Source organism: Lentzea sp. NPDC037011 (genome assembly GCF_055607425.1).
The window spans coordinates 56,826-112,533 of record NZ_JBVJRT010000001.1 but is presented as its reverse complement, the minus strand read 5'-3'; the positions used below and the strand labels follow the sequence as shown (position 1 = coordinate 112,533).

The 55,708-nt window shown below is 71.0% G+C and carries 62 protein-coding genes (2 of these 62 only partly in view); 42 read left to right on the top strand and 20 right to left on the bottom strand.

Going from position 1 to position 55,708, the window contains the following annotated elements:
• Positions 1-28: the 3' portion of a DUF983 domain-containing protein gene (locus tag ACZ7CH_RS00575; RefSeq protein WP_360397029.1), read on the top strand. It extends 410 nt beyond the left edge of the window; 28 of the gene's 438 nt are visible here — the last part of the coding sequence; its start codon lies off the left edge, out of view; its stop codon occupies positions 26-28.
• A 15-nt stretch (positions 29-43) separates the two neighbouring features.
• Positions 44-910 (top strand): Fpg/Nei family DNA glycosylase, encoded by an 867-nt coding sequence (locus tag ACZ7CH_RS00570; protein ID WP_360397028.1) that lies wholly within the window; start codon positions 44-46, stop codon positions 908-910.
• On the opposite strand, the gene ACZ7CH_RS00565 is transcribed toward ACZ7CH_RS00570, so the two are convergent.
• Genes ACZ7CH_RS00565 through ACZ7CH_RS00555 form a run of 3 tightly spaced genes read right to left on the bottom strand, consistent with a single transcriptional unit; the run spans position 903 to position 3,605 of the window.
• On the bottom strand, positions 903-1,505 hold the full coding sequence (locus ACZ7CH_RS00565) for a LutC/YkgG family protein (protein WP_470372885.1): 603 nt from the start codon (positions 1,503-1,505) through the stop codon (positions 903-905). The genes ACZ7CH_RS00570 and ACZ7CH_RS00565 overlap by 8 nt on opposite strands.
• Positions 1,498-2,916 carry a LutB/LldF family L-lactate oxidation iron-sulfur protein gene (locus ACZ7CH_RS00560; protein ID WP_470372884.1) on the bottom strand — a complete coding sequence of 473 codons (1,419 nt, stop codon included), beginning with the start codon at positions 2,914-2,916 and terminating at the stop codon, positions 1,498-1,500. The genes ACZ7CH_RS00565 and ACZ7CH_RS00560 overlap by 8 nt, the downstream gene beginning before the upstream one ends.
• Positions 2,898-3,605: a (Fe-S)-binding protein gene (locus ACZ7CH_RS00555; protein WP_360397107.1), complete on the bottom strand. Its 708-nt coding sequence runs from the start codon at positions 3,603-3,605 to the stop codon at positions 2,898-2,900. Before ACZ7CH_RS00555 ends, ACZ7CH_RS00560 begins: the two co-directional genes overlap by 19 nt.
• A gap of 111 nt (positions 3,606-3,716) precedes the next feature.
• On the opposite strand from ACZ7CH_RS00555, the gene ACZ7CH_RS00550 reads away from it, so the two are divergent.
• On the top strand, positions 3,717-4,979 hold the full coding sequence (locus tag ACZ7CH_RS00550; protein WP_360397025.1) for a sensor histidine kinase: 1,263 nt from the start codon (positions 3,717-3,719) through the stop codon (positions 4,977-4,979).
• Positions 4,980-5,227: 248 nt separating this feature from the next.
• Here ACZ7CH_RS00550 and ACZ7CH_RS00545 read toward each other — a convergent pair whose 3' ends face one another.
• Entirely contained in the window at positions 5,228-5,395 is a 168-nt protein-coding gene (locus ACZ7CH_RS00545; protein ID WP_360397024.1) for a hypothetical protein, read from the bottom strand.
• Between the two features lie 102 nt (positions 5,396-5,497).
• On the opposite strand from ACZ7CH_RS00545, the gene ACZ7CH_RS00540 reads away from it, so the two are divergent.
• From ACZ7CH_RS00540 to ACZ7CH_RS00490, 11 genes are all read left to right on the top strand, one after another.
• The gene (locus tag ACZ7CH_RS00540; protein WP_360397023.1) at positions 5,498-6,361 is read left to right on the top strand and encodes a S49 family peptidase; all 864 of its coding nucleotides are present in this window, start codon (positions 5,498-5,500) and stop codon (positions 6,359-6,361) included.
• A 63-nt stretch (positions 6,362-6,424) separates the two neighbouring features.
• Positions 6,425-7,291 carry a LytR/AlgR family response regulator transcription factor gene (locus tag ACZ7CH_RS00535; RefSeq protein WP_360397022.1) on the top strand — a complete coding sequence of 289 codons (867 nt, stop codon included), beginning with the start codon at positions 6,425-6,427 and terminating at the stop codon, positions 7,289-7,291.
• Positions 7,288-7,716 carry a hypothetical protein gene (locus ACZ7CH_RS00530; protein WP_360397021.1) on the top strand — a complete coding sequence of 143 codons (429 nt, stop codon included), beginning with the start codon at positions 7,288-7,290 and terminating at the stop codon, positions 7,714-7,716. Before ACZ7CH_RS00535 ends, ACZ7CH_RS00530 begins: the two co-directional genes overlap by 4 nt.
• 1 nt (position 7,717) lies before the next feature.
• A complete protein-coding gene (locus ACZ7CH_RS00525) occupies positions 7,718-9,508 on the top strand; it encodes a sodium/solute symporter (protein ID WP_470369726.1) in 1,791 nt (596 codons plus the stop codon).
• A 268-nt stretch (positions 9,509-9,776) separates the two neighbouring features.
• Positions 9,777-10,127, top strand: a complete 351-nt coding sequence (locus ACZ7CH_RS00520) for a DUF485 domain-containing protein (protein WP_360397019.1) — start codon at positions 9,777-9,779, stop codon at positions 10,125-10,127.
• Positions 10,124-11,716 (top strand): solute symporter family protein, encoded by a 1,593-nt coding sequence (locus ACZ7CH_RS00515; protein ID WP_360397018.1) that lies wholly within the window; start codon positions 10,124-10,126, stop codon positions 11,714-11,716. The genes ACZ7CH_RS00520 and ACZ7CH_RS00515 overlap by 4 nt, the downstream gene beginning before the upstream one ends.
• Before the next feature lie 122 nt (positions 11,717-11,838).
• Positions 11,839-12,324 carry a SigE family RNA polymerase sigma factor gene (locus tag ACZ7CH_RS00510; protein WP_360397017.1) on the top strand — a complete coding sequence of 162 codons (486 nt, stop codon included), beginning with the start codon at positions 11,839-11,841 and terminating at the stop codon, positions 12,322-12,324.
• Positions 12,324-13,100: a hypothetical protein gene (locus tag ACZ7CH_RS00505; protein WP_360397016.1), complete on the top strand. Its 777-nt coding sequence runs from the start codon at positions 12,324-12,326 to the stop codon at positions 13,098-13,100. The genes ACZ7CH_RS00510 and ACZ7CH_RS00505 overlap by 1 nt, the downstream gene beginning before the upstream one ends.
• A gap of 51 nt (positions 13,101-13,151) precedes the next feature.
• The gene (locus ACZ7CH_RS00500; protein WP_458434273.1) at positions 13,152-13,499 is read left to right on the top strand and encodes a rhodanese-like domain-containing protein; all 348 of its coding nucleotides are present in this window, start codon (positions 13,152-13,154) and stop codon (positions 13,497-13,499) included.
• 2 nt (positions 13,500-13,501) lie between these two features.
• Entirely contained in the window at positions 13,502-14,407 is a 906-nt protein-coding gene (locus tag ACZ7CH_RS00495) for a DUF4328 domain-containing protein (RefSeq protein WP_458429789.1), read from the top strand.
• A 58-nt stretch (positions 14,408-14,465) separates the two neighbouring features.
• A complete protein-coding gene (locus ACZ7CH_RS00490; RefSeq protein WP_470372883.1) occupies positions 14,466-15,437 on the top strand; it encodes a glycerophosphodiester phosphodiesterase family protein in 972 nt (323 codons plus the stop codon).
• Between the two features lie 40 nt (positions 15,438-15,477).
• Here the strand turns inward: ACZ7CH_RS00490 and ACZ7CH_RS00485 are convergent, their stop codons facing one another.
• Entirely contained in the window at positions 15,478-16,665 is a 1,188-nt protein-coding gene (locus tag ACZ7CH_RS00485) for a cytochrome P450 (protein ID WP_470372882.1), read from the bottom strand.
• A gap of 88 nt (positions 16,666-16,753) precedes the next feature.
• On the opposite strand from ACZ7CH_RS00485, the gene ACZ7CH_RS00480 reads away from it, so the two are divergent.
• The 5 genes from ACZ7CH_RS00480 (at position 16,754) to ACZ7CH_RS00460 (ending at position 20,262) form a co-directional block, all read left to right on the top strand.
• Positions 16,754-17,494: a glycerophosphodiester phosphodiesterase family protein gene (locus ACZ7CH_RS00480; protein ID WP_360397011.1), complete on the top strand. Its 741-nt coding sequence runs from the start codon at positions 16,754-16,756 to the stop codon at positions 17,492-17,494.
• A 26-nt stretch (positions 17,495-17,520) separates the two neighbouring features.
• Positions 17,521-18,456 carry a DUF5926 family protein gene (locus ACZ7CH_RS00475; RefSeq protein WP_470372881.1) on the top strand — a complete coding sequence of 312 codons (936 nt, stop codon included), beginning with the start codon at positions 17,521-17,523 and terminating at the stop codon, positions 18,454-18,456.
• 49 nt (positions 18,457-18,505) lie between these two features.
• Entirely contained in the window at positions 18,506-18,844 is a 339-nt protein-coding gene (locus ACZ7CH_RS00470; RefSeq protein ID WP_360397009.1) for a DUF952 domain-containing protein, read from the top strand.
• Between the two features lie 85 nt (positions 18,845-18,929).
• Entirely contained in the window at positions 18,930-19,451 is a 522-nt protein-coding gene (locus ACZ7CH_RS00465; protein ID WP_470369987.1) for a SigE family RNA polymerase sigma factor, read from the top strand.
• Position 19,452: 1 nt separating this feature from the next.
• Positions 19,453-20,262: a hypothetical protein gene (locus tag ACZ7CH_RS00460; protein WP_470372880.1), complete on the top strand. Its 810-nt coding sequence runs from the start codon at positions 19,453-19,455 to the stop codon at positions 20,260-20,262.
• A gap of 97 nt (positions 20,263-20,359) precedes the next feature.
• Here the strand turns inward: ACZ7CH_RS00460 and ACZ7CH_RS00455 are convergent, their stop codons facing one another.
• The 4 genes from ACZ7CH_RS00455 to ACZ7CH_RS00440 form a co-directional block, all read right to left on the bottom strand.
• Positions 20,360-20,920, bottom strand: coding sequence for a ferritin (locus ACZ7CH_RS00455; RefSeq protein ID WP_470372879.1), 561 nt, complete (start codon positions 20,918-20,920; stop codon positions 20,360-20,362).
• Between the two features lie 103 nt (positions 20,921-21,023).
• Positions 21,024-22,211, bottom strand: a complete 1,188-nt coding sequence (locus tag ACZ7CH_RS00450) for an arginine deiminase (RefSeq protein ID WP_470373178.1) — start codon at positions 22,209-22,211, stop codon at positions 21,024-21,026.
• A gap of 147 nt (positions 22,212-22,358) precedes the next feature.
• On the bottom strand, positions 22,359-23,057 hold the full coding sequence (locus ACZ7CH_RS00445) for a CPBP family intramembrane glutamic endopeptidase (RefSeq protein WP_458434269.1): 699 nt from the start codon (positions 23,055-23,057) through the stop codon (positions 22,359-22,361).
• Between the two features lie 94 nt (positions 23,058-23,151).
• Positions 23,152-23,916, bottom strand: a complete 765-nt coding sequence (locus tag ACZ7CH_RS00440) for a DUF2470 domain-containing protein (protein ID WP_470372878.1) — start codon at positions 23,914-23,916, stop codon at positions 23,152-23,154.
• 78 nt (positions 23,917-23,994) lie between these two features.
• On the opposite strand from ACZ7CH_RS00440, the gene ACZ7CH_RS00435 reads away from it, so the two are divergent.
• Both ACZ7CH_RS00435 and ACZ7CH_RS00430 read left to right on the top strand, forming a co-directional pair.
• The gene (locus ACZ7CH_RS00435; RefSeq protein ID WP_360397002.1) at positions 23,995-24,459 is read left to right on the top strand and encodes a hypothetical protein; all 465 of its coding nucleotides are present in this window, start codon (positions 23,995-23,997) and stop codon (positions 24,457-24,459) included.
• The gene (locus tag ACZ7CH_RS00430; RefSeq protein WP_360397001.1) at positions 24,456-24,908 is read left to right on the top strand and encodes a hypothetical protein; all 453 of its coding nucleotides are present in this window, start codon (positions 24,456-24,458) and stop codon (positions 24,906-24,908) included. Before ACZ7CH_RS00435 ends, ACZ7CH_RS00430 begins: the two co-directional genes overlap by 4 nt.
• 4 nt (positions 24,909-24,912) lie before the next feature.
• On the opposite strand, the gene ACZ7CH_RS00425 is transcribed toward ACZ7CH_RS00430, so the two are convergent.
• Genes ACZ7CH_RS00425 through ACZ7CH_RS00410 form a run of 4 tightly spaced genes read right to left on the bottom strand, consistent with a single transcriptional unit; the run spans position 24,913 to position 28,707 of the window.
• Entirely contained in the window at positions 24,913-26,055 is a 1,143-nt protein-coding gene (locus ACZ7CH_RS00425; RefSeq protein ID WP_458429784.1) for a VWA domain-containing protein, read from the bottom strand.
• Positions 26,052-26,684, bottom strand: a complete 633-nt coding sequence (locus tag ACZ7CH_RS00420; RefSeq protein WP_360396999.1) for an IclR family transcriptional regulator — start codon at positions 26,682-26,684, stop codon at positions 26,052-26,054. Before ACZ7CH_RS00420 ends, ACZ7CH_RS00425 begins: the two co-directional genes overlap by 4 nt.
• Positions 26,684-27,847, bottom strand: coding sequence for a fumarylacetoacetate hydrolase family protein (locus ACZ7CH_RS00415; RefSeq protein ID WP_470372877.1), 1,164 nt, complete (start codon positions 27,845-27,847; stop codon positions 26,684-26,686). The genes ACZ7CH_RS00420 and ACZ7CH_RS00415 overlap by 1 nt, the downstream gene beginning before the upstream one ends.
• Complete coding sequence (locus ACZ7CH_RS00410; protein ID WP_458429782.1) at positions 27,844-28,707, bottom strand: hypothetical protein; 864 nt, start codon at positions 28,705-28,707, stop codon at positions 27,844-27,846. Before ACZ7CH_RS00410 ends, ACZ7CH_RS00415 begins: the two co-directional genes overlap by 4 nt.
• A 70-nt stretch (positions 28,708-28,777) precedes the next feature.
• Between ACZ7CH_RS00410 and ACZ7CH_RS00405 the strand changes: the two genes are divergently transcribed.
• From ACZ7CH_RS00405 to ACZ7CH_RS00375, 7 genes are read left to right on the top strand one after another with little or no spacing between them, the layout of a single operon-like run.
• On the top strand, positions 28,778-29,950 hold the full coding sequence (locus tag ACZ7CH_RS00405; RefSeq protein WP_470372876.1) for a homogentisate 1,2-dioxygenase: 1,173 nt from the start codon (positions 28,778-28,780) through the stop codon (positions 29,948-29,950).
• A 33-nt stretch (positions 29,951-29,983) separates the two neighbouring features.
• Entirely contained in the window at positions 29,984-31,147 is a 1,164-nt protein-coding gene (locus tag ACZ7CH_RS00400; protein ID WP_470372875.1) for an SWIM zinc finger family protein, read from the top strand.
• Entirely contained in the window at positions 31,144-31,794 is a 651-nt protein-coding gene (locus tag ACZ7CH_RS00395) for a hypothetical protein (RefSeq protein WP_470372874.1), read from the top strand. Before ACZ7CH_RS00400 ends, ACZ7CH_RS00395 begins: the two co-directional genes overlap by 4 nt.
• Positions 31,791-33,215 carry a DUF5691 domain-containing protein gene (locus tag ACZ7CH_RS00390; protein WP_470372873.1) on the top strand — a complete coding sequence of 475 codons (1,425 nt, stop codon included), beginning with the start codon at positions 31,791-31,793 and terminating at the stop codon, positions 33,213-33,215. The genes ACZ7CH_RS00395 and ACZ7CH_RS00390 overlap by 4 nt, the downstream gene beginning before the upstream one ends.
• Positions 33,212-34,297 carry an ATP-binding protein gene (locus ACZ7CH_RS00385; RefSeq protein WP_470372872.1) on the top strand — a complete coding sequence of 362 codons (1,086 nt, stop codon included), beginning with the start codon at positions 33,212-33,214 and terminating at the stop codon, positions 34,295-34,297. Before ACZ7CH_RS00390 ends, ACZ7CH_RS00385 begins: the two co-directional genes overlap by 4 nt.
• Positions 34,290-36,422 (top strand): DUF5682 family protein, encoded by a 2,133-nt coding sequence (locus ACZ7CH_RS00380; RefSeq protein ID WP_360396991.1) that lies wholly within the window; start codon positions 34,290-34,292, stop codon positions 36,420-36,422. Before ACZ7CH_RS00385 ends, ACZ7CH_RS00380 begins: the two co-directional genes overlap by 8 nt.
• A 29-nt stretch (positions 36,423-36,451) precedes the next feature.
• A complete protein-coding gene (locus tag ACZ7CH_RS00375; protein ID WP_360396990.1) occupies positions 36,452-36,595 on the top strand; it encodes a hypothetical protein in 144 nt (47 codons plus the stop codon).
• Between the two features lie 11 nt (positions 36,596-36,606).
• Here the strand turns inward: ACZ7CH_RS00375 and ACZ7CH_RS00370 are convergent, their stop codons facing one another.
• Positions 36,607-36,957 (bottom strand): cupin domain-containing protein, encoded by a 351-nt coding sequence (locus ACZ7CH_RS00370; protein WP_360396989.1) that lies wholly within the window; start codon positions 36,955-36,957, stop codon positions 36,607-36,609.
• Between the two features lie 76 nt (positions 36,958-37,033).
• Between ACZ7CH_RS00370 and ACZ7CH_RS00365 the strand changes: the two genes are divergently transcribed.
• On the top strand, positions 37,034-37,483 hold the full coding sequence (locus ACZ7CH_RS00365; RefSeq protein WP_470369712.1) for a MarR family winged helix-turn-helix transcriptional regulator: 450 nt from the start codon (positions 37,034-37,036) through the stop codon (positions 37,481-37,483).
• 1 nt (position 37,484) lies between these two features.
• On the opposite strand, the gene ACZ7CH_RS00360 is transcribed toward ACZ7CH_RS00365, so the two are convergent.
• Entirely contained in the window at positions 37,485-38,063 is a 579-nt protein-coding gene (locus tag ACZ7CH_RS00360; protein ID WP_360397106.1) for a TMEM165/GDT1 family protein, read from the bottom strand.
• A 330-nt stretch (positions 38,064-38,393) separates the two neighbouring features.
• Between ACZ7CH_RS00360 and ACZ7CH_RS00355 the strand changes: the two genes are divergently transcribed.
• From ACZ7CH_RS00355 to ACZ7CH_RS00340, 4 genes are read left to right on the top strand one after another with little or no spacing between them, the layout of a single operon-like run.
• Positions 38,394-39,848, top strand: coding sequence for a cytochrome ubiquinol oxidase subunit I (locus ACZ7CH_RS00355; RefSeq protein ID WP_360396987.1), 1,455 nt, complete (start codon positions 38,394-38,396; stop codon positions 39,846-39,848).
• A gap of 12 nt (positions 39,849-39,860) precedes the next feature.
• Positions 39,861-40,832, top strand: a complete 972-nt coding sequence (cydB, locus tag ACZ7CH_RS00350) for a cytochrome d ubiquinol oxidase subunit II (protein ID WP_470372871.1) — start codon at positions 39,861-39,863, stop codon at positions 40,830-40,832.
• Entirely contained in the window at positions 40,832-43,888 is a 3,057-nt protein-coding gene (gene cydD, locus ACZ7CH_RS00345; protein WP_470372870.1) for a thiol reductant ABC exporter subunit CydD, read from the top strand. The genes cydB and cydD overlap by 1 nt, the downstream gene beginning before the upstream one ends.
• Before the next feature lie 5 nt (positions 43,889-43,893).
• Positions 43,894-45,000: a GAF domain-containing sensor histidine kinase gene (locus ACZ7CH_RS00340; RefSeq protein WP_360396984.1), complete on the top strand. Its 1,107-nt coding sequence runs from the start codon at positions 43,894-43,896 to the stop codon at positions 44,998-45,000.
• On the opposite strand, the gene ACZ7CH_RS00335 is transcribed toward ACZ7CH_RS00340, so the two are convergent.
• Entirely contained in the window at positions 44,978-45,595 is a 618-nt protein-coding gene (locus tag ACZ7CH_RS00335) for a response regulator transcription factor (protein ID WP_360397105.1), read from the bottom strand. The genes ACZ7CH_RS00340 and ACZ7CH_RS00335 overlap by 23 nt on opposite strands.
• 166 nt (positions 45,596-45,761) lie before the next feature.
• Here ACZ7CH_RS00335 and ACZ7CH_RS00330 point away from each other — a divergent pair, with 166 nt between their 5' ends.
• The gene (locus ACZ7CH_RS00330) at positions 45,762-46,151 is read left to right on the top strand and encodes a GNAT family N-acetyltransferase (RefSeq protein WP_360396983.1); all 390 of its coding nucleotides are present in this window, start codon (positions 45,762-45,764) and stop codon (positions 46,149-46,151) included.
• 46 nt (positions 46,152-46,197) lie between these two features.
• Here ACZ7CH_RS00330 and ACZ7CH_RS00325 read toward each other — a convergent pair whose 3' ends face one another.
• On the bottom strand, positions 46,198-46,716 hold the full coding sequence (locus ACZ7CH_RS00325) for a macro domain-containing protein (RefSeq protein WP_360397104.1): 519 nt from the start codon (positions 46,714-46,716) through the stop codon (positions 46,198-46,200).
• Between the two features lie 135 nt (positions 46,717-46,851).
• Here ACZ7CH_RS00325 and pheA point away from each other — a divergent pair, with 135 nt between their 5' ends.
• Both pheA and ACZ7CH_RS00315 read left to right on the top strand, forming a co-directional pair.
• Positions 46,852-47,742, top strand: a complete 891-nt coding sequence (pheA, locus tag ACZ7CH_RS00320; protein ID WP_360396982.1) for a prephenate dehydratase — start codon at positions 46,852-46,854, stop codon at positions 47,740-47,742.
• Positions 47,739-48,335, top strand: a complete 597-nt coding sequence (locus ACZ7CH_RS00315; protein ID WP_360396981.1) for a histidine phosphatase family protein — start codon at positions 47,739-47,741, stop codon at positions 48,333-48,335. Before pheA ends, ACZ7CH_RS00315 begins: the two co-directional genes overlap by 4 nt.
• A 25-nt stretch (positions 48,336-48,360) precedes the next feature.
• Here ACZ7CH_RS00315 and ACZ7CH_RS00310 read toward each other — a convergent pair whose 3' ends face one another.
• Positions 48,361-48,711, bottom strand: coding sequence for a metallopeptidase family protein (locus ACZ7CH_RS00310; protein WP_360396980.1), 351 nt, complete (start codon positions 48,709-48,711; stop codon positions 48,361-48,363).
• Positions 48,708-49,790, bottom strand: coding sequence for a septum formation family protein (locus ACZ7CH_RS00305; protein ID WP_360396979.1), 1,083 nt, complete (start codon positions 49,788-49,790; stop codon positions 48,708-48,710). Before ACZ7CH_RS00305 ends, ACZ7CH_RS00310 begins: the two co-directional genes overlap by 4 nt.
• Positions 49,791-49,931: 141 nt before the next feature.
• Here ACZ7CH_RS00305 and ACZ7CH_RS00300 point away from each other — a divergent pair, with 141 nt between their 5' ends.
• The 4 genes from ACZ7CH_RS00300 to serS all read left to right on the top strand — a co-directional run bounded on the left by ACZ7CH_RS00300 (position 49,932) and on the right by serS (position 53,638).
• Complete coding sequence (locus ACZ7CH_RS00300; RefSeq protein WP_360396978.1) at positions 49,932-50,597, top strand: hypothetical protein; 666 nt, start codon at positions 49,932-49,934, stop codon at positions 50,595-50,597.
• A gap of 3 nt (positions 50,598-50,600) precedes the next feature.
• The gene (locus tag ACZ7CH_RS00295; RefSeq protein ID WP_470372869.1) at positions 50,601-51,764 is read left to right on the top strand and encodes a glutathionylspermidine synthase family protein; all 1,164 of its coding nucleotides are present in this window, start codon (positions 50,601-50,603) and stop codon (positions 51,762-51,764) included.
• 23 nt (positions 51,765-51,787) lie between these two features.
• The gene (locus tag ACZ7CH_RS00290; protein WP_360397103.1) at positions 51,788-52,240 is read left to right on the top strand and encodes a DUF350 domain-containing protein; all 453 of its coding nucleotides are present in this window, start codon (positions 51,788-51,790) and stop codon (positions 52,238-52,240) included.
• 141 nt (positions 52,241-52,381) lie between these two features.
• Positions 52,382-53,638, top strand: a complete 1,257-nt coding sequence (serS, locus tag ACZ7CH_RS00285; RefSeq protein ID WP_470372868.1) for a serine--tRNA ligase — start codon at positions 52,382-52,384, stop codon at positions 53,636-53,638.
• On the opposite strand, the gene ACZ7CH_RS00280 is transcribed toward serS, so the two are convergent.
• The gene (locus tag ACZ7CH_RS00280; protein WP_360396975.1) at positions 53,635-54,507 is read right to left on the bottom strand and encodes an LLM class flavin-dependent oxidoreductase; all 873 of its coding nucleotides are present in this window, start codon (positions 54,505-54,507) and stop codon (positions 53,635-53,637) included. The two genes, serS and ACZ7CH_RS00280, sit on opposite strands and share 4 nt — an antisense overlap.
• Before the next feature lie 60 nt (positions 54,508-54,567).
• On the opposite strand from ACZ7CH_RS00280, the gene ACZ7CH_RS00275 reads away from it, so the two are divergent.
• Together ACZ7CH_RS00275 and ACZ7CH_RS00270 are read left to right on the top strand one after the other, a co-directional pair.
• Positions 54,568-55,371, top strand: coding sequence for an HAD family hydrolase (locus tag ACZ7CH_RS00275; RefSeq protein ID WP_360396974.1), 804 nt, complete (start codon positions 54,568-54,570; stop codon positions 55,369-55,371).
• A gap of 17 nt (positions 55,372-55,388) precedes the next feature.
• Positions 55,389-55,708 carry the start of an NAD-dependent epimerase/dehydratase family protein gene (locus ACZ7CH_RS00270; RefSeq protein ID WP_360396973.1) on the top strand. 613 nt of this gene lie beyond the right edge of the window, so only the first 320 of its 933 coding nucleotides appear in the window; its start codon is at positions 55,389-55,391; the stop codon falls past the right edge of the window.

Here is a 55,708-nt window from a genome sequence, read left to right as displayed (position 1 = left end):
CGAAGGCCCGTTGCAACCCGTCGACTGATGCGACACTGGAGCGGTGCCCGAGCTGCCCGAGGTAGAAGCACTGGTTCACCACCTGCGTGAACACGCTGTCGGCCGCACCGTGCACCGCGTCGACGTGGCGTCGCTCCAGGTGCTGAAGACGTTCGACCCGCCGTGGACCGCGCTGCAGGGCCAGGAGGTCGTGGCCGCGCACCGGCACGGCAAGCACCTGGACCTGGAGGTCGCGGACGGCCTGCACCTGGTCGTGCACCTCGCGCGGGCCGGTTGGCTGCGCTGGGCGGACACCATGGCGGCCCCGCCGCCCAAGCAGGGCCGCGGCCCGCTCGCGTTGCGCGTGCACCTCGGCCCGCCCGGCCAGGGGCCCGGCTTCGACCTCACCGAGGCGGGCACCAAGAAGGGCCTCGCCGCGTGGATCGTGCACGACCCGAAGACGATCTCCTCGGTCGCGCGGCTCGGCCCGGACGCGTTGCAGCTGTCCCGCACCCAGCTCGAGGACCTGCTGCACAAGCGCACCGAGCGGCTCAAGACCGCGCTGACCGACCAGGGCCTGATCGCGGGCATCGGCAACGCCTACTCCGACGAGATCATGCACTTGGCCCGCCTCTCGCCCTACGCCACGGCAGGGCGCCTCGACGACGAGCAGCTCGACCGGCTGCACGAGGCCATGATCAGCACGCTGACGGACGCGGTGGCCCGCTCGGTGGGCCAGGACGCGGCCCGGCTCAAGGGCGAGAAGCGCTCCGGCCTGCGGGTGCACGCGCGGACCGGCCTGCCGTGCCCGGTGTGCGGCGACACCGTGCGCGAGGTGTCGTTCGCGGACAAGGCGTTCCAGTACTGCCCGACCTGCCAGACCGGCGGCAAGCCGCTGGCCGACCGCCGGTTGTCGCGCCTGCTCAAATAACCACCCCTTGACCGGGGAGGACGAGGACGAGCACCTCCAGGACACGGGGGCCGTGCACGCCCTCCACCCGGTTGAGCTCGATGTCGCTCGTCGCCGACGGGCCGCTGATGAACGTCAGCGGCCGCGTCGGTTCCAGCCGTGCCAGCGCCTCCGGCACCGACCCGGCGATCTGGTCGGCCCGCACCACGCACACGTGGTGGTCCGGCAGCAACGTCAGCGCGCGCCGGCCCTGAGCCACACCACCGTCGAGGACGATCGTGCCGGTGTCGGCGATCGCGACCGCGCACCCGGTCAGCACGCCGTCCGCGCCGTCCAGGTCCTCGATCGACAACGGCTCGCGCAGCCACTCCACACCGTCGGCCAGCCACTCGTCCGGCACGTCGGAGGGCACCACGACCCGCTTGCCCCGCAACGAGGTCAGCGCCGCGGGGACGTCGGTGACGACGTGCACGACCGCCCGGTAGTCGGCGACCCGCTCGGCGAACAGCTCGACGCCGCCCGGCCCTTCGCGGTGGTACCCGCGCACGACCGGTGCGGCGGCGGGCACCCGCGCGTCGCGGATGCGCCGCAGGATCTCCTCCTTGGCGCTAGCCACGGTTCTCCTTCCACCACGCGCGGAACGACTGGGCGGGCGGTGCGGGCACGTCCCGCGAGGACGTCCACCTGGACCCCGGCCACGGCAACGAGCTGATCTTTCCGTCCTTCGCCAGGAAACGGGCCAGCGAACCGGCCTTCTGCGCCTTCTCGTACCGCGAGGCCGAGGCGAACACCCACGCCGCGGCCGCCATCGCCACCGACTCCGCGGTGCGGCCCTTGGCTTCCACGACCTCCGCGCGCAGGTGGGTGAGCACCGACGGGATGTCGATCCGCACCGGGCACACCTCGAAGCACGCGCCGCACAGCGAGGAGGCGAAGGGGAGCGAGGCCGCCTGCGGGTCGTGCAGGTCGCCGACCAGCTGCGGCGTCAGGATCGCGCCGATCGGTCCCGGGTAGACCGAGCCGTACGACTGGCCGCCGGTGCGTTCGTAGACGGGGCAGACGTTCAGGCACGCCGAGCACCGGATGCACCGCAGCGCCTGGCGCCCGACGGAGTCCCGCAGCACCGCGGTGCGGCCGTTGTCGACCAGCACGAGGTGGAAGCGCTGCGGGCCGTCGCCGGGCGTCACGCCGGTCCACACGCTCGTGTACGGGTTCATCCGCTCCGCGGTCGACGAGCGCGGCAGCAGCTGGAGGAAGACCTCCAGGTCCTGCCAGGTGGGCACGAGCTTCTCGACGCCCATCACGGTGATCAGGGTGTCCGGCAGGGTCAGGCACATCCGGCCGTTGCCCTCGGACTCCAGCACCACGATCGACCCGGTGTCCGCGACGGCGAAGTTCGCACCGGAGATCGCCACCTTGGTGCTCAGGAACTTCTGCCGCAGGTACAGCCGCGCCGCCTCGGCGAGGTCCGCGGGTTCGTCGCTCACCTCGACGCCCATGCGGCGCTGGAAGATGTCGCGGATCTCCGAGCGGTTGCGGTGGATCGCGGGCACCAGGATGTGCGACGGCCGGTCGTCGCCGAGCTGCACGATCAGCTCGGCCAGGTCGGTCTCGACCGCGTGCACGCCACCGGCTTCGAGCGCCTCGTTCAGGCCGATCTCGGCGGTGGCCATGGACTTGACCTTGACGACCTCGGTCGCGCCCTCCTCCCGGCAGAGGCCGAGCACGATCCGGTTGGCCTCCTCGGCGTCACGGGCCCAGTGGACGACGCCGCCGCGCGCCGTGACCGACTCCTCCAGCTGCACGAGCAGGGTGTCGAGGCGGGCCAGCACGTCGTCCTTGATCTGCTCGCCGGCGACCCGCAGCTGCTCCCAGTCATCCAGCTCGGCGACCGCGGCGGCCCGGCGACCGCGGATGGTGCCGGTGGCCTTGCGCAGGTTCTGCCGCAGCTGGGTGTCGTTCAGCGCCTCCTTGGCCGCCTTCGGGAACGTCGGGCTGCCCAGCCACGTCACGGGGTTGCGCGCCACGGGTCCTCCTCCGTCGAAGCCAGGACCTCCGCCAGGTGCACGGGCCGGACGCCGGCCCGCAACCGGGACAGGCCACCGCCGATGTGCATCAGGCAGGAGTTGTCACCGGCGGACAGCACCTCGGCGCCGGTGTCGAGCACGCACCGCATCTTGTCCGCCAGCATCGCCGTGGACGTCTCGGCGTTCTTCACCGCGAACGTGCCGCCGAAGCCGCAGCAGTGCGTCGCGTCGGGCAGTTCCACCAGATCGAGTCCCCTGACCGCCCTGAGCAGCGCCAGCGGCTTGTCCCCGACTCCCAACAAGCGCAGCGAGTGACAGGTGGGGTGGTAGGTGACGCGGTGGGGGAACCACGCGCCGACGTCCGTCACTCCCAGCACGTCCACCAGGAACTCGGCGAGCTCGAACGTGCGCGGGGGAGACGTGCCCAGCGCGGGGTGGACCTCCCGAACCATGCCCGCGCATGACCCGGATGGCGCAACGACGTGGTCGTACCCTCCGAAGACGTCGGTGTACTTGCGCGCCAGCGGCCGGGCTTCCTCCCGGTAGCCGGTGTTGAAGTGCATCTGGCCGCAGCACGTCTGGTCGAGCGGGAAGTCGACCGTGCAGCCGAGTCGTTCCAGCAAACGGACCACCGCACGTGCCGTCGACGGGAAGAGCGTGTCGGTCAGGCAGGTCGCGAACAGTGCCACTTTCACCGGCACACCCTCTCCCCAAAGTCATCGGATGTCTACCCGGGCCGGTGGACCGTACGGGCGTACGCCGAGGCTGCCTCTTGCTATAGGGGCGTCCCACAGCACAGCATGTGCACCGTGGGCGACCTGTTGACCGAGCGCGCTGTGCTCGGCGTCATCGCGACCCTGGCCGTTCTCGGCCTCTTCGTGATGCTGTGCCGCGCTCGACGCGTCAGCACCTCCGTCGAGGACGCTGTGATGGACATGCTCGACCGCATGTCCAGGGCGTCGAGCGACCTCCGGGCGGGCTTGACGGAGGAAGCCGCCAACAAGGCCACCCCCCACCTGCGCGAGATGCTGCGCTGCGTCGCGGTCGCCATCACCGACGAGGAGGGCACCGTCCTGTCCTGGGACGGCGGCGCCAACGACCACTACGAGTACCTCCACGACACCGTCGCCCGCGCGATCAACACCGGTCACAAGGAGCACGTCGACCACCGCAAGCTCGGCTGCGAGCTGCAGGGGCCGTGCTCCCTGCACAGCGTCGTCGTGGTCCCGCTGGTTGTCGAGGGCGAGGTGGCCGGCACCCTGATCGTCGTCTCCGGCGTCGCCTCGAAGCGCCAGATCCGCATGGCCGAGGAGACCGCCCGCTTCGTCTCGACCCAGCTCGAGCTGGAGGTCGTGCAGAAGCAGCGCCAGGCCCTCGCCCAGGCCGAGGTCAAGGCACTGCGCGCCCAGATCTCCCCGCACTTCGTCTACAACGCGCTGAACACGATCTCCTCGCTGATCCGCACCGACCCGGCCCACGCCCGCGAGCTGCTGCAGGAGTTCGCCGAGTTCACGCGCTACTCGTTCCGCACCGACGGCCTGTTCACGACCCTCGCCGACGAGCTGACGAACATCCACCGCTACCTGACCATCGAGCAGGCCCGCTACGGCTCCCGCCTGAACGTGCGCCTGCGCATCGCCCCCGAGGTCCTCCAGGTCGTCCTGCCGTTCCTCGTGCTCCAGCCGCTGGTCGAGAACGCGGTCCGGCACGGCCTGGCCAGGAAGCCCGGTGGCGGCATGCTCACCATCACCGCCGAGGACAACGGCAACGAGGCGCTGATCAGCGTCGAGGACGACGGCGTCGGCATGGACCCCGACCGCCTCGACGACATCAAGGACGCCCACCAGACCGGTGCGCACGTCGGCATCGGCAACATCAACGACCGCATGCGCACGGTGTTCGGCGCCGAGTACGCGCTGGTCGTCGAGACCGCCCCGAACGCGGGCACCAAGGTCATCCTCAAGGTGCCGAAGTTCGCCCGGAACGTGCTGCCGAACCTCAACATCGGCACGCAGCTGACCGACGAGCCGATGACGGCGGAACAGCCTGTGGTCCGCGCCTGAGCGACCGTGCGGAGAGCCGTTCGGACCAACTCAACTTGTGTTGGCAACCATCCTCAACCCCACCCTCGAACCTGCCGATTGTGGTGGTGACCAATGAACAGCCGGTCGGGTGAACCGACGAAGGCCGGCCGCGAGCTAAGGGCATCATCAATTGCAGGAACAACGAGCACCCGAACGCGTTCGCGTCTGCATCAAGTGCACCGCGAAGGGCTATTCCAGCTGCAAGTGCTGATCGGCAACGCCGCAGCTCAGCGCGCTGCGACGGCCAAGGTCGTGATCAGCGCGACGGCGCAGACGCTCCAGCTCACCCACATCCAGTAGATGTGCATCGGTGTCGGCCCGGCGGCGTTCTGCCTGCCCCGGTCGTCCCACCACTCGACATAGCGCTCCAGCCAGCGGATGGGGTTGAACGTCACCCGTCGACTCTAACCCGGCACCACGTGTTCCACGTCACGCGGGAGCAACCTGCACCCGGCTCGGCTCCCGCGTGACCGCGAAACGCACGTACTGTCGAGCACATGAGCGTCACGGACAAGATCGCGGCCCGTCTTCCGCGGGTCATGGACCGGGGTGAACGCCCGCCGGTGGTCGCCGCTGTGCGGTTGCACGGGGTCATCACCCCGCAGTCGTCACCGGTGGCCCGCAACACGATCAGCCTCCAGAACGTGGAAACGGCCATCAACCGGGCGTTCGACAACGAGCGCCTGATCGCGGTGGCCCTGCTCATCAACTCGCCCGGCGGTGCGCCGACGCAGTCCGCTCTGATCGCCGAGCGCATCCGGGAGCTCGCGACGAAGAAGCACGTGCCGGTGCTCGCGTTCTGCGAGGACGTCGCGGCGTCGGGCGGCTACTGGCTGGCGTGTGCCGGCGACGAGATCTACGCGCACGGGACGAGCCTCGTCGGCTCGATCGGTGTCGTGAGCGCCGGGTTCGGGCTCAACGGCCTGCTCGACAAGGCGGGTGTGGAGCGGCGGGTCTACACCGCCGGTGAGAACAAGGTGCGGCTCGACCCGTTCCAGGCGGAGAAGCCAGAGGACGTCGAGTGGCTCAAGGGGCTGCACGCCGACCTGCACGAGCAGTTCAAGGCGTGGGTGAAGGAGCGCAGGAGCGCGAAGCTCAAGGCGGCCGACGACGAGCTCTTCACCGGTGAGGTGTGGACCGGCGCCAAGGCCGTGGAACTGGGCCTGGCGGACGGCATCGGCACGATCCGGTCCGTGCTCGCCAAGCGCTTCCCGGACGCCGAGCTGACGGTCGTCGAACCGCGCAGGCCCTTGCTGGCCAAGCTGGGCCTGGCCGGGGCGTCCACCCGATCGGGGGATCTCGTCACGCAGGTGCTGACAAGCCTCGAAGAACGTGCTCGCTGGTCCCGATTCGGGCTGTGAGCATCAGTTCGGTTTCACCGGGCGTGTCGGGGCCGGTCCCGGCGTAGACATGACCGCACATTGATGGGCAAGATGCCCGACACAGTGAGTATCCAAGACAACGCCGGTCTCCTCGTCCTCGCAGTCGATGACGAGGCTCCCGGCCTGAGCGAGATCAAGTTCCTCCTCGAGAGCAGCCCCCACATCCGGCGCGTGCTGACGGCGTTCGACGCCGCGGAGGCGCTGCGGATCCTGCGGGGCGACTACGAGCAGGAGGTGATGGCGCGCACCAAGGCCGGCCTTCCGCCGGTCGACGCGGTGTTCGCCGACATCAACATGCCCGGGCTCTCCGGCATGGACCTCGCACGGGTGCTCAGCGCGTTCCGGTACCCGCCTGCGCTGGTCTTCGTGACCGGTGTGGAGGAACGGGACGCGCTCGTCACGGCGTTCGACGTCGGCGCGCTCGACTTCATCAACAAGCCGATCAACGAGGAACGCGTCCTCAAGGCGATCTCCCGGGTCGCCGACCGGGTGGGCCGCACCGCGGCGCCCGCGGCCGCGACGGGCCAGGCAGCGCAGAACCCCGCCGAACCGAGTGACGACGAGGTCATCCCCGTCGAGCTGGGCGGCACCATCAAGCTCGTGCCGCGCGCCTCCGTGCGGTACGTCGAGGCGCAGGGCGACTACGCCCGCCTGCACACGCAGGAGGGCAGCCACCTCGTGCGCATCCCGCTCGCGCAGCTGGAGGAGCGCTGGGCGAACGCGGGTTTCGTGCGCATCCACCGCTCGTACCTGGTGGCGTTGCCGCTGGTGAGCGAGCTGCGGATGACGGCGAACGGCTACGCGGTCGTGATCGGCACCGGTGAGGGCGCCAAGGAGCTCCCGGTCAGCCGCAGGCACACCAAGGAGCTCAAGGAGCGGATCGTGCGACCGCCGAAGAGCGGCTGGTGAGCAGGCACGACGCGGGAAAGCCCGAACAAGCCGCCCGTGAGGCCTGGCTCGGTGAGCAGGCCCGCAAACCGCGCAGGCGCAGGGTGGTGCTCGCGGACTCGACGAAGTCGCGCAGCAAGGCACCGCGCACGATCATCGAGCTGGAGGAGCAGACCAGCGTCGGCGAGAAGCTGATCCGCGACCTCATCAAGCAGCAGCTCAGGTCCGCGTTCGGGCTCGCGTTCGCGGTGCTGGTCGGCATGTGCCTGCTGCCGATCACCTTCTACCTGTTCCCCGCGATCGGGGGCATCGAGGTCCTCGGCATCGGCGTCCCCTGGCTCGTGCTCGGCCTCGCGCCCTTCCCGGCCCTCTACGCGGTCGGGTGGGTGTTCCGCAGGCAGGCCGAACGGCACGAGCGCGACTTCGTGAACATGGTCGACCGCTGACGTGAACGCCACCATCTGGAGCCTCACCGCAATCGTCGCCGTCGCACTGGTGACGTTCCTGCTCGGCTACGTCGGGTCCCGCACCGCGAACACCACCCCGGACTTCCTGGTGGCGCGGCGGTCGATCCCCGCCACCCGCAACGCCGCCGCGATCTCCGGCGAGTACCTGTCCGCCGCGTCGTTCCTGGGCGTGGCCGGGCTCGTGCTCAAGGACGGCATCGACGCGCTCTGGTACCCGATCGGCTTCACCGCGGGCTACCTGGCGCTGCTGCTGTTCGTCGCGGCACCGCTGCGGCGCTCCGGCGCGTACACGCTGCCGGACTTCGCCGAGGCCCGGCTGGGGTCGGTGAACGTGCGGCACTTCAGCACGTTCTTCGTCGTCTGCATCGGCGTGCTGTACCTGGTGCCGCAGCTGCAGTCGGCCGGCCTGACGCTCACGACGATCACCGGCCTGCCCGCGTGGCTCGGCGGGCTGGTCGTCACGGCCATCGTGGTCGTCAACGTGCTGGGCGGCGGCATGCGGGCCATCACGCTCGTGCAGGCGTTCCAGTACTGGGGCAAGCTCTTCGCCATCGCCGCGCCCACGTTCGTGCTCTTCGTGGTGTTCCTCGTCGCGCCGGACCGGGGCACGCAGCCGATCAGCGACGGTGGCGTGGTCAGGTTCCCGGCCGCCGAGACGATCACCGTGGCCGAGCAGGACATCAAGGTCCGCGTCGACGAGCCGCTGCAGCTGGTGGTGCGCGGCCGGATCGACGGCAGGGACGCGAACGGCGCGGTGTACTGGAGCCGCGGCGTCTACGAGCTCAGCCCCGGCACGGTCATGGAGTTCACGGCCGGCGCCCCGGTGCCCGTCGTCGAGGGGTCGCCCACGACCAACCGCGACTGGATGCGCCCGCAGACCGGTGGCCTGTCCGACCTGTTCCGGACGTACTCGCTGATCTTCGCGACGTTCCTCGGCACGATGGGCCTGCCGCACGTCCTGGTCCGCTTCTACACCAACCCGGACGGCAAGGCGGCCCGCCGGACCGCGCTGCACGTGCTGTACCTGCTGGGCCTGTTCTACATCTTCCCGACGGTGCTGGGCGTGCTGTCGCGGTTGTACCTGCCGCAGCTGCTGGTGAACGGCAAGACCGACGCGGCGGTGCTGATGCTGCCCGAGACGATGGTGCCGAACCTGGGCGGCCAGATCCTCGGCGCGATCGTCGCGGCCGGCGCGTTCGCGGCGTTCCTGTCGACCTCCTCCGGGCTCGTCGTGTCCGTCGCCGGGGTGGTCTCGACGGACATCATGCCGGGCAAGGTTCGTGACTTCCGGTGGGCGACGGTGTTCACCGGACTCGTCGCGATCGGCCTCGCGCTGCTGCTGCCGCGGGCCGACGCGTCACTGACCGTGGCCATGTCGTTCGCGCTCGCCGCGTCCACCTTCTGCCCGCTCCTGGTCCTCGGGATCTGGTGGCGCGGGCTCACGTGGGTCGGTGCCGTGTGCGGTCTCGTCGTCGGTGGCGGCATGGTCATCACGGCGCAGGTGGTCAGCGTGATCAGCTCCTACACCGGTCGCTGGGCGCCCGCCGTGTTCACCCAGCCGGCGCTGATCACCGTGCCGATCGCGTTCCTGACCATGATCGTCGTCAGCAAGGCGACCCGCAGGCGCGCGCCCGCCGACGTGAACCAGATCCTGCTGCGGCTGCACGCCCCCGACCCGCTCGGCTTCATCCGCGACCGCGACGTCGCCCGCTTCGGGACCGCGGAGGAGAAGGCCAGGATGGCCGGTCACGAGCGCAGGGGATCTGCGTAAACACGCTGAGTAGTCAGCGGTTCGAACGGGTGAAAATTGGTCACTCGAATCGGTGAACGGTGATTCCGGTCACGCTCGGTGCCCTTCGTCTTCGAATACTGACCGTTCGCCGCTTCACCCGACTGCTGGGCGCATGGGCACGAACAGAGTCTTACCTGAGTGACTCAAGTCTCCATACGGTTCTCGACCAAGAACGGACCGCACCTGGAGGCAATGACGTGCCCGCCACGTTGCTGAGCCCTACGCCGAGTACCGCGAGGAGGGGACTGTGAGCACCACCGAGCACACCCCGAGCGAGTCGTCCCCCGATGCGCAGAAGTGGGTCGACGTGCAAGCGAGCGCCGACTTCACCGAGCTGAAGCAGCGCCTGCGCAAGTTCGTGTTCCCCGTCTCCGCCCTCTTCCTCGCCTGGTACCTGCTGTACGTGCTGCTCGCGGACTACGCGCACGGCTTCATGTCCACCAAGGTGATCGGCAACATCAACGTCGGGCTCCTCTTCGGCCTGCTGCAGTTCGTGTCGACCTTCGTCATCACGACGCTGTACGTGCGGCACGCCAACAAGAACCTCGACCCGTTGGCGGAGAAGCTCCGCGGTGAGATCGAGGGAGACGGCAAGTGAACGAGTCGAGCCCGATCCTCAACATCAGCATCTTCGGCGTCTTCGTCCTGATCACGCTGTTCGTGGTCATCCGGGCGAGCCGCAACACGAAGACCGCTGCCGACTACCTCGCCGCCGGCCGTGCCTTCACCGGCCCGCAGAACGGCATCGCCATCGCGGGTGACTACCTCTCCGCGGCCTCGTTCCTCGGCATCGCGGGCGCCATCGCCCTCAACGGCTACGACGGCTTCCTGTACTCGATCGGCTTCCTGGTGGCGTGGCTCGTCGCGCTGCTGCTGGTCGCCGAGCTGCTGCGCAACACCGGCAAGTACACGATGGGCGACGTCCTGAGCTTCCGGATGCGCCAGCGCCCGGTCCGCGCCGCCGCCGCCACGTCGACCATGGCGGTCTCGTTCTTCTACCTGCTGGCCCAGATGGCCGGTGCCGGTGGTCTCGTGGCCCTGCTGCTCGGCATCACGGGCACCGGTGGCCAGGCCCTCGTCATCGCCGTGGTCGGCGCCCTGATGATCGCCTACGTCCTCATCGGCGGCATGAAGGGCACCACCTGGGTGCAGATCATCAAGGCGGTCCTGCTGATCGCCGGTGCCGGCGTCATGACCCTCTGGGTGCTCGGCAAGTACGGCTTCAACCTGTCCTCGCTGCTCGGTGCCGCCGTCGACGCCGCTCCGAAGGCGGGCGAGAAGCTCCTCGGCCCCGGCCTGCAGTACGGCAAGACCGACACCAGCAAGCTGGACTTCCTCTCGCTGGCGCTGGCCCTCGTGCTCGGCACCGCGGGTCTGCCGCACATCCTGATGCGCTTCTACACCGTGCCCACGGCGAAGGAAGCCCGCCGCTCGGTCGTGTGGGCGATCTGGCTGATCGGCATCTTCTACCTGTTCACCCTGGTCCTCGGCTACGGCGCCGGTGCGCTCGTCGGCCCTGACAAGATCAACGCGGCACCCGGCAAGGCCAACTCGGCCGCCCCGCTGCTCGCGCTGGAGCTGGGTGGCCCGATCCTGCTCGGCCTGATCGCGGCCGTCGCCTTCGCGACGATCCTCGCGGTCGTGGCCGGCTTGACGATCACGGCGTCGGCGTCGTTCGCCCACGACATCTACGCCAACATCATCAAGAAGGGCCAGGAGGAGGACAAGAACTCCGAGGTCAAGGTCGCCCGCATCACCGCGATCGTCATCGGCCTCGTGTCCATCGGCGGCGGCATCATCGCCAACGGCCAGAACATCGCGTTCCTCGTGGCGCTGGCCTTCGCGGTCGCCGCCTCGGCGAACCTGCCGACGATCCTCTACTCGCTGTTCTGGAAGCGGTTCAACACCTCCGGCGCGCTGTGGAGCATCTACGGCGGCCTGATCGTGACGATCACGCTGATCATCCTGTCGCCCGCCGTCTCCGGCACGCCGACCTCGATGTTCAAGAACGCCGACTTCGACCTGTTCCCGCTGTCGAACCCCGGCATCGTCTCGATCCCGATCGCGTTCCTGCTCGGCTACGTCGGCACGATCCTGTCGAAGGACAAGGCCGACCCCGTCAAGCAGGCCGAGATGGAGGTCCGCTCCCTCACCGGTGCGGGCGCCGAGAAGGCCACCGCGCACTAGTCCGCGCATTGTCGAACGGGCCGTTCCGGATTTCCGGGGCGGCCCGTTCGGCGTTCCGTGCAACCCCGCTGGTGCCGGCTGTGTAGTGAACATGACCGCAGCACGAGCATGGGGGACCGGGAGTGCGACGAGACGAGGAGTTCTCGGAGTTCTTCACCAGCCGGTTCGACTGGGTGCGGCGCACCGCGTACGCGTTGTGCGGCGACTGGTCGGAGGCCGAAGAGCTCGCGCAGAACGCATTCGTGCGTGCCTACGCGAAGTGGCCCAGCGTCCGGCGCGAGACCGCCGAGGCGTACGTCCGCACGACCGTGACGCGGTTGTTCATCAACAGCCGCAGCCGCGTCCGCGAACGCCCGGTCGCCGACCTGCCGGACCACGGCGTCGTCGGCGGCTTCGGCGACCCCGATGCCCGGCTGCACGCGGCGTTGCGGAAGGTGCCGCCGAAACAGCGGGCCGCGCTGGTGCTGCGGTACGTGCACGACCTGTCCATCGAGCAGACGGCGGCCGAGCTGGGCTGCTCCGAGGGCAACGTGAAGAGCCAGACGGCCAGGGGCTTGGCGACGCTCCGCGAGGCGTACGGCGAGCCGGTCAACGCGGAGGGTGCCTGATGACGATCGAAGACGAGCTGCGCGGAGCTCTCGACGTGCCCGCGCCACCACCGACGACGACGCTGGACGACGTGCTGCGGCGGGGCAGGCGCCGGGTGGCCGTGCGCAGGGCCGGGTTCGCGGGCGGCGTGCTGACCGTGGTGGCGGCGGTCGGGATCGGCGGTGCGGTCTGGCGGGGAGCGGTCGAACCCGAGCTGTCGCTCGCCACCAATCCCGCCAACTGGCCGCGGGTGAGCTGCGGCGAGGCCGGTCCGCAGCCGGACGTGGTGCGGAACATGGGTGCCTTCCTGCCCTCGACCGGCCAGATGCGGGCCTGGCGGGACTCGGCCCAGGCGGTGCTGCCCGACCGGGTCGTCGACTCGGAGCTCCCCGAGGACGCCAACGGCCCCGCGAGCGTCCACCACGGCGACCGCCGGGGCTTCCGGGTCGACGTCCTCGACGGACAGGGCGCCGGGAGCCTGCGGTTCGCGCTGGCCCGCTTCGAGGGTGATCCGGCCGCGGCGGCGGACAGCGCGCGGTGGGCCACCGGCACGTGTGCCGCGAGCCGGCGCCTCACCGGCGCCGACGGCACCGTGTTCCAGCTGTACGCGCCCGGCGTCGAAGCACCGTCGGAGCTGCAGGTGCAGACCCTGTACGTCTTCCGCGCCGACCGGCTGGCGTTCCGCGTCGAGCAGGTCAACGCGGGCCGCATGAGCTCCCAGCCCACGCGGGAGGCGGTGCCGCTGTCCGAAGTGGAGCTCGTGAGGCTCGGGGCCGCCGTCGCGGAGGTGTCCTGAGGGTGGGGCCGTGCCGGAGGTTCACGGAGGTGCAACTTCCGGCATGGCACCATTCACGGTGTGACTGTTCCCAGCGTCGAGATCGCCGACGTCCCCGAGAAGCTGCCCGAGGGCGCCGTCCTGCTGGACGTGCGCGAGCAGGACGAGTGGGACGCGGGCCACGCCCCCGGCGCGCTGCACATCCCGATGAGCGAGATCGGTGCGCGCCTGGACGAGGTGCCGAACGACGTGCAGCTCTACGTCGTGTGCCGGGCCGGTGGCCGTTCCGCCCGCGTGACCCAGTACCTCAACGAGAACGGCTGGGAGGCCGTGAACGTCGAGGGCGGCATGCAGCACTGGGACGCCCACGGTCGTCCGCTCGAGGGCGGCGTCGACGGCATGGAACCCGAGGTCATCTGACCGTGCAGCCGCTGCAGCCGATGCGCGTGGACTGGGTCGCGACACCGCCACCCGGTGCGTACCCGCAGCCCTCGCGCCGGTCGCAGCGGCTGCGCTACGGCGGTCCGCCGCACTACCCGGTGCCGCCGCGGTGGGGGTTCCCGCTGCTGGCGTGGCGCTGGCCGACGGCCGTGCTCGACACGGCCGAGAGCGGCGACTCCGTCGACGGGGTGCGCCGGATCGGCAGGACCGCGCAGAACACGCTGTGGCTCGTCGCGTTCGTCGCGGTGTGGGCGGCGCTGTCCGAGGTCTGGCGGTACGTGCTGCTCGCGATGAGCCGCTACGGCGCGCTCTCGGCGGGCGTGGTCTCCACGTCGGACGCGATGGTCGTGTCCTCGTCGGCGATCCTGCTGGTCGGCTGGCCGCTGGCGTTGATCTTGACGGTGCTGTGGGTGCGCCGCGCCAGGAACGTGGCCGCGACGATCGTCGGCTACGGCCCGTCCCGCTCCAACCGCTCCGCGCTGCTCAGCCTGTTCGTCCCCGGCGTGAACCTGGTCGTGCCCGGCTCGGTGCTCGCCGAGCTGGAACACGCGGTCGCCCGCCGTCCCGCCGGCGAACGCCCCCGCCCGTCCCGGCTGCTGCTGTGGTGGTGGGGCCTGTGGGCGTCCTCCGGCGTCCTGTTCGTGATCACCATGCTCTGGCTGCTGCGCGACGGCACCCAGGCCCAGGCCGACGGCGTCCTGCTGCACGCGCTCGGCGACCTGGTGCTCGCCGGCGTCGAGGTCACGACCGCACTGGTGATCCGCCGCACCACGACCCTGCTGCTGCCGGTGGACGCCGCGTCCGTCCGGCTGATGCGCGTCGTCGAGGTGAAGGACGCCCCGGCACCACCGCTGCGCTCCTTCCGCCCCTCCGGTTCGCCCCGCTGACCTCCGCCGTTCCCGCGGCGGCCTTCCCGGCGTCGCGCGGGACTGCCAGGTTGGGGGGATGCGGACACTCATCGGGGCCCTGGTGATCGCGCTGGCCACACCGGGCCTGGCGGCTGCGCACCCGCACCGCGACTTCGACCTGCAGGCCCACCGCGGCGGCATCGGCCTGACCGTCGAGAGCACCCTCAAGGCGTTCGGCAAGGCCCTCGCGCTCGGCGTCACCACCCTCGAACTGGACCTCCAGATCACCAGCGACGGCCGCGAGGTCATCACCCACGACCGCAGGACGAACCCGGCCAAGTGCCTCGACACCGCACCGGCGTTCCCCGGCGACCCCGCCTGGCCCTACGCGGGCAAGTACGTGAAGGACCTGACCTTCGCCCAGGTCAGAACCCTCGACTGCGGCAGCACCCGCTGGTCGCAGTACCCGGACCAGGAACTCTCGCCCGGCGCCCGCATGCCCACCCTGGCCGAGCTCTTCGCACTGGCCCGCGCCCACCGCGCATGGGGCGTCCGCTTCAACATCGAGACCAAGGTCGAAGCCGCCGCACCGCACGAGACCGCCCCGCGCGAGCAGTTCGTCCGCCGCACCGTCGCGGAGGTCCGCCGCTCCGGCTTCCTGCCGAACGTGACGGTCCAGTCGTTCGACTGGGGCACCCTGATGCGCCTGCGCGAGGTCGAGCCCCGCATCCCGCTGGTGGCGCTGACCCAGCCCGACTTCCTGCGGCCGGGGTCACCGTGGACCGGCGGCCTCGACCTCGCCGACTTCGGCGGCAGCGTGCCGAAGGCGGTCAGGAGCTTCGGCGCGAAGGCGCTGTCGCCCGTGCACACGATGACCACGCGCGAGCTGGTCACCGAAGCCCGCGGACAGGGCCTCGCCGTCATCCCGTGGACCGTGGACGAGGTGCCGCGGATGCACGAGGTGATCGACACCGGGGTCGACGGCCTGATCACCGACCACCCCGACCGGCTGCGGACGGTGCTCGCGGAGCGCGGGTTCACGCTCCCCCGGCGCTACCCGCGCCGCTAGTCGGTCCCGACGGACCGGCCGAAGTGCCCAGGTCGTCCGATCAGGCCCCGTCGGCGAGCATCAGCGAGTGCAGGCCGCGGATCACGAACTCCGCGCGCCGGTCGGGCTGCTGCGCGAGCACCGCGCCGGGCAGCTTGCGGTGCAACGCCGACAGCGCCGCCTCCACCTCGATCCGCGCCAGCGGCGCGCCCAGGCAGTAGTGGATGCCCATGCCGAACCCGAGGTGCTGGTTCTTCTCCCGGCCGATGTCGAGGTCGTCGGGGCGGTCGAACACCAGCGGGTCGCGTGCGGCCGCGCCGAGCAGTGCCGCGATCTTCTCGCCGGGCTCCAGCACGTGGCCCGCGATCTCGACGCGGTCGGTGGCCGTGCGCTCGAACAGCTGCAGCGGCGAGTCGTAGCGGATCAGCTCCTCGACGGCGGTGGGCAGCAGCTCCGGCGTCAGGCGCTCCCACTCCGAACGGTGCTCCATCAGCGCGTACACGCCGTTGCCGATCACGTTGACCGTGGCCTCGTGGCCCGCCATCAGCAGCAGCACGGCGGTGGCGACGAGCTCGTCCTCGGTGAGCCGGGCACCGTCGGTGTCGGTGACCGCGACCAGGTCCGACACCAGGTCGGCGCCGGGGGAGACGCGGCGCAGCGCGATCAGCTCGCGCAGGTAGGCGACGAACTCGGTGGCGGCCCGCTCGGCGGCGTCCTGCTGCTCGGGCGGCAGGCCGTACTCGTACATCTTCACGATCGCGTTCGACCACGGCTGCAACAGGTAGCGGTCGGAGGCGGGCACGCCCAGCAGCTCGGCGATCACCTCGACCGGCAGCGGCGCGGCGACGTGCGCGAGCAGGTCGGCCTGACCGACGTCGGAAACCTTGGCGGTCAGCTCGTCCACCAGCCGGTCGGCCAGCTCGGCCACCCACGGGCGCAGCCGCTCGACGTGCCCGCGGCCGAACGCGGCGGCGACCAGGCGGCGCAGCCGTGTGTGCACCGGCGGTTCATTCTCCAGCAGCGAGTTGCGGTGCAGGAGGTTGAACGACAGGAACCGCTCCACCGGCTTCACGTCCGACCAGAGGCGGCCCAGCGAGCGGTGGCGCAGGACGGCGGAGCAGGCGGCGTGCGAGACGGCGACGGCGATGCCCATGCCCTCGTGGTGGTGCACCTCACCCGTGGCCCGCAGCGAGGCGAAGGCCGGGTACGGGTCGGCGATGAACGCGGGATCGCGCTGGTCGAACGTCACAACGCGGACGGTAAGTCGAGGTGGCGCCGAAGTCCACGGTGAGTTGATTGACGTCTCAAATTGTTGTTCGAGAACTAAGGTGCGACGTGTGCAGCAGCCATCAGTCGTCGCGCACCGCGGTGCCTCCACCGACCGCCCCGAGCACACGATCGGGGCCTACGAGCTCGCGCTGGAGGAAGGCGCGGACGGGCTGGAGTGCGACATCAGGTTGACCAGGGACGGCGAGCTCGTGTGCGTGCACGACCGCACGCTCACCCGCACGTCCGACGGCCGCGGCACGGTCAGCGCGCTGACGCTGGCCGAACTGCAGCGGCACGACTACGGCAGCTGGCACCGGCACGGTCAGCCGGCCGGGCTGTTGCGGCTCCACGAGCTGCTGGAGCTGGTCAAGGACACGAACGTGCAGCTGTTCATCGAGACCAAGCACCCGGTGCGCTACCGCAACGAGGTCGAGCGCAAGCTCGCCGCCGCGCTGGAGGAGCACGGGCTGCGGGAGCAGATCGTCATGATGTCGTTCTCCGCGAGCGCCGTGCGGCTGTTCCGCGAGCTCGCGCCGGACGTCCGCACGGTCCTGCTGCTCGACCGCCTCGGCCGGTACCGCGGCGGTGCGTTGCCGCCGTTCGCCGACTGCACCGGACCGGGCATCCACCTGCTGCGCCGTGATCCCGGGTACGTCGACCGCGCCCGCAGAGCGGGCCACGAGACGTACGTGTGGACGGTGGACGACGCGGACGACATCGCGTTGTGCCGTGACCTGGGCGTCCGCTACCTCGCGACGAACGCCCCGGCGAACACGCGCCGCCTGCTGACGGCTAACTTGGCGACCTGACAAGCCTGAGCACGAGGAGGGCCGAGGTGGCCAAGCGGACCGCTGTCAAGGACGCACCGAAGGACGGGATCAACCCGAAGCAGCCCTGCCCGTGCGGCTCCGGCAAGCGGTACAAGGCCTGCCACGGTGCCCCCGGCGGTGCGACGGACGTGATCGTGTCCCGCCCGTTCGAGGGGCTCGCCGCCGAGTGCGAGCTGATCGCGCTGCGCGAGTTCGTGCCGTCCGCCGTCGCGAAGCTGCCGGTCAAGGACGGTCGCGAGGTCACGCTGGCCACGGTGCTGCCGACGGCGGCGGCCGGTCTGATCCGCGGCGACGACGTGCCGTTCGTGGGTCTGCAGGTGCAGACGCGCTCCGGTGACATCAGCCGCGACCTCGCGCGGGCGCTGCTGTGGGCGCAGCAGGCGAAGACCGGTGAGGTGCTGTCGGTCGTCGGCCCCGACAACGGCGAGCACCCCGGCCGGTTGCAGGACCTGCTCGACCCCGAGGCCGAGATCGTGCCGCAGCTGCACACCGACTTCATCTGGTGGATGCCGGAGGGCACCGAGCCGACCGGTGACGTGGCGCTCTCCCTCGAACGCGCGAACGCGGCGATCCTGCCGACCGACCGCGTGGACGCGCCCGGCGTGAAGGCCGCCTACTGGGTGGACGCGGGCGACAAGGCGCACCTGCGCTGGGTCCGCCCGGAGCCGGAGGAGAAGCTGATCCCCGCGATGGCGCGGCTGGCCGCCCGCGGCGAGCTGGACCTGGGCGAGGGCTCGCGGTACGCGGGGTCGTTCCGCGCGCACGGCCTGCTGGTGCCGGTGTGGGACCTCGACCGCGAGATGCACGCGCGCGAGTGGGCCGACCCGGCGGAGGCGCTGGGCAAGCGCCTGCTGGAGGCACTGGCCTCGGACGAGCCGCTGACCGACGCCGAGCGCCGGGCCCGTGACGGCCTCCGGGGCCGCCAGATCACCCTGCGCTGACGCTCGGACCGAGTTGTACACAGGGTTGTCCACAAGGAGCTGTGGATAAGTGCTGCTGCACATCATCTCGACCGCCGACTGGGCCGCGGCCCGGTCGGCGGGTTCGATCACGCCCGCCGCGGGCGAGGAGTTCGTGCACTGCTCCGACCGGGGCGTCGTGCACGTGACGGCGGGCAAGTTCTTCCACGGGCGCGATGGGCTGCTGCTGCTCGTCGTGGACCCGGAACGGCTCGGCGTGCCGGTGCGGTGGGAGGCCGTGCCCGACTCGCCGCTGTGGTTCCCGCACGTGTACGGCCCGATCCCGGTCGAGGCGGTCGTGCAGGTCCACGACTTCCCGTGCTCACCGGACGGGTCTTTCGTGCTGCCGGAGGCCGTTGCCGTTCCGTGACGCGGCGGTGGCAACCGGTTGCCGCGGACGTGCGTGATCTCCTCGATGCCAGGTTGCCCGGGGGAGAGGACGTGCCGTGACCGCGGTGCTGCAACTTGAGTGGGCCGCGGCCGGCGGCGGAGGAAGAGCGGAAACCGTGGGGGATTTCGCTGAGTTCGTGCGCATGTCGATGCCGGGGCTGCTGCGGTACGGGCACGCCCTGACGGGCAACCCGCACGACGCGGCAGACCTGGTCCAGTCGGTCCTGGAGAAGGTGGGCTCGCGCTGGCCCGCCGTGTTGCGCAAGGGGGACGACCCGCTCGCGTACGTGCGCAGGGCCATGGCGAACACGCACATCAGCACCTGGCGCCGGCGTCGCCGCGAGAACCTCGTGGCGGACTTCCCGGACACGCCGGTGACGTCGGACCTGAGCCGGCTCGAGCACGAGCCGCTGTGGCAGGCGCTGCGCGACCTGCCGCCGAGGCAGCGCGCCGTGGTCGTGCTGCGCTACTACGAGAACCTCAGCGAGGCCGAGATCGCGCACGCGCTGGGGATCTCCTGCGGCACCGTGAAGAGCCAGGCCAGCAAGGCGATGGCGAGTCTGCGGACACGCCTGGGGAGGGACTGACGTGAACGTCGAGGACGAGCTGCGCCGGCTCTTCAAGGACGACGAACGCCTCGATCTGCACGTCTCGTCCCGTGCGGAGGAGACGGTCGTCCGCGGTGCCCGGCGCCGCCGGCACCGCCGCAGCACCGCCGCAGGGGCGTTCGCGGTGGTGGTGCTGATCGGCGCCGGCGTGGGCCTGGTGCAGCTCAGGCACGGCCCGGTGGACACGGACGTGGCCGGGTCGGCGCTCTCGACCTCCGCCTCGTCCACGACGACCCCGCCGCCGTCGACCACCGTGATCACCGAGACGATCACCGTGCCGGCGGACGTGCCTCCCCCGAGCGGCACCCACCCCGGCAACGGCAACGGCAACACCGGCAGCGGCAGCACCACGAGGTCGACGACGGGCACCACGACGCCGTCCCGCGCCCCGGAGGCGGCGGCACCGGTCTACAACAAGCTGCGGCTGACGATGACCGAGGCCGACGCGCTGAAGACCGAGATGCTGGTCCCACCGAAGCCCCAGCCGGACGAGGCGTGCAAGAACTACGCCATGACGTCGGTGAACGACCCGAAGGCCGTCATCATCTCCGCGGCCAGGGGAATCGTCCGGATCACGTTGCCCGAGTACGCCAAGACGTCGAGGAACATCGGCGCCGGGGCGACGGTCACCGATCTCAGGAACGCCTATCCGGCCGCCACCCAGAACGGTCCGGAGCTCGTCGTGCAGATGAACACGTCGCCGAAGTGGTTCTACGTCTTCGAGAACGACGGCACCACGGTCAAGGCCGTGCGCATGCGCCTCGCCGACAGCGACTGTTCCGGAGCTTGACCCGACGTGGCCGAAGCGGCGGAGAACTGAAAAGGCCCGTCTCACCGAATTCGGTGGGACGGGCCTCAGATCAGGCACTCAGACGTGCGGAGGAAAACTACAGCGCGCCACCGGCGGCCGTGGGAGCACTCGGGTCGGCGCCTTCGTCGCCCACGTTCTCGCGGGTGAGGAAGTTCTCCACGTAGAACATGTTGCCGTCCGCGCGGTCCATGATGGTGAGCAGCGTCTTCATCGAGGAGACCTCCTCGACCTGCTCCTTCAGGAACCACTGCAGGAACTGCTCGCCGATGTAGTCGCTCTCCTCGCGAGCGGCCTGGGCCAGCGCCACGATCTGGTCGGTGACCTGCTGCTCCTGGCGCAGGGCGAGGTCGACGAGGTCGCGCGGAGCCTTGAACTCGTTGATCGGCGTCTCGGTGCCGGGAATGACGACCGGGATGTCGTTGTCCATCAGGAAACGCACGATCATCATGGCGTGGTTGCGCTCTTCGAGGGCCTGCTTGTAGAAGTGCGCCGCGAGGCGCGGCAGGTCCTCGTTGTCGAACCACACCGCGAGCGCGGTGTACTGCTGCGAGGCGGAGAACTCGTGACCGACCTGGGCCTGCAGCAGCTCGTGGAACTTCGACTTCTTGGACAGGATCTTCTTCACGTTCGAGGCCATGCGGAGTACGGTAGCCGAAAACAACGGCTCCTGCATTCCAGGAAAAGCTAACCTTTGTTTGGAAAGGTGATCCAAACAAAGGTTAGGCGTTCCTAAGGAAAAATCAGACCAGCGGAGCGCGGTCGATCGGGCACGACATGCAGCGGGGGCCGCCGCGGCCGGAACCCAGCTCGGAACCGGCGATGCGGAGCACCTCGACGCCGGCGTCCTCCAGTCGCGCGTTGGTCTCCACGTTGCGCTCGTACGCCACGACCAGACCGGGGCCGACCGCCAGCGTGTTGTTGCCGTCGTCCCACTGCTCGCGCTCGGCGGTGACGACGTCCAGGCCGGTGTCGATCACGCGCAGGCGCTCGATGCCCATCGCCTCGGCCGCCGCCTCCAGGAACGGCACCGGGCCGTCCACGCGCACGCCGCCGTCGCCGTCGGACCGCAGCGGGTAGGCGGTGAGGGAGTCGCTGATCGCCGGGTACATCACCACGGCGTCGCGGTCCACCATCGTGCACACGGTGTCGAGGTGCATGGTGGCGCGTTCCTGCTTGATCGGCACCGCCAGCACCGTGTGCGCGAGACCGTCCGCGAGCGCGGAGCGGGCGAACGACTCGGCGCCGGCAGGGGTGGTGCGCTCGCCGACGCCGATCGCGATCACTCCGGGCGCGAGCAGCAGGACGTCGCCGCCCTCCAGCGGGGCCGAGTGCGCGCCGTACGCGCGGCCGGTGCGGCGGAACCGCGGGTGGTAGGCGTAGATCAGGTCCGTCAGCGTCGTCTCGCGGTCGCGGGCGGGCAGTGCGAGCGACGTGATGGCCACGCGGTCGCCGACCCACACCGACGAGTCGCGGGTGAAGAGCAGGTTCGGCAGCGGGTCGACGGCGAAGTCGATCGGCAGGTGCATCTTGCGCACCAGCGACGCGCCCTCGGCGGCGGGCAGCTCCTCGAACGTCATGCCGGTCGTCAGCACCTGCGCCAGCTGCGGGGCCGGCAGCGAGGTGAGGTGGCTGCGCAGCGCGTCGGCCAGGTCGATGCCGAGGCGGCGCTCGTTGACGGCGCTGTGGATGCCCGCGATGCGCGCGCGGCTGTCCTCCAGGGCCTGCACCAGGACGTCCGACAGCAGCAGGACCTCGACGCCACGCGAGGTCAGCGTCGCGGCGAACGCGTCGTGCTCCTCCTGGGCCCTGCCGACCCACGGCACGCCGTCGAACAGCAGCTGGTCGTTGTTGCGCGGGGTGAGCCTCTTGAGCTCGTTGCCCGGCCGGTGCAGCAACACCGTGCGCAGGGGGCCGACCTCGCTGTCCACGCGCGGCGCGGCGTCCGGGAGTGCTTCGGTCTCAGCGATCGTGTGCGCAGTCACCGGACGAGCGTAACCCTGAACAGCACAAATCGCCGCTCCAGAGCCTGAAATGGCAACGAATGCGGTGCAATCCCGCCAACTGCCGTCGAATCATTAAGGCAACCAGCTGACTTTGCCGCGCAACATTGTGTAGCCCACGAACGCCACCACGTCGAGGATGGTGTGAGCGATCACCAGCGGCCACAACCGCCTGGTCCGCTGCCAGTAGAAGCCGAACACCAGCCCCATCACCAGGTTGCCGACGAACCCGCCGAAGCCCTGGTAGAGGTGGTACGAGCCGCGCAGCACGGCCGCCGCGAACAGCGCTGTGTACCGCCGCCACCCCAGCTGTTCGAGCCGGGTGATCAGGTACCCGACGACGAGCACCTCCTCCGCCCAGGCGTTGCCGGCGGCGGCGAGGACCAGCGCCACGCTCATCCACCACTGGTCGTCCAGGGTGGACGGTTGCACCGCGAGGTTCAGCCCGAGCCCCCACGCGGCGAAGTAGAACGCGAGCCCCGGGATGCCGATGACCGCGGCGAGACCCAGCGCGCCGAGCGAGTCGGCGAGCTTGCGGGTGCCGTCCAGGCCGACGACCCGCAGTTTGATCCCGGTGCGCCACAGCAGGTAGAGCCCGATCCCGCCCCACGCGGCGAGCTGCAGCACGCTCAGCAGCTGGGCGACGAGGTCGAGCAGGTCGGCACGCGCCTGCGGGACGTTGATCGCGACCGACTGCTGGTTGAGCGGGGTCGGCTGGAGCAGGCTGTCGACCAGTCGCACGAGGCTGCGCAGGCCGGACAGGCCCAGCGTCATGCTGAAGACGATCAGCAGCTCGATCCGGTAGCCGCGCTTCTCGGCGTCGGGGATGAGCGCAGGTTCGGTCACCCGGCTGACGCTACCTCGGTGATCAGCGCTGGGAGAGGAACGGGCAACCCATCAGGCGGCGCAGCTCGGCGGCGAGCTCGGCCGGCGTGCTGACCGGCCTGGAGAACGCGATCCGCACGTCGTGGTCGTCGCACTCCGCCTCGACCCGCAGCCGCAGCCCGAACCGGTCGAGCCCGAGCGGCCGCACGTGCCCGTTCCGCAGCTCCTCCGGCAGGTGGCGGGCCAGCTGGCCGACGACGTCGCGGTGGGCGGCCTCCAGGTGGCGCAGCCAGTGGTCCTCGTTGCCGCAGAACGGGTCCGGTGTCGCGCTCGCGAACTGCTCCGGCCGCACCGACGACGTGCCCTCGGCGTCCGCGATCACCAGCGAGGCGGGCGTCAGCCGCAGCACCGCGGCACCGTGACCCGCGTCGAGCAGCCGGTGGTCGGCCCGCACGTCGGCGACCGCGAGTACCTCGTCGCGCGCCTCCTGGCCGTCGAGCGCGGTGACCCAGCCGGTGAGCCACAGCAGGCCGCGCACGGGCTCGCGCAACGCCACCGGCGCCTGGTCGGCGATCTCCAGCATCGCCGTCACCTCGGCGCGCGGGGCCTGCCACAGCTGACCGACCAGCGGGTGCTCGTCGGCCAGCAGCAGGATCGCGGTGCCGCACGGGTGGACGTGGTGGAACAGCGGACTGGTCCGCGTTCCCGCCTGGGGGAGCAGCGCGGCGCTGCCACCGCGAGCGGCGATCGTGCGCGCGCGCTCGGCGGCATGCGGGGCCGGCGGGCGCCTTGTCTGGGTGTCGGTCACCGCTGCACCTCCTCGAAGGTTAGGCAAGCCTAACTTAGCCGTGCTCGTCCTGGGAAGCGTCACCTGTACGGTGGACAGGTGGTCGTGCCCAACAAGCCGTCCACCGAGGTGACGGCGCTCGATGACCAGTGGACCCGGCACTGCGTCGACCGGGCGAGCCGCCGTGCCCTGGTGTGGACCGTCCTGGCCGGTGCGGCCTTCGTCCTCCAGTTCGTCCTGGTGCTCACGTGGTCGTGGTCGTCGCCCGTGGCGCTGCTGCTGCTCTTCTTCGCGGCAGTCGTGCTCTGGCGGGTGACACGCCGTCGACCGGTGCGTTTACCGGAAGGCGAACCGTGGCATTTCGCTCGTGCGGAGTGGGAAGGAGGGCGTCTGGTCGTGATGGGGTCACCGCCTCTCTTGCTGACCGTGCACGTCGGTCCGTTCCTGCGCGGGCGGATCGCGCGGCACAAGCGCGTCTGGTTCGTCCCGCCGGACGCGGCCGGCAACACCGTCGTCACCTTCCGGGGAGTTCCCCAGCTCATCCCTGCGCGCGTGCACACATGATGCTCGGGACGTGGAGCGACACCTGCCTCGCGCGAGCCGACCGCCGCGCGGTCGGGCACATCCTGTTCGGGGTCGCGGTCTTCTGCGGCGTGCTGTGGGTCGACTGGATCTGGCTCACCGTGCTGTCCGTACCGGTCGTGCTGGAGCTCGCCGCACCCGGCCTGCGGCACTTCTTCCAGCGCCGCGGCACGCGCCAGCTCATCGAGCGCTTCCCGTGGCGGCAGGTCGGGGTGCGGTTCGTGCCCGGCAAGCGCATCGGGCGACAGGCCTACCTGCGCGTCGACGGCTCGGAGAACGACCTGCGGCTGCCCGAGATCCCTGAACGCGCCCGCGTCCTGGTCCGGCACACCGGCCGGATCTGGGTCGCCGGACCGGACGAGCGCGGCCGGGTCGTGGCGATGACCCGCGGTCTCGCGTTCCTGGTGCGCGGCCGGGTCGTGGACCGCTAGCGGGCTAACGGCCCGTCGCGATGCCCTCGGACTCCGCCCACTGCGTGAGGTCGTCCTTGCGCAGCGCCGCCGCCAGCAGCTCCGGGAACTTGTCCGGCGTGCAGGCGAAGGCGGGCGCTCCCAGCGCCGACAGCTTCGCCGCCAGGTCGTGGTCGTAGGCCGGGGTGCCGCTGTCGCTCAACGCCAGCAGGTTCACCACCGTGACACCGCTCGCGACCAGCTCGCGCACCCGGCGCTGCAGCTCGGTCTCCGACCCGCCCTCGTACAGGTCGCTGATGATCACCACTACCGTGTCCGTCGGTCTGCGGACCTGCGTCTGCGCGTACGCGACCGCGCGGTTGATGTCCGTGCCGCCGCCCAGCTGCGCGGAGAACAGCAGGTCCACCGGGTCGTGCAGCAGGTCGGTGAGGTCCGCGACCTCGGTGTCGAACACGACGAGCCGCGTGGAGACCGAGCGGATCGAGGCGAGCGCCGAACCGAGGACGGCGGCGTGCACCAGCGAGTCCGCCATCGAACCCGACTGGTCGACCAGCAGGACCACGTCCCGCATCGCCGCGGCCCGGCTGCGCCTGCGGTGGCCGATCAGGTCCTCGACGACCACCGTCCGGTGCTGCGGCTGGTAGTTCTTCAGGTTCGCCTTGATCGTGGTCGCCCAGTCGACGTCCGGCAGCTGCGGCCGGTGCGTGCGCTTCGACCGGTCCACGGCACCCCGCACGGCCTCGACGAGCCGGTCGGCGATCCGGCGCTCGATGTCCTCGACCACCTTGCGGACCACGGCCTTCGCGGTGTCGCGGGTGCGGGCCGGGATCGCGCGGGAGAGCTGCAGCAGCGTGCTCACCAGGTGCACGTCCGGTTCGACGGACTCCAGCAGCTCCGGTTCGAGCAGCAGCTGGCGCAGGCCGAGCTTCTCGACCGCGTCCCGCTGCATGACCTGGACGACCGAGGTGGGGAAGTACCTGCGGACGTCGCCGAGCCACCGGTGCAGCTGCGGCGAGCTGGCGCCCAGACCCGCACCGCGGTCACCGCCGCCGCCGTAGAGACCGGTCAGCGCGCCGTCGCGGCGTTCGTCGTCACCGTCGAGCTGGGCCACGTCCTCGGCGCTCGGTCCCAGCAGCAGACGCCACCGCCGCAGGCGCTCCTCGGTCATTTGAGAGCGGCCGCCACTTCTTCGGCCGCACGCACGACATGAGGGCCCACGACGTCCGCGTCGAGCTTCTCCAGCGCCACCACACCCACGGACGCCCGCAGGCCCGGTACGCCCCGCACGGGCGCCGCGACGCCGTACGCGTTCGGTTGCAGCTCACCCGCAGAGACGACCCACAGCTCGCCCGGCTGCGAGATGGCCTTGCCGGCCGCCCCGCGGTGCACCGGGTGGCGGGAACCCACCCGGTACGCCACGTGGAAAGCGGTCCACGACGGTTCGACGACGGCGACGGCCTGCGCCTCACCGCCGTCGGCGACGGTCAGGTGCGCGGTGGCGCCGACCTTCTCCGCGAGCTCGCGCAGCGCCGGGTTCGCCGCCATCCGCAGCTGCGGCAGCACGTTCGCCGCGAGCCGCAGCACGCCCAGGCCCAGCCGGACCTTGGACCCCTCGCGGCGCACGAGCCCGCGCGCCTGCAGGGGCACCAGGAGCCGGTAGACGGCCGCCCTGGAGGCGCCGATGGCCGTGGCGAGCTCGGAGATCGAAGGAGCCTCCGACTCCGCCTCCGCGACAGCCTGGAGGAGCGCCAGACCCCGTTCCAGGGTCAGCGAGCTCTCCTTCGTCGCTCCGACCATCACGCACTCCGAACTGTGCCCACCACCTCGGCGAGACCGACCACCGAACCTCCCTCGCCGGGCGCCGTCGCGGTCAGCCTGACCGTGTCGCCGTCCTCCAGGAACGTCCGCGTGGAGCCGTCGTCGAGCTTGAACGGTTCCTTGCCGCCCCAGCTCAGTTCCAGGAACGAGCCGCGTTCGTCCTTCTCCGGCCCGGAGACCGTGCCGGAGGCGAACAGATCACCTGGGCGCACGGTAGCCCCGTTCACCGTCATGTGGGCGAGTTGTTGCACAAACGACCAAGACATCTCGCGGAACGGCGGCCGCGCGACGATCGTGTCGTTCAGCTCGACCGTGATGGTGATGTCCAGACCCCACGGCTGGTCGCAGGTCAGGTAGTCGTGCAGCTTGTTCGGCAGCGGCGGGGTCGGCACCCGTGCCACCGAGAACGCCTCCAGCGGCGTGATCCAAGCACCGATCGACGTGGCGAACGACTTGGCCAGGAACGGGCCGAGCGGCTGGTACTCCCATGCCTGGATGTCGCGCGCCGACCAGTCGTTGACCAGCGCGACGCCGAAGACGTGCTCGGCCGCGCGGCTGGTCGACACGTTCGCCGCCTGCGGGCCACCGCAGACGAACCCGACCTCGGCCTCGATGTCGAGCCGTTCGGACGGGCCGAACTTCGGGCCGTCGCTGCCGCGCTTCTGGCCGTTCGGGCGCTTGATGTCCGTGCCGGAGACGTACACCGTGCCCGCGCGGCCGTGGTAGCCGATCGGCAGGTGCGTCCAGTTCGGCGTGAGCGGGTCGCCGTCGGGGCGGAACATCCGGCCGACGTTCTCCGCGTGGTGCATGGAGCTGTAGAAGTCCACGTAGTCGCCGACCGTGAACGGCAGCTTCGCGGTGTCGATGGGCACGAGCTCCGCACCCTTCGGGGCGGACGTCCCCCTGACGATCTCGCGCAGCTTCGCGCGCAGCGCGCTCCAGACCGGACGGCCGGCCTTGAGCAGGTCGTCGAGCGAGTCGCCCTGGACGTACTCGCTGCACTTGCCGAGCCCGAGCGTCTTCAGCAGCAACGCCTGGTCGCCCACGCGCACGGCGACACCGTCGGCCACCACGCCGTAGGGCAGGGTCTGCGGGCCGAACGGCTGGTCCTCGGTGAAGTTCGGGTCGCTGATCCAGCTCACAGCAGTCCCAGCTCCTCGAGGTCGGAGACCGGCTCGGAGAGCGAGCACGAGCCGTAGCTCGCGAAGACGCCGCGGACCGCGTGGGCGGCCTGGTCGCTCAGCGCCTTGGCCTCGGCGGTGAGCGCCGCGGCGTCGGTGCTCGCCAGCGCCTCGCGCACGTCCCGGCCGCTCAGCGATCGGGCCGTGGCGACGAGGAGGTTCAGGAAGCCGTGGTGGGTGAAGCCCTGCTCGTCGGTGTAGCGGACGGCCCGGTGCAGGCCGGCGGTCGCCTTGAACGCGACCCCGCCACCGCTGACGACGGACAGGAAGTCACCGACCTCCTCGACGCTCGGGAAGTTCTCCTGGCTCAGCCCGCCGCAGCGGAGCTTGGGCCAGCTGCCGTGCTCGATGACCCTGCGCACGCCGTCGAGCCACTCTGGCCCGCCGCGCCGGGGTTCCACGACGCGGATGACGTCCTCGGGGACGAACTCCGACACGCGTTCGAGCCACACCTCGTCCACATCGGACGGTGCGGGCATCTCGACCATGCGCAGGGCGAGCAGCTCACTGCGCGACTCGACGATCGACACGGCCTTCGGCACGCCGCCGAGGCCGGTGTCGATCACGAGGCTCAGTGCGATCGGTTTGGGGGGCTTGACCTTGATCAGCTCGGTGATCAGCTCGGCGAGCCGGGAGGCCGGGCACAGGAAGAGACCCATGACGCCAGACCACTCGCCGACTCGTCCGTCGAGGTGACCGCGCACCGCGTCGGGCATCGACGCGTTCCCCGGAGGGAACAGCGCGGCATCGTCCACAAGCCTCGCGAGCAGGGGCGGAGTACCGCGCGGACCGGGCGCACGGAGTTCGACAGCGCTTGACACGGCTGACACGCTAGCCGGGTATCGGTAAGTGAACAAAGATGTCCGATAGTCGAACGCCCGGAGAGACGTCATGGCCTACTACCGCCAGGTCGGGGAGATCCCCCGAAAGCGCCACACCCAGTTCCGCAAACCGGACGGTGGGCTCTACGCGGAAGAGCTGATGGGGGTCGAGGGTTTCTCCGCCGACTCGGCGCTGCTCTACCACCGGTACCTGCCCACGGCGATCGTCAACGCGGAGACCGTGAAGGACGAGCGCGGGACCGTGGCGCCGAACCTGCCGTTGAAGCCGCGGCACTTCAAGACGCAGGACCTGACCTGGGCCTCCGACGAGGTCGACGCGGTGACCGGGCGGCGCCGGCTGTTCCACAACCCCGACGTGACCATCGGCTTCGTCCGCGCCTCCGCGCCGTCGCCGTTGTACCGCAACGCCTCCGGTGACGAGCTGCTGTACGTGCAGTCCGGGTCCGGCGTCGTCGAGACGATCTACGGCGCGCTGGAGGTGGGCGACGGCGACTACGTCGTCATCCCGACCTCGTGCACCTACCGGGTCGTGCCGTCGGAGCCGATGTCGTTGCTGGTGCTGGAGGCGACCGGGCACATCGGGCCGCCCAAGCGCTACCTGTCGAAGGCCGGGCAGTTCCTGGAGCACTCGCCCTACTGCGAGCGCGACATCCGCGGGCCCGTCGAGCCGCTGCTGGTCGAGGGCACCGACGTGGACGTGCTCGTGCGGCACCGCGCCGGACTGACCAGGTTCACCTACGCCAACCACCCGTTCGACGTCGTCGGCTGGGACGGGCACCTGTACCCGTGGGCGTTCAACATCCGCGACTTCGAACCGATCACCGGCCGCGTGCACCAGCCGCCGCCCGTGCACCAGACGTTCGAGGGACCGAACTTCGTCGTGTGCTCGTTCTGCCCGCGCAAGGTCGACTACCACCCGCTGGCCGTTCCGGTGCCCTACAACCACGCGAACGTCGACTCGGACGAGCTGATGTTCTACGTGGGCGGCAACTACGAGGCCCGCAAGGGCTCGGGGATCGGCATCGGCTCGATGTCGCTGCACCCGTCCGGCTGCACGCACGGGCCGCAGCCGGGAGCGGTCGAGGCGTCCCTGGGCGTCGACTACTTCGACGAGACCGCGGTCATGATCGACACGTTCCGCCCGCTGGAGCTCGGCGAGGCCGCGGAGTCGTGCGAGGACCCGGCCTACGCGTGGACGTGGGCACGTCGGGGTCCGGCCTGATTTTTTGTCGGGGGTGCTCGCTAGTTTGGTCGGGTGAGGACACGTGCCGTTCCGACGCGCTGGCAGGGCCTGGGCAAGGCCCTGCCGGTGCTGTGGGGGCTGTACACCGGCTCCGGCTCCGTGCCGTACCGCGTGTGCGTCGACCTCGCGGCGGGGTCGGCGAAGTGCACGTGCCCGTCGCGGAAGTTCCCGTGCAAGCACGCGGTGGGGTTGCAGGAGCTGGACCTGCCCGACGCGCTGCCGCCCGAGTGGGTCGAGGAGTGGACCGCCCGCCGCGCCACCCGTGAGCTGGACGCCTCACCGGAGGCCGTCGCACGGCGGGTCCGCGCGCGGGAGAAGACGGCGGCGAACCGGGCCGCCGCGATGTCGTCCGGGATCGACGGCCTGCGCGACTGGCTGCTGGACGTCACCTCCGCGGGGATCGCGTCGCTGCCGGGCCGCCCCGCGTCGTGGTGGCAGGCGTTCACCGCGCGCATGATCGACGCGCAGGTCCCCGGCGTGGCCGCGGCGGTGGGCGAGATCCACGAGATCGTGGCCCGCTCGGGCCCGTCGTGGACCTCGGACGTCGCCGACCGGCTGGGCGGCCTGCACCTGCTGTGCGCCGTGCAGCCGCGGTCGCGCCTCGGCGTGACGGTGCCGGAGGAGACCGTGCGGTCCGGACCCGGTTGGTCCGACCGCTGGGTGGCGCTGCTGCGCCTCGACACCGACGACGGCCGGGTCCGGACCGTCCGGCAGTGGTGCTGGGGCCGTCAGACGGGCCGCTGGGTGGTCGCAATCCGCCATTCCGCGGTGGGTGCGCCGGTTCCGCTGCTGCCGCACGGCCTGGAGTCGTCTGCCGAGGTGCACCCGTACCCCGGCTCGGACCGCGTGGCGCTGGGGGAGCTGGCCGGTTCCCGCGCGCCGGACCCGGTGCCGGCGCCGCCGTCGTGGCGGACGTCCCTGGCCTCCCTGGAACCGATGCTGCTGGCCGACCCGTGGCAGCGCCTGTTCCCGCTGGGCTGCGCCTCGGTGCGCCTCTGCGGCAGCTCCCTCGCCGACCCCTCCGGCCACGCGCTGCCGGTCCGCGACGACACCGGCCTGGACATGGCGCTGGCGTTGACCGGCGGCGAGCCGTTCGACGCGTGGGGCCTGTGGGACGGCCACGTGCTGCGGCTGGGCGCGATCGCGGTGGACGGCCGCCTGGAGGTGGTGGCATGACCTCGCCGCCGCCCCGGGTTCCACGGCCGCTGGTGGCCGCGACTGCGCTGGCGCGCGCCCGTTCCGGTGGGCTCGCCGCCGTGCCGCCGACCCGGCCCCTGAGGCGCGCCCCACGGCCGCCGGTAGCCGCCGCTGCGCTGGCCTCCGCCCGTTCCGGCGGGCTCGCCGCTGTGCTGCCGTACGCCCGCCTCGGCATGCCCGCCGCCGTGCTGTCGTACGCCCGCCTCGGCATGCCCGCCGCCGCGCCCGTCCCGCACCACCCCGGCCAGATCGTCATGGCTGCCTCGCCGCACCTCGTCGACGGCCTCGCCGCCCCTCCGACGCTCCGCGCCCGCCACCTCGGCTCCGCGCCGCGTCGCGACCCGCGCGTCGACCACCTCGGTTCCGCGCTGCGCCGCCACCACCCGAGCCCCGCGCCTGGTGCCCACCACCTCGGTTCCGCGCCGCGCGCCCACCCCGGCCCCGCCGCGCGCCACCACCACCCGAGCCCCGCGCCCGGCGTCCGCCACTCCGGCCCCGCGCCACGCCCCCACCCCGGCCCCGCCGCGCGCCACCACCACCCAAGCCCCGCGCCGCGCCCCCACCGCGCCACCCGCCGCCCCCACACCCCCGCACACCCCCACCCCACCCCGGAGGTGGCCGCGTGAAGGCCGACTGGTCCGCCGCGGTCCAGAACCTCCTCCTCGGCACGGCCAGGGGCGGCGGCGACCCCGCCGAGCTGCTCTCCGACTGCGCCGCCCTCGGCGTGGCCGCGTTCGGTGCCACCCTGCCGCCCGAGACGTCCGCCGACCCGCTCCCGCCCGCCCCGCGGGAGACCGCCGCCTTCCCCAGGCCGGCTGCCAAGGCCGTCCTCGAAGCGATCATGAGCCTTGACGACGAGGTGCTGCTGACCGAGTGGTGCGCGCTGGCCAAGGCCGGCGGCGTCGTGGCGGAGCACCGGATGCTCCCGGCGCTGCTCGCCCTCGGCACCGCGCGCCCCGGCCTGCGGGCCGCCGTGGTCGAGGTGCTGGGCACGCGCGGCCGCTGGCTCGCGAACACCCGTCCCGGCTGGGCCTGGGCCAGCGGAGCGGCACCGCTCGTCGACGAGGTGCCGCTCGACGAGGTCCTCGACCTGCCCAGCGCCCAACGGGTCCGTGCGCTGCGCCGCAAGCGCAAGGCGGATCCGGCCGGGGTCGGCGCGTTCATCGCGGCGGAGTTCGCGGCCTCTCCCCGCGCGGCCGACCGGCAGGTGCTGGTCAGCGCGCTGGAGACCGGTCTGAACGAGCAGGACGAGCGGCTGCTCGAAGCGGCGCTCGACGACAAGGCCGCCGCCGTGCACGACGAGGCCCTCCGGCTCCTGCGGAAGCTGGGGCGGACGCGTCTCGCCGCCCGCGCCGCCCACCGGCTGCGCCACGGCCTGCGCCTCACCGCGGACGGACTCGACGTCCGGCCCGACGGGCTGTGGACCGGGCCGGCCGGTCCAGCGGAGCTGCGCGACCTCATGCGCGACGGGTCCGAGAAGGGCGTGGGCGGGCGCATCCGGGCCGCGGCCGCGAGCGTGCCGCCGTCGTACTGGACCTCGACGCTCAAGGCCGACGACGCCAGGGCCGCCGGCATCCTGCGGAGGGGGCCCTGGGCCGCCGCGTTGCTCAGGGGAGTGGCCGACCAGCTCGCCGCCGCGCAGGACCCGCGACCGTGGGCCGTTGCCGCCGCCGAGACGCTGACCGGCATGGAGCAGCTCGAGATGCTGGCGGCGTTGCCGGCCGAGGTGGCCGAGCAGGCGGTCGTGGCCGTGTCGAAGAACTGGCACTACGACCTGCTCGACCACGCCTGCTCCCAGCTGCCGGCGCCCTGGTCGCCGGAGACCACCAGGGCGCTGCTGCACCGCTACGCCGCGCTGCCCGACCCGCGCTGGCGGTCCGGCAGACCGCCCAACGTGCTGCTGGCCAGGGGTGACGCGGACCTGCTCGGCGCCAGCTGGGAGGCTCTGACCCGTCGCTGGCCGGAGAGCTCGCTGGAGCTGGAGGTCCTCGGGCTCCGGATCCGCTTGCGCGAATCGTTCGCACCACCGATCCAGGAGGCACCGTGACCGCCGTGCTCAGGCCGACGGCCGAACAGCAGTACGCCGCCGAGCTGGCTGCCGTCGCGGCCCACGACGACCGCGAGAAGCCGCCGAACTGGCGGTTGTCGCCCCAGGCGGTGGTCACCTACGTCCTCGGCGGCACGCTTCCCGACGGCACGGTCATCAGCCCGAAGTACGTCGGCGCGCGGAGGCTGGTCGAGGTCGCGGTCGGCACCCTGGTCACCGACCGCGCGCTGCTCCTGGTGGGGGTGCCGGGCACGGCCAAGTCGTGGCTGAGCGAGCACCTCGCCGCCGCCGTCAGCGGTGACAGCACCCTCGTGGTGCAGGGGACCGCGGGCACGAGTGAGGACCAGGTCCGCTACGGCTGGAACTACGCGCGGCTCATCGCAGAAGGCCCCAGCCACAACGCCCTGGTGCCCAGCCCGGTCCTCAGGGGCATGCAGCAGGGGGCGGTGGTCCGGGTCGAGGAGCTGACCCGCATGCCGTCGGAGGTCCAGGACTCGTTCATCACAGTGCTGTCGGAGAAGTCGCTGCCGGTGCCGGAGCTCAACACGCAGGTGCAGGCGGTGCCGGGCTTCACGGTCATCGCCACGGCCAACGACCGCGACCGCGGCGTCAACCAGATGTCGTCGGCCCTCGCGCGCCGGTTCAACACCGTCGTCCTCCCGCCGCCCGCGACCGAGGACGCCGAGGTCGAGATCGTCATCACCAGGGCCCAGCAGCTCGGCAGGGCGTTGCAGCTGCCCGCCGAGCCGCCGGCGCTCGACGAGGTGCGCAGGGTGGTGCGGATCTTCCGCGAGCTGCGCAACGGGTCCACCGTGGACGGCCGGACCCAGCTGAAGAAGCCCAGCGGCAGCCTGTCCACGGCGGAGGCCATCTCGGTCGTCGCCAACGGCATGGCGCTGGCCGGGCACTTCGGCGACGGCACGCTCGGGGCTGACGAGCTCGCCAACGGCCTGATCGGCGCCGTCATCAAGGACCGCGTGTCGGACGCGACCGTGTGGCAGGAGTACGTGGAGACCGTGCTCAAGGAGCGGGCCGAGTGGCGTGACCTCTACCGGGCCTGCCTGGACGCCGGCGGTGAGTGAGCCGGTCCTCCTCGGCATCCGGCACCACGGGCCCGGCTCTGCCCGCATGGTCCGGCGGGCGCTGGAGCAGACGCGGCCCGCGCTGATCCTGGTCGAGGGGCCGCCGGAGGCGGACGCGCTGCTGGAGCACGTCCACGCGCTCACGCCGCCGGTCGCGGTCCTGCTGCACGACGAGGCGGAGCCGGAGAACGCCGCGTTCTGGCCGTTCGCGGAGTTCTCGCCGGAGTGGCAGGCGTTGCGGTACGCCGACGCGAACGGGGTCGGGGTGCGGTTCTTCGACCTGCCGGCGGCCGCGTCGATCGGGGACGACGGGCCCAGCGGCACCGTCGACCCCATTGGGCTGCTGGCGGAGGCCGCCGGGTTCGACGACCCCGAGCGGTGGTGGGAGGACGTCGTCGAGCACAGCGCCACGGACCCGCTCGACCTCGCCGCGGCCATCAGCGAGGCGATGGTGGCGGTGCGCGGCGAGTTCGAGGGCGAGGTCGGCGAACGCACGTTGCGCAGGGAAGCGTTCATGCGGCAGACGATCCGCAAGGCGCGCAAGCAAACCGACGGGCCGATCGTCGTCGTCTGCGGTGCATGGCACGTGCCGGCGTTGTTGCAGAAACCGACGGTCGCGCACGACACGGCGTTGTTGAAGGGCTTGCGGCGCAGGAAGATCAGCGGCACGTGGGTGCCGTGGAGCCACGGTCAGCTGGCCGCGGAGTCCGGCTACGGCGCGGGGGTCGACTCGCCCGGCTGGTACGCGCACCTGTGGCAGCACCAGGAGGACGTGGTGCCGCGGTGGTTCGCCAAGGCGGCCGCGGTGCTCAGGGAAGAGGACCTGCCGGCGTCCACGGCGAGCGCGGTGGAGGCGGTCCGGCTCGCGGAAACCCTTGCGGCGCTGCGGGAACGGCCGTCCGCCGGGTTGAGCGAGGTCACCGAGGCCGCGCTGGCCGTGCTGTGCGGCGGCGACGAGGTCCCGCTCAAGCTCGTCCACCGCAAGCTCGTCGTCGGCGAACGCCTCGGCGAGGTCGGGGAAGCCGTCCCGCGGTCGCCGCTGGCGACGGATCTCCAGCGCCTGCAACGGAAACTTCGCCTGCCCGCCGACGTGCAGCCCAAGCAGCTCAAGCTCGACCTGCGCAAGGACACCGACCGCGAACGGTCGAAGCTCCTGCAGCGGCTGGAGGTCCTCGGCGTGCCGTGGGGGAAGCCGGACCGGTCGAACTCGCTCGGCACGTTCGCCGAGGTGTGGCAGCTGCGCTGGGACCCGGTGTTCGCGGTGTCCGTCGCGGTCGCCGCACGGCACGGCACGACCGTCCACACGGCAGCGGAGAACGTGCTGACCCAGGCCGCCGAGCAGGCGAGCCGGGTCGCCGAAGCCGCGGGAACGCTCGGCAAGGCCGTCGGATGCGAGCTGCCGGGTGCCGTCGCCGCCGCCCGGGACGCGCTCGACCGGTGCGCCGCGCTCGCCACCGACGCCCTCGAACTGCTCGCCGCCCTTCCCGACCTGGCGCGGACCGTCCGCTACGGCTCCGTCCGCGGCACCGACCCCGAACTGCTGCGCGTCGCCCTGCACGGCCTGCTGACCCGCGGCGCCGTCGGGTTGCCGCTGGCCTGCCGCAACGTCGACGACGAGACGGCGGAGCACGCGCTCGCCACTGTCGACGGCGCCCACGAGGCCACCCGGCTGGCCGCCGACGAGGAGCACCAGGCCACCTGGTGGCGGGCCCTGCACGCCCTGGTCAAGGCGGAGGCGCACGGCCTGCCCACCGGCCGCGCCACCCGCCTGTTGTGGGAGGCGGGGGAGCTGACCAGCGACGACGTCGCGGCGAAGCTGCACCGCTCGGTCGCGACGGCGTTCGTCGCCGGCTTCCTGCGCGGGTCGGCGACGCTGCTGGCGGCCGACCCGCGGCTGTTCGGGCTGATCGACGAGTGGCTGACCGGTCTGCGCGGTGACGCGTTCGACGACGCGCTGCCGCTGCTGCGCCGCGCCATCACCGACTTCACCCCGGCCGAGCGGCGGCTGCTCGGGGAACGGGTCGTCGCCGGTGCCGCGCCGCAGCCGGTGGCCGACGGCGAGTGGGACCTCGGCATCGCCGAACGTCTCGCCGCCCACGTCCGCGGCCTGCTGGCCCGAGTTTGACGATCTTCGAAACCGCGCACCCCAGCACCGTGACCGCACCTGACGAAGCCCGCCTCGACGAGTCCCAGCAGCTCATCGACGAGGCCAAGAAGATCGCCCACGACCTGCGCGAGACGACGCCCGACCCGGCTCCCGCCGAGCCGAAGACCGAGGAGGGCTCACCCGCGAACTGAGCGGCGCGGGGTCAGACCGACCACGGCGGCGTGATCGTCCGCCCGTCGGCCAGCGTCCCGGTGATGCCCACCGAGGTCGCCACGAGCACGCGCGCCGGTCCGCCGGTCAGCGCGAGCTCGGTGTCCGGCGGCACGACGACCGCGTCGCCGGGTCCCGCGGTCTGCCCCTGGATCGTCACGGACCCGGACAGCACGTAGAACACCTCCTCCTTGGACGCCCGGTGCGGCGTCCCGTCGCCCCCTTCCGGCACGTCGACCGTCCACAGCGCGATCTCCGCGCTGCCCGTCGACGGCGTCGCGAGCGACCTGAACACGAACCCGCCGAACTCGTGCCGAGCAGCGGAGTCCCCCGTAACCAGCAAGACAACCTCCAAAGTGGTCAACCAAGTTGTCTGACCTTAGAATATGGTCAACCAGGTTGTCTACTAGGAGTGCGCAATGGAACCCGTGCCCGTGCTGCTGGCGATGACGTACCGGGCCATGGGGGACCAGTTCCACGACCGCCTGCGCCAGATCGGCCTGGAGCCGCTGCGCCCCGCCCACGGCTACGTCTTCCGCTTCCTCGCCCAGCGCCGCGCCACGACCGTCGACATCGGCGCGCACCTCGGCGTCACGAAACAGGCGGCCGCGAAGATCGTCGCCGAGCTCGACGAGTGGGGTTACGTGCTGCGCGAACCGCACCCGACGGACAAACGCGCCCAGTACGTCACGCTGACCACGAAGGGCCGCGACTACCTGAAGTTCGCCGACGTCCTGTGGACCGACCTGGAGAACGAGATGGCGGAGGCGGTCGGCGCGGACACCGTCGCGACCGTCAAGGCGGGCCTCACCGCGTACCTGCAGCACGTGCACGGTGAGGACCAGCCCGGGTTGCGACCGGTGTGGTGACTCAGAAGACCTGCGTCAGGGCGATCACGCCGAACACCGCGAAGACCACGCCGGCCACCCGCTGGATCCAGTGCGTGGGCAGCCGGCCGGCGAGCTTGCGCCCGACCAGCACCGCGAGCCCCGCCACAGCGACCAGCGCGAGCCACGCCCCGAGGCCCACGGCGAGCGGGGCGCCGTAGCGTGCGGTGATGCCAGCGGTCGCGAGCTGCGACGCGTCACCCCACTCGGCCGCGAACAGCACGCCGAACGACGTCAGCGCGGCGCGCCAGAACGGCACGTCGGTGCGCGTCCCGGCCTCGTCGGCGGAGTCCTCCTCCTTCGAGAACCCCTCCTTGAGCAGCAGGAACGCACCCACGAGGAACAACGTGGCGACGATGCCCGCGACCAGCCGGTCGGGGAGCAGGGTGATCGCCGTCCCGAACGCCGCACCGACGACGGTCTGCACGGCGAAGGCCGCGATGACGCCCACGAACACCGGCCAGGCGCGGTAGCGCGTGGTCAGCACCAGGGTCGCGACCATGGTCTTGTCCGGGAGCTCGACGAGGAACACCACCGCGAAGGCGGTGAGGAACGCGAGCAGTGAGGTGGTCAAGAGGGTCCTCCACGTCCGAGTACGAACCCGGACGGAGGCGCAACAGACCCCGACCGGGCATGCTGCAAAGCCCGGCCGGAGGTCTCGTTCGCCCGTACAAGACGGGTGTGGCACCGGATCCGCTCGAAGGCGGATCAGTATGTCGATCACCACGCCACCGGCTGAACGCTCCGGTGGGAACTACTCCCCTCTGGCGCATCCATCCTAACCGACGCAGGTCACGCACGAGCGTGACCTCGCGCACGGGACCAAGGTCCCGAGCCGGGACGGGACCGTCGTACCTGATGAGAGCCGTGTCCGGTCCATACGCTCGATGACGTGGAAGTACTCGAACTCGCGCGGTGGCAGTTCGGCATCACCACCGTCTACCACTTTCTGATGGTGCCGTTGACGATCGGCCTGTCCCTGCTGGTCGCGGGGATGCAGACCGCGTGGGTGCGCACGGGCGACGAGCGCTACTACAAGATGACGAAGTTCTGGGGGAAGCTCCTCCTGATCAACTTCGCCATGGGCGTCGTCACGGGCATCGTGCAGGAGTTCCAGTTCGGCATGGCCTGGAGCGCCTACTCGCGGTTCGTGGGAGACGTGTTCGGCGCGCCGCTCGCGATGGAGGCGCTCGTCGCCTTCTTCGTCGAGTCGACCTTCCTCGGCCTGTGGATCTTCGGCTGGGACAAGCTGCCCAGGAAGGTCCACCTGGCCTGCGTGTGGGCGTTCAGCCTCGCGACCATGGCCAGCGCGTACTTCATCCTCGCGGCCAACTCGTGGATGCAGCACCCGGTCGGCGTCGAGATGCACGAGGGCAGGCCGCGGCTCACCTCGATCTGGGCGGTGCTGACCAACAACACCACCCTCGCCGCGTTCCCGCACACCATCGCGGGCGCGTTCGCCGTGGCCGGCGCGTTCCTCGTCGGCATCGCCGCCTGGCACCTGCACCGCAGGTCGGAGGAGGAGAAGGTCTGGCGCGGCTCGCTCAAGCTCGGCACCTGGGTCGGCGTGGTGGCGTTCACCGTGCTCGCGATCACCGGTGACCTCCAGGGCAAGCTGATGTTCGAGCAGCAGCCGATGAAGATGGCAGCGGCCGAGGCCCTGTGCCACACCGAGGAGCCGGCGGCGTTCAGCGTCTTCGCGATCGGCGACGTGACCAGGCCCGACTGCGAGAACGTCAAGAGCATCACCGTGCCCGCGCTGCTGAGCTTCTTGGCGCACAACGACTTCAACACCGAAGTCAAGGGCATCGAGGAGCTCGTCCCGATGTACCAGGAGCGCTACGGGGAGTTCTACCCCGTCGACGACCGGCTCGGTGAGCTCAGCGGCAAGCCGATCGACTACGTGCCCGCGCTTCCCGTGACGTACTGGGGCTTCCGCCTGATGATCGGCTTCGGCGCGATCTCGGCCGGTCTGGGCGTCTTCATGCTCTGGCTGACCCGCAAGAACCGGACGCCCACCGGCTGGTGGTTCCCGGCTCTCGGCCTCGCCGGCATCGTGACCCCGTTCCTGGCCAACAGCTTCGGCTGGATCTTCACCGAGATGGGCAGGCAGCCGTTCGTGGTGGTGCCGAACCCGTCCGGGGTGGACGGTGTCTGGATGTTCACCGCGCAGGCGGTCAGCAACAGCCGGCCCGGCGAGATCCTGACCTCGCTCATCGCGCTCACCGCGGTCTACAGCGTGCTGGCGGTCGTGGAGGTCTACCTGATCCGCAAGTACGTCAGAGGCGGTGTTCCCGGCGTACTGCCCCAGAAGTCCGACGACGGCGCCCTGGCGTTCGCGTACTAGGGGAGGGACGACGTGGAAACGCTCTGGTTCGTGCTCATCGCCGTGCTGTGGCTCGGCTACCTGTTCCTCGAAGGCTTCGACTTCGGCGTCGGCATGCTGCTGCCCGTCCTCGGGCGCACCAACGCCGAACGCCGAGTCATGATCAACACCATCGGGCCGGTCTGGGACGGCAACGAGGTGTGGCTCATCACCGCGATCGGTGCCACGTTCGCGGCCTTCCCGGGCTGGTATGCGGCGCTGCTCAGCGCCGCATACCTGCCCCTCACGCTGTTCCTCGTCGCGCTGATCGGGCGCGGTGTCGCGTTCGACTACCGCGGCAAGGTCGACAACCCGCGCTGGCGCAAGGCGTGGGACGTCACGATCGTCGCCGGCTCGTGGATCGCGACCCTGTGCGTCGGCCTGCTGATCTCGACGACGGTGCTGGGCCTGCCGCTCGACGAGAACGGCGACCGGGTCGGCTCGGCGTTCGCGGCGATCCGGTTCGACACCGTGCTCGGCGCGCTCGCGTTCGCCGGTTACGCGCTGGTCCACGGCGCCGTGTTCACCGCGCTCAAGACCGAGGGCGAGATCCGCGAACGGGCCCGCCGCGTCGCCCTGACGCTCTCGCCGGTCGCCCTGCTGCCGCTGGTCGCGCTGCTCGCGGTCGTGGCGGGGGTGTGGGCGGGCCTGGTCGTGCTGGTGCTGGCCGCGGCGATGTGGCGGCTGCTGCACAACCGCGACGGCCAGTCGTTCGCGCTGATGGGGCTCGCCATCGCGGCCAGCGTCGTGATCCTGTTCGGCTCGCTGTACCCGGCCGTGCTGCCGTCGACGCTGAACGACGCGTGGTCGCTGACCATCGCCAACACCGCGTCGAGCCCGTACACGTTGAAGGTCATGACGTGGGTGGCGGCGTTCGGCACGCCCGCCGTGCTCGTCTACCAGGGCTGGACCTACTGGGTGTTCCGCAAGCGCATCGGCGTGCGGCACATCCCGGCGGCGCACTGATGAAGCGCGGCCCGCTGGGAGCGCTGCCCCAGCTCTCGAAGAACGCCCGGCGCGCCCTCGTCGGGGTGGGCGCGCTGGCGTTCTTCAACTCCCTCGCGCTCGTCGCCCAGGCCGTCGCGCTCGCGTCGGTGATCACGACCCGCGAGGGCCTCCCGCTGCTGGCCGGCGCGATCATCGCCCGCGCGGCGCTGTCGTGGGCGACCGAGAGCGCCGCCGCCCGCGCGGCCGCCGGTGCCAAGGAGGAGCTGCGCACCCGGCTGCTGGCCAGTGCGTTCGACCGCGGTCCCGGCTGGATCGCCGACCGCGGCACCGCCGAGCTGTCGGTGCTCGCGACGAAGGGCCTCGACGCGCTCGACGCGTACTTCACCCGCTACCTGCCCGCGCTGGTCACCGCCGCGGTCGTGCCGCCGCTGGCCGGTGCCTGGATCCTCTTCACCGACTGGCCGTCGGCCGTCCTGATCGCCATCACGGTCCCGCTGATCCCGGTCTTCGCCGCCCTGATCGGCTGGTACACCGAGAAGCGGGTCCAGAAGGCGGCCGACGTCACCGAGCTGCTCTCCGCCCAGCTGCTCGAACTGCTGCGCGCGCTGCCGGTGCTCACCGTGTTCGGGCGCGCGAAGCAGCAGGCCGCCGCGGTCCGCCAGATCGGTGACCAGCACCGCAGGGCCACGATGGGCACGCTGCGGATCGCGTTCCTCAGCGCCCTCGTCCTGGAGATCGCCGCCTCGCTGTCGGTCGCGCTGATCGCCGTCGGCGTCGGCGTCCGCCTCGTCCACGGCGACATGACCCTGATGACCGCGCTGGTCGTGCTGATCCTCGCCCCGGAGTGCTACCTCCCCCTCCGCGCCGCCGGCGCCGCCCACCACGCCAGCGAGGACGGCCTTGAGTCCGTCCGCCGCGTAGCCGCCATCGTCGACAACGACAGTCACGCGGGGGCCCCGCGTTCCCCTTGGGGGCACGCGGGGCCCCCGCGTGCGCTAGGAGAGTACGAAAGCTCCCCGCGTGCACTTGGCGGGCGGGTACATGTCGACAATTTGCGGGTGTTGCGGCGTGGGGGGTTCGCGCCGGACGGGGTGAGTTTTGAGGTGAAGGCCGGGGAGATTCACAGGCTGGCGGGGGCGAGTGGGGCGGGGAAGTCGACGACGTTCCAGGTGTTGCTCGGGTTCGTGGAACCGACGGACGGGGCGGTGCGGGTCGAGGGCGAGATCGCGTACGTGCCGCAGCGGCCCGCGTTCGCCGCCGCCACGCCCCGCGCCGAGCTGGAGCTGACGGTGCCGAGCGCGGAGGACGTTGAGGAGGTCGCCGATGAGGTGGTGGCCACGCACCTGCTCGACCGCCGCATCACCGACCTCTCGACCGGTGAACGCCAACGCGTCGCAGTCGCGCGCGCCCTGCTGAGGGTCCGCCACGGCGCCACGGTGCTGCTGCTCGACGAACCGACCGCTCACCTCGACCCGGTGACAAGTCGCAAAGTCGACAAAGCGATCAAGAAGGCCAGTGGGACCGCGGCCGTCGTCCTCGCCTCGCACCGGGACAAGGAGGCGACGGAGGAGGAGACGTTCGCCAAGGTCGTCACGGAGGAGACGCAGCGGGAACGCCCGAAGCGCCTGCCGATCCCGTGGAAGGGCGCCCTGCTGGGCGTCGCCGCGGCCGCCGCCGGCATCGCGCTGACCGCCCTGGCCGCGCACCTGATCGCCCGCGCCGCCGAGATGCCGCCGATCCTGACGCTGACGGTGCTGACCGTGGGCGTGCGGACGTTCGCGTTGAGCAAAGGCCTGCTCCGCTACCTCGAACGCCTGGTCACCCACCACGAGGCGTTCCAGCTCGCCACCAACCTCCGCGCCGAGCTGTGGCTTCGGCTCGTGCGCACGCAGCGGCGTGATGGCCTGCAACGGCTCGTGGACGACACGGACACCGTTCGCGACCTCGTGCCGCGGGTGCTCGTGCCGCCGGTCGTCGCCATCGGTGCCGGCATCGCGACCACGGTCCTGTTCGCGTTCATCGACCCGGCGGCCGCCCTCACGCTCGGCGGCCTGCTGCTCGCGGCCGGGCTCGCCGCACCGGCCGTCGCCGTGTGGACCGAGCGCAGGGCCAGCACCAAGCTCGCCCGCGGCCGCCGCAAGGTCGCGACCGACACGATCAACGCCCTCACCGCCGCACCGGACCTCATCGCCCACGACGCCCACCACCGGCTGCTCGCGCAACTGCACGCCGAGGACGCCGAGCTCGCGCGGCAGACCCGCAGGCAAGCGTTTGGCACCGGCGCCGCCACGGCGATCGTGCTGCTCGCGACCGGTGCGGCCGCCCTGCTCTGCGCCACGACCGGCAACCCGGTCCTCGGCCTGGTCCCGCTCGCGCTCGCCGAGCCGCTGGCCGCCCTGCCGCTCGCCGCCCAGCAGCGCAGGGCCCTGCGGGAAGCCAGCGCGCGACTCCAGTTCGACGCGCCGGAGCGGCCGGAGCCCAGGCGCGGCAAGCGGATCCGGCTGGAGAACGTCGACGTCCGCTGGCCCGGCGCGACCGAGCCGACGCTGCGCGACCTGCACCTCAACGTCGAGCCCGGCACGCATGTCGCGATCGTCGGACCGTCGGGTGCCGGCAAGTCGACGCTGTTCGCGCTGCTCCTGGGCTTCCTGCCACCGGAGCGCGGCATCGTGGAGCTGCCCCGCGCGACCTGGTGCCCGCAGGAGCCGATGCTGGTCAGCACCACGGTCCGGGAGAACCTGCGGATGTCGGGCCCGCACGACGACGAGCAGCTCAGGGACGCGCTGCGGAGGGCGTGCCTGCCCGAGTGGACCGACCGGCTCGACACCGTCATCCGGCCCGACCAGGTCAGCGGCGGCGAGGCGCAGCGGCTGGCGCTCGCCAGGGCGTTGCTGCACGACGCCGACGTGGTCCTGCTCGACGAGCCCACCGCCCACCTCGACGAACCGACCGCCCGCAAGGTGCTGGAGGAGCTGCGGCGCGACGGCAGGACGGTCCTGCACATCACCCACCGCCCCGACGAGGCTGCGCGGGCGGACCTCGTGCTGGACCTCGGCACCCCCGCCTACCGTTGAGGACCATGGACCCCTCCCTGGCGCGGCGCGTGCTCGTCGCGTCCACCGAGATCACGTCGGCGGCGCTGGAAGACCCCGAGAACGTGCTGCGGCTCGTGGTCGAGGCCGCTGCGGAGATCGCGGACGCCGACCTCGGCCTCGCCATGCTCGCCACGCCCGACGACGACGGCACGCTCACCGTCGAGGCGTCCAGCGGTGAACCGGTCGTCGCGACCCTGAGCCCGCGCAGCGCCGCAGCAAAGGCCGCCCGCACCGGCGTCCCGGTGATGGCCGGCGACGTGACGAACGACCCGCGCACTGCCCCGTACGTGCCGCACGCGCTGCGCAGCTACGGCCCGTTCGCGGTGGCCCCGTTCGGCACGTCCGACCGCAAGATCGGCGCCCTCGCGGTCTACCGCAGGCGCGACAAGCCGGCGTTCACGCAGGAGACGGTGGACGTGCTGAGCGCGTTCGCCGCCCAGGCAGGGCTCGCGGTCGTGCTCGCGGAGGGCTTCACCGCACGCCAGCGGGTCGCCGTCTACGAGGAGCGCGAACGCATCGCCCGCGACCTGCACGACGTGATCATCCAGCGCCTCTACGGCGCCGGCGTGCAGCTCAGCCTGCTGGAACGCCGGCTGGGCAAGAAGCTCGACAACACCGACCGGACCCGCATCAACGAGGCCGTCGACCTGGTCGACGAGACGATCGCCGAGGTCCGCGCGACCGTCCGCAAGCTGCGCAACACCGACCCCGCCGACTCCACCGACCTGCTCGACTCGGTCAACGCCGAGGTCCGCACGGCCGGTGAGCTGCTCGGGTTCGGCCCGCGCCTGCACGTGGCCGGCGACCTGGCGAACGTGCCGCGCAGGCTCGCCGACGACACCCGAGCGGCCCTGCGGGAGGCGTTGTCGAACGTCGTGCGGCACTCAGGTGCCACGAACGTCCAGATCGACGTACGGCGCGATGAGAAGCATCTGCTGCTGCGGGTCGCGGACAACGGATGCGGCATCCCGTCCGGCGTGACTCAACGCGGACTGCGGCACCTCGCGGAACGGGCCAAGTCCGCGAGCGGCGATTTCCGCGTCGTGAGTTCACCGAACGGGACGACGCTCACCTGGTCCGTCCCCGTTTAGCCACCCATGCGGCGGCTTGCGTACGCCGTTCCATCCCGAGTTTGGCGAGCACGGACGTCACGTAGTTCTTCACGGTCTTCTCCGCGAGGAACAACCTTTCACCGATTTGGCGGTTTGTCAGACCCTCACCGATCAGTTCCAGCACCCGTTGTTCCTGGTCGGTGAGTCCGACCGGAGCCGGATTCCGCATCCGGTCGAGGACGCGCGCCGTCGTGGCCGGGTCCAGAAGGGACCGTCCAGCCGCGACCTCGCGCACCGCGGTGACGACGTCCTGGCCCCGCACCTGCTTGAGCAGATATCCCGACGCACCCGCCATGATCGCGCCGACCAGCGCCTCCTCGTCGTCGAAGGCGGTCAGCACGAGGCAGCGGACGCCCAGGTCCCGCAGCGTCCGGCACAGGTCCACACCACTGCCGTCGGGCAGCTGAACGTCCACGACGGCCACGTCGGGCGAAGTCCTCTGGGCCCGCGTCACCGCCTCGTCCACGGAACCGGCCTCGGCGATGACGGAGATGTCCTCCTCGTCGTCGAGCATCTCGCGCAGTCCTCTGCGCACTACTTCGTGATCGTCAACCAACAAAACGCGCACTGGCACGAATCCACCGTACGTCGAATGGGTGTTCCTGAGCGTCACTCGGATTGAGACAGTTCTTGGCATGGCAGAAGGCTCAGTACGACCGATCGAGGAAGCAGATCGCATAGTCGTCGCTCGGTTGGTGCTTGAGCTATGGGGAGCGCACACCTCCGTCGCGCACGGAGAGGTGTTCTTCCCGGCGAGTCTGCCGGGCTTCCTCGTGGAGAAGCAGGGCCACGTGCTCGGCCTGCTGACCTACGCGGTGGCGAACCACCAGCTGGAGATCGTCACGATCGACGCGCTGCGCAGGGGCCGCGGCGTCGGCACCGCGCTCGTCGACGCCGCGGTCCGCCAGGCGCGCACGCTCGGGTGCAACCGCGTGCGCCTGACGACCACCAACGACAACCTGGACGCGTTGCGCTTCTACCAGCGCCGCGGGTTCAAGATGACGGCGTTGCGGCCCGACGCGGTCCGCGAGGCGCGCAAGCTCAAACCGGAGATCCCCACCGTCGGCGACTTCGGCATCCCCATGACGGACGAGCTCGACCTGGAACGATGGGTCGCACCCCGCCAGTAGTCCACAGGTGTCCACAACTCTGTCCACAGGGTTGTGCACAAGTGGACTACACGCGCAGCGGGTTGAACGCCTCGTCCCACGCGGCGGCGACCTGACGCGCGCACGTGGTCGGCGCGACGCCTCCCACCCCGGTGCCCAGACCCGGCATCGCGATGGTGTGGACGGCGTCGCGCACCGGCGTGCCGTCCTCCAGCCTGCCCTCGAGCCAGAGCCGCAGGACGGCGCGGGCGGCCAGGTAGGGGTGGACGGTGTCGTTCGGCAGCAGCTCGCCCGGCATGCGCATGGTCGGCGCGCTGATCAGCCACGCCGGCTCGGTCTCGCCGGTCGCCACGATCTGCGCGTCACCGACCGGGAGCTCACCGCCGTGCAACGCGAGCACGGCGCTGCGGACGTTGTTCTCGACCATCGGGAACGCCTGCGCGTAGACCGCGTCGATGCCGCCGCGCATCCAGCCCTGCGAGTTCGCCGGGCTGACCACGGCCTGCGCGTGGATGTCCAGCACGGACCCGCGGTGCACCCGCACACCGCTCCGCCCGGCAGCCACGGCGAGCCAGGCGTTCGCCATCGGTTCGTCGACCGCGCACAACACGAGTTCTGGCGCTAGAGCGGGCACGCCCCAAGCATTCCAGTTCGCACGGCCCCGGCGGAACCCAGGTTCGGCCGCTGACACAGGCGTGATCCTCACCTCTACTGTGAGCGGGTGCCTCGCATTGCGTACTTCGGACCACAGGGGACCTTCACCGAGCAGGCAGCGCTCCGGTTCGGCTCCGACCTCGTCCCGGTCGACACGATCCCGCTCGCCGTCGCGGCGGTCCGGTCCGGCGACACCGAGTTCGCGTGCGTCCCGATCGAGAACTCCGTCGAGGGCGCCGTCCCCGCGACGCTGGACGTCCTGATCCGCGACACGCCCGTGGTCGCCGTCGCCGAGACCGTGCTCGACGTCCGGTTCAGCGTCCTGGTCCGGCCCGGCACCACGTCGATCTCGACCGTTGCCTCGCACCCGCACGCGCTGGCCCAGACCCGTGAGTGGATCGCCGCCAACCTGCCCGGCGCCACCTCGATCGCCACCTCCTCGACCGCCGCCGCGGCCGCCGCCGTGGAACGCGGCGAGTTCGACGCCGCCGTCACCGCCCCCGTGGCGATCAACCACTACGGGCTCGAAGAGCACGCGGTCGACGTGCTCGACGTGGCCGACGCGCGCACCCGGTTCCTGCTGCTGCGCCAGCCGGGTGAGCTGCCGCAGCCGACCGGTGCCGACCGCACCAGCGTCGTCGTGACCACGCCGAACCGCGTCGGCGTGCTGTCCGAGCTGCTCACCGAGATCGCGTTGCGTGGGATCAATCTCACCGGCCTCGAATCGCGTCCCACGAAGGGCAAACTGGGGACGTACCGCTTCTACATCGACGTCGAGGGGCACATCGCAGAACCGAGGATCGGTGACGCGCTGGCCGCGCTGCACCGGCACTCGCACGAGATCCGGTTCCTGGGGTCCTTCCCGAAGGCCGACCGGGAACCCGTGACCGCTCACAACGACGAGTTCGCCGCGGCAGCCTCCTGGGTCGATGCTGTCAGAAAGGGCGAGCGCGGGTGAGGTTGCTGCTGGTCAGGCACGGCGAGACGGCGTCGAACATCGAGCGGAGGCTGGACACGGCCATGCCCGGCCCCCCGCTCACCGAACTGGGCCACAAACAGGCCCGCGAACTGGCCGACTCGCTCGCCGGCGAGGACATCACCGCCGTCTACGCGAGCATCGGCCTGCGTGCCCAGCAGACCGCCGCCCCCACCGCCGAACGCTTCGGTCTGCCCGTCCAGGTCCTGGAGGGCATCGAGGAGATCCAGGTCGGGTCCCTGGAGGGCCGCAACGACACCGAGGCCTACCGGACCTACCTGGAGACCGTCGTGAAGTGGGCGGAGGGCGCCCTCGACGTGGCCTTCCCCGGTGGAGGTGAGACCGGGCAGCAGGTGCTGGACCGGTTCCTCGGCGCCATCAGGTCGATCCACCGCGACACCGGCACCGTCATGGTCGTGACCCACGGCGGCGCCGGCCGCATGGGCGCACTGGCACTCGCCGACAACGTGCCGGTGGAACTGGCGGAGAACCTGCTGCCGAACACCGGCGTGGTGGTGCTGGAGCGCGACGGCGACGGCTGGCTGTGCCGCTCGTGGGCAGGCGTGGACGTCTAGCCCCCTTGCTCCACGAGCAGGGGGGTCAGCCCCAGCCCAGCTCGTGGAGCTTTGCGTCGTCCACGCCGAAGTGGTGCGCGATCTCGTGGACCACGGTGACGATCACTTCCTCGACCACGTCGTCCTCGGTGGTGCAGATGTCGAGGATCGCCTCGCGGTAGATGAAGATGTGGTCGGGCAGGGTGCCGCCGTAGTCGGTGTTCCGCTCGGTCAGCGCGATGCCCTGGTAGAGGCCGAGCAGCGACGGCTCGTCCGGGTTGCGGTCCTCGACCAGCACGACCACGTTGTTCATGGCGTGCAGGAAGTCGGGTGGGACCAGGTCCAGCGCCTCCTCGACGAGCTCGTCGAACCGGGCGCGCGTCATCTCCACAGTCATCGGTTCTCGGTTGTCGTCGTCGTGGTGGGCTGGCTGCTGGACGGCTTGTCGGGCTTGCCGGACTCGGACGGTTCCGCGCTGCCGGACGGCTGGCCCGACTGGGAGTGCAGCGGGGCACCGGTGGGCTCGTCCTGCGGCTTGACCGAGGTGGTCTGCGGCGGGTTCGAGGTGGTCAGCGGGGCGCCGTTGGGGTTGCGGACGCTGCCCTTCCAGGCGACGAGCTTCTCGCCCTCGGGGACGGCACCGATCTTGCAGTTGGCCTTGCGGGAGCCGACGGCCCAGCTCTCCTGGGCGCGGACGTCCCACGTGACGAGCAGGCCCTTGGCCTTCAGGTCGGCGCCACCGGTGTACTCGACGGCGATCGCGGCACACTGCTCGGACATCACGGCGTCCTGCTTCTCGGGCGCCAGGTACTCGCCCTCGGGGTGCGCGAAGACACCGATGATCTCGAACGCGTGCGGCTGGGCGCACTCGATCGGGTCGCCGACCGTGTTGTTCTCACCGAGCGCGACGCACACGCCGGGGTCGTACACGTTCGACTGGTCCTGGGTCTTCGCGCTGCCGAACGAGGGCAGCGGCGCGCCGGAGGGTGCGGTGACCTGAAGGCCGCAGCGCAGCTGGCGGTCGCCGTTCTTCCAGCGGTTCTCGTCCGGGTTGAGCGAGCTCACGCCGTACTTGCCCTTGGGGTCGAGCTTGCCGGACATGTAAGTCGTCGCCGCCTGCGCGCAGTTGTCCTGGGCGATCTTCTCCCACGCCTCGGGCGTCGGGAACGGCGCTTCCTTCGGGTAGCCGGCCGCGATGTCGGCCGTGCCGGTCACCTCGAACCTGTGCGCGGCGGTGCAGTCGACCTTCTGCGCGTCGGACAGGTCGGTCTTCGCCCAGTTCAGGCAGTCGCCCGCCACGGCCTGGTAGGCCGCGTTCACCAGCTCGCGCTTGGTGGTCAGCGGGCCTCCTGCCAGCACGGACGTGAACGCGGACACCATCAGCAGGCCGAACGCGCCCACGAACGCGCCCAGCATCACCAGCCGCGTGTCGCGGATGTGACCTGATCGACTCAACCAACCGGCGCTCGGAGACATCTCATCCATGATGCCTGTGCTGTGTGAGACGGCTGTCGGCCGGGTTGGACCAAAGGGGGCGAGTGTTGCTATTAGGACACTCGTCACCTGATTGGCCGTCAAATGGTCGTATCGCTAGGTACCTTGCCCGCGGGAGTGGTGATGACTGACAACAACCAGCAGGGGATGCCGCCTCAGGGGCCTCCCGGCCAGCCGCAAGAGCCGCAACAGCCGGCGCCGTACCAGCAGCTGCCGCCGCAGGTGCCGGTGCCGCAGCCGGGACCGGCCCAGCCCCCCGCCCAGCAGAAGGGCAAGGGCCAGGTGCGCCAGCAGCAGGCCGGTGTGACCAAGGCGCGTCAGCCGTCGGTCGCGGAGCAGCGCGCCCGTGCCGCCGCGCAGAAGGCGCAGCAGGAGCGGTTCGCCGCCGAGTCCGCCGCGTTCGAGAAGCGCCGCAAGACCCGCAAACGCCTGCTCATCGGTGGTGGCGTCACGGTGGGTGTCGTCGCGCTGATCGCGATCTGGTACGCAGCCGCCAGCCCCAAGAACGTCACGGCGCAGTGCACCGACAAGAACAACGTCATCGTCGACGACGACTACTGCGACGAGAGCTACTACCGCAGCCACGGCGGGTACAGCAGCGGCGGGTTCATCTACATCGGCGGCAGCCAGTACCGCTACAACTACGGTGGTTCGGGCGCGGTCGGCCAGAAGGTGACCGGCGGCAGCTACACCATCCCCAAGGGTGCGAACGTGTCCACGAAGTCGGGCACGACCGTGCAGCGCGGCGGGTTCGGCGTCAGCAGCGGCAAGTCCAGCAGCGGGAGCTGACAGTTGCGTCGTGAAACCTCCTCACCGCGGCCGAACTGGCAGCGGACGGTCTCTGACCAGGGCCTCGTGTTCGGGCTGCCCGCGAAGTACGCCAACGGCTCCGACCGCCCGTACTGGGACGAGTCGGTGCACTACGTGTTCGAGATGAGCGAGATCCTCTCGCTCGAAGCCGACGTCGAGCTGCTCCACTCCATGTGCCTCGACGCGGTGGACAACGTGGTCACCACCGAGCGCTACCGCGACTTCGGCATCCCCGAATGGGTGTGGCCGCACATCGCCGAGTCGTGGCGGCGGCACGACCCGCACCTCTACGGCCGCTTCGACCTGCGCTACGACGGCTCCGGCCCGGCCAAGCTGCTGGAGTACAACGCCGACACGCCCACCTCGCTGCTCGAGGCCGCGATCATCCAGTGGAACTGGAAGACCGACGTGTTCGCCGACGACGACCAGTGGAACTCGCTGCACGAGCAGCTGGTCGAGCGCTGGTCCCAGATCGGCGCGAAGCTGCCCTCCAGTGAGGTCCACTTCACCTGGTCGGGCGCGGAACCGTCCGGCGAGGACCACCTCACCACCGCCTACCTCCAGGAGACGGCCGCGGAGGCCGGGCTGAACACCGTCGGGCTCGCGATCGAGGACCTGGGCTGGGACACGCTGCTCAACCGGTTCGTCGACCTCGAAGAGGCCCCGATGAACACCGTGGTCAAGCTCTACCCGTGGGAGTGGGTGGTCGAGGAGCAGTTCGGCCGCCACGCCGTCGAGTCGCTGCCCGCCACCCTGTGGATCGAGCCGCTGTGGAAGATGCTGCTCTCCAACAAGGCGCTGCTCGCGGTCCTGTGGGAGATGTACCCGGGCCACCCGAACCTGCTGCCCGCGTACCTGAACAACCCCGGCATGCTGACCGAGTACGTGCGCAAGCCGCTGCTCGGCCGTGAGGGGTCGAACATCCAGATCGTCGCGCCCGGCTACGAGACGCAGACCGGCGGCGTGTACGGCAAAGAAGGCTTCGTGTACCAGCTGTTCGACCCGCTTCCGGACTTCGACGGCTACCGCCCCGCGTTGGGAGCCTGGGTCGTCGGCGACACGTCGGCGGGACTGGGCATCCGGGAAACAGTCGGTCTGGTGACCGACGATGGCGCGGCGTTCGTGCCGCACCGCATTGTTGAGTGAACTCCGAAAGGGAACAGCACATGATCACGACGCAGCTCGCGTTGGACCCCGGCTTCGGCTCGGCCATCGGCCGGGGCATCGGCGCGATCGCGCTGTACGCCGTCGTCGGTCTGGTCCTCATGGTGTTCGGCTTCTACGCGATCGACTGGACGACCCCGGGCAAGCTGTCCACCCTCGTCCGCAACGGTGCACCGAACGCCGTCATCGTGACCGCCTCCGGTCTGCTGTCGATGGCCTTCATCGTGGTCGTCGCCATCACCAGCTCGGTCGGCAAGCTCGACGAGGGCCTCCTCTCGGCCCTGATCTACGGCTTCTTCGGCATCATCGTGCAGGTGGCCGCGGTCCGGCTGCTGGAGTGGATCACCCGCCTGGACATCGGCTCGATCATCGAGTCGGACCGGTTCGCCCCGGCCTCGGTCGTCGTCGCCTCCGCGCACCTGGCGCTCGGCCTCGTGGTGGCGGTCGCGATCAGCTGACCCACCTTTCCGCATCACGGAAGTCACGCAGGGGCCCCGCGTTCCCCCAGGGGGAACGCGGGGCCCCCGCGTGCCCGGTCGGTGGGCGGGTGGGCGGAACTCGGTGAGGGGCGTGGTACGGGCTGGTCTACCCTTCTCAGGGTGATTGACCTCAAGGTGTTGCGCGAGAACCCGGAGATCGTGCGCGCTTCGCAGCGTGCCCGCGGCGAGGACGAAGGTGTCGTCGACGCCCTGCTGTCCGCTGACGAGCGCCGGCGTTCCGCGATCTCCCGCGCGGACACCCTGCGCGCCGAGCAGAAGGTGCTCGGCAAGGAGGTCGGCAAGGCCAAGGGCGACGACAAGACCGCGTTGCTGGTGAAGGCCAAGGACCTCTCGAACGAGGTGAAGGCCGCCGAGGCCGAGCAGCACGCCACCGCGGCCGAGGTCGACGAGCTGCTGACCAAGATCCCGAACCTGGTGCACCCGGACGCCCCGGTCGGCGGCGAGGACGACTTCGTGGTCCTCAAGACCGTCGGCGAGCCCCGCGAGTTCGACTTCGAGCCGGTCGACCACCTCGACCTGGGCACGAAGCTGGGCGCGATCGACATGGAGCGCGGCGCCAAGGTCGGCGGGTCGCGGTTTTACTTCCTCACCGGGGTGGGGGCGCAGCTGGAGCTCGCGCTGCTGAACATGGCGGCGGCGCAGGCGACGGCGAACGGCTTCACGTTGATGATCACGCCCACGCTGGTGCGGCCGGAGATCATGGCGGGCACCGGGTTCCTGGGCGCGCACTCCAGCGAGATCTACCACCTGCCGAACGACGACCTGTACCTGGTCGGCACGTCCGAGGTGCCGCTCGCGGGCTACCACGCCGACGAGATCCTCGACGGCGAGCGGCGCTACGCGGGCTGGTCGTCGTGCTACCGGCGCGAGGCCGGCTCGTACGGCAAGGACACCCGCGGCATCATCCGCGTGCACCAGTTCAACAAGGTCGAGATGTTCTCCTACGTCAAGCCGGAGGACGCCGAGGCGGAGCACGCCCGGCTGCTGGCGTGGGAGGAGGAGATGCTCGCCAAGATCGAGGTCCCCTACCGCGTCATCGACACGGCGACCGGCGACCTGGGCACCTCCGCGCACCGCAAGTTCGACTGCGAGGCGTGGGTGCCGACCCAGGGCAAGTACCGCGAGCTGACCTCGACGTCGAACTGCACCACGTTCCAGGCGCGCAGGCTGAACGTCCGCTACCGCGACGAGAACGGCAAGTCGCAGATCGCGGCCACGCTCAACGGCACGCTGGCGACCACGCGCTGGATCGTCGCGATCCTGGAGAACCACCAGAACGCCGACGGCTCGGTCACCGTGCCCGCGGCGCTGCGGCCGTTCATGGGCGGCGTCGAGAAGCTGGTCCCGAAGGGCTAACCGAGCGCGGGCAGCACGTCGGCGGCGACCTGTTCGACCACCGACTCGCTGCCCGCGTACACGCCGTCGTGCCGCGGCCAGTGCGACACCACGTCGGTGAAGCCCAGCTCGGCCGCGCGGCCGACGGCGTCGGTGAAGCACTGCACCGACGACAGCGAGTAGACCGGTGCCGAGTCGAGGTTGAGGTACCGGTCGACGCGCGTGCGGCGGCCGGTGCGCAGGATCGTCTCGTCGAACTGCGCGGCCATCCGCGCGACGCCGCGCCACCACTCCTCGTGGTCCTCGGCCGGCGGGCCCATCGTGACCCAGCCGGTGCCGAACCGCGCCGCCACCTCCATCGCCTTCGGCCCGTTCGCCGCCACCACGAACGGCAGCCGCGGCCGCTGCACGCAGCCGGGGAAGCCGCGGGCCTCCACGGCCTGGTAGTAGCGGCCGTCGTAGCTCACCTCGTCCTGCGACAGCAGCTGAGCGAGCAGCTCGACGAACTCGGTGAACCGCTCGGTGCGCTCCTTCGGCAACGGCGGCTTGCCGCCCAGCACCGTCGTGTCGTAGCCGGGGCCACCGGCGCCGACGCCGAGCGTGAACCGGCCGTCGGACACGTCGTCCACGGCCAGCAGCTCGCGGGCGAACGACACCGGGTGGCGGAAGTTCGGGCTGGCCACCAGCGTTCCCAGGCGAATCCGGGTCGTCACCATCGCGGCGGCGGTGAGCGTGGGGATGGAACCGAACCACGGTCCGTCGACGAGCGTGCGCCACCCGAGGTGGTCGTAGGTCCACGCGTGGTGGAAGCCGTACTCCTCGGCGGCCCTCCACTTGGGCTCGGCAATCCACCAGCGGTGCTCGGGAAGGATCACTATGCCTGTGCGCACACCCGTACCGTAACGACCTGTTCTGCCGCCGGACGAACCACACCAGGCAACATGGTGGACGTGGAACAACCTCTGCTGGTCGCGACCGACATCGACGGAACCCTGCTCACGCCCACCGACGAGGTGTCACCCCGCACCGCGGCGGTGGTCGGCCGGGTGATCGCGGCGAAGGTGCCCTTCGTCCTCGTCACGGGCCGTCCGCCGCGCTGGATCCCCACGCCGGCCGCCAAGGCGGGCACGACGGGTCTCGCAGTCTGCGCGAACGGCGCCGCCCTCTACGACATCGCCGCCGACCGCGTCCTGTGGCGCAGGGGCCTCGACCCGGTCCTGCTCAGCGACATCGCGAGCACGCTGGACCGCGTCCTGCCCGGCTGCGCGCTCGCCGTCGAACGCCTCGGCGAGACCGCGGCCGACTCCGACTTCGTCGCCGAGCACGGCTACGAGCACGCCTGGCCGGAGGGACCGTCCGAGGACGTCCACCGCGCCCGCGTGCTCGGGTTCGACGCCGTCAAGATGCTGGTCAGGCACACCGGCATGACCAGCGCCGCGATGGTCGAGGCGTGCGAGGGCCTGGTCACCGACCACGTCGACGTGACGTTCTCCACGAACAACGGGCTGATCGAGCTGTCCGCCAAGGGCGTCACGAAGGCCACCGGTCTCGCCGACGCCGCCGAGCGCTTCGGCGTCCCCGCGAGCGCCGTGGTGGCGTTCGGCGACATGCCCAACGACATCCCGATGCTGCAGTGGGCGGGGCACGGCGTGGCGATGGCCAACGCGCACCCGTCGGCCCTGGAAGCGGCGGACGAGGTCACCGCTCCGAACTCGGAGGACGGCATCGCCCTGGTCCTCGAGCGCTGGTTCTGACCTCGTAGGCTGGCGCCATGCGTGCTCTCGTGACCGGCGGTGCCGGGTTCATCGGCTCCACCCTCGTCGACCGCCTCCTGCGCGACGGCCACACCGTCCACGTCGTCGACGACCTGCGGCGGGGCAAGCGCACGGCGCCCGAGGCCCACGCCGAGCGCTACTCGTTCACGCAGCTCGACGTCACCTCGCCGGAGCTGGCCGACGTGGTCGCGGCGGCCGCTCCCGAGGTCGTCTACCACCTGGCCGCGCAGATCGACGTGCGCGTGAGCGTCGAGCGGCCGCTGGACGACGCGACCCAGAACGTCCTGGGCACCGTGAACCTCGCGGAGGCCGCCCG

Excerpts from the sequence above, each read along its gene's own strand:
- ACZ7CH_RS00550 (WP_360397025.1), top strand. The coding sequence starts at position 3,717 with ATGTGCACCGTGGGCGACCTGTTGACCGAGCGCGCTGTGCTCGGCGTC.
- ACZ7CH_RS00540 (WP_360397023.1), top strand. The coding sequence starts at position 5,498 with ATGAGCGTCACGGACAAGATCGCGGCCCGTCTTCCGCGGGTCATGGAC.
- ACZ7CH_RS00535 (WP_360397022.1), top strand. The coding sequence starts at position 6,425 with ATGGGCAAGATGCCCGACACAGTGAGTATCCAAGACAACGCCGGTCTC.
- ACZ7CH_RS00505 (WP_360397016.1), top strand. The coding sequence starts at position 12,324 with ATGACGATCGAAGACGAGCTGCGCGGAGCTCTCGACGTGCCCGCGCCA.
- ACZ7CH_RS00490 (WP_470372883.1), top strand. The coding sequence starts at position 14,466 with ATGCGGACACTCATCGGGGCCCTGGTGATCGCGCTGGCCACACCGGGC.
- ACZ7CH_RS00455 (WP_470372879.1), bottom strand. The coding sequence starts at position 20,920 with ATGGCCTCGAACGTGAAGAAGATCCTGTCCAAGAAGTCGAAGTTCCAC.
- ACZ7CH_RS00445 (WP_458434269.1), bottom strand. The coding sequence starts at position 23,057 with ATGACGCTGGGCCTGTCCGGCCTGCGCAGCCTCGTGCGACTGGTCGAC.
- ACZ7CH_RS00430 (WP_360397001.1), top strand. The coding sequence starts at position 24,456 with ATGATGCTCGGGACGTGGAGCGACACCTGCCTCGCGCGAGCCGACCGC.
- ACZ7CH_RS00425 (WP_458429784.1), bottom strand. The coding sequence starts at position 26,055 with ATGACCGAGGAGCGCCTGCGGCGGTGGCGTCTGCTGCTGGGACCGAGC.
- ACZ7CH_RS00420 (WP_360396999.1), bottom strand. The coding sequence starts at position 26,684 with ATGGTCGGAGCGACGAAGGAGAGCTCGCTGACCCTGGAACGGGGTCTG.
- ACZ7CH_RS00405 (WP_470372876.1), top strand. The coding sequence starts at position 28,778 with ATGGCCTACTACCGCCAGGTCGGGGAGATCCCCCGAAAGCGCCACACC.
- ACZ7CH_RS00395 (WP_470372874.1), top strand. The coding sequence starts at position 31,144 with ATGACCTCGCCGCCGCCCCGGGTTCCACGGCCGCTGGTGGCCGCGACT.
- ACZ7CH_RS00365 (WP_470369712.1), top strand. The coding sequence starts at position 37,034 with ATGGAACCCGTGCCCGTGCTGCTGGCGATGACGTACCGGGCCATGGGG.
- cydD (WP_470372870.1), top strand. The coding sequence starts at position 40,832 with ATGAAGCGCGGCCCGCTGGGAGCGCTGCCCCAGCTCTCGAAGAACGCC.
- ACZ7CH_RS00340 (WP_360396984.1), top strand. The coding sequence starts at position 43,894 with ATGGACCCCTCCCTGGCGCGGCGCGTGCTCGTCGCGTCCACCGAGATC.
- ACZ7CH_RS00325 (WP_360397104.1), bottom strand. The coding sequence starts at position 46,716 with ATGGCGAACGCCTGGCTCGCCGTGGCTGCCGGGCGGAGCGGTGTGCGG.
- ACZ7CH_RS00310 (WP_360396980.1), bottom strand. The coding sequence starts at position 48,711 with ATGACTGTGGAGATGACGCGCGCCCGGTTCGACGAGCTCGTCGAGGAG.
- ACZ7CH_RS00305 (WP_360396979.1), bottom strand. The coding sequence starts at position 49,790 with ATGTCTCCGAGCGCCGGTTGGTTGAGTCGATCAGGTCACATCCGCGAC.
- ACZ7CH_RS00300 (WP_360396978.1), top strand. The coding sequence starts at position 49,932 with ATGACTGACAACAACCAGCAGGGGATGCCGCCTCAGGGGCCTCCCGGC.